Source organism: Rossellomorea sp. ABR4_012, from assembly GCF_056159545.1.
Genome location: NZ_JBSWVK010000008.1, coordinates 57,672 through 99,721, shown reverse-complemented (window position 1 = coordinate 99,721; position 42,050 = coordinate 57,672). Strand labels below are relative to the sequence as shown.

General features: G+C 42.7%; 48 protein-coding genes (1 of these 48 only partly in view). 16 read left to right on the top strand and 32 right to left on the bottom strand.

The window, feature by feature from the left end; genetic code table 11:
- Nucleotides 1-145: 145 nt before the first annotated feature.
- Nucleotides 146-1,018 carry a nucleotidyltransferase-like protein gene (locus ACXAFV_RS22045; RefSeq protein WP_475129660.1) on the bottom strand — a complete coding sequence of 291 codons (873 nt, stop codon included), beginning with the start codon at nt 1,016-1,018 and terminating at the stop codon, nt 146-148.
- A gap of 152 nt (nt 1,019-1,170) precedes the next feature.
- On the opposite strand from ACXAFV_RS22045, the gene ACXAFV_RS22040 reads away from it, so the two are divergent.
- Entirely contained in the window at nt 1,171-1,518 is a 348-nt protein-coding gene (locus ACXAFV_RS22040; RefSeq protein ID WP_475129658.1) for a YgzB family protein, read from the top strand.
- Between the two features lie 112 nt (nt 1,519-1,630).
- Here the strand turns inward: ACXAFV_RS22040 and perR are convergent, their stop codons facing one another.
- The 5 genes from perR to ACXAFV_RS22015 form a co-directional block, all read right to left on the bottom strand.
- Nucleotides 1,631-2,071 carry a peroxide-responsive transcriptional repressor PerR gene (perR, locus tag ACXAFV_RS22035; RefSeq protein ID WP_446245825.1) on the bottom strand — a complete coding sequence of 147 codons (441 nt, stop codon included), beginning with the start codon at nt 2,069-2,071 and terminating at the stop codon, nt 1,631-1,633.
- Between the two features lie 76 nt (nt 2,072-2,147).
- Complete coding sequence (locus tag ACXAFV_RS22030) at nt 2,148-2,699, bottom strand: cob(I)yrinic acid a,c-diamide adenosyltransferase (protein ID WP_475129656.1); 552 nt, start codon at nt 2,697-2,699, stop codon at nt 2,148-2,150.
- A 1-nt stretch (nt 2,700) separates the two neighbouring features.
- Nucleotides 2,701-3,651: a D-2-hydroxyacid dehydrogenase gene (locus tag ACXAFV_RS22025; RefSeq protein ID WP_475129655.1), complete on the bottom strand. Its 951-nt coding sequence runs from the start codon at nt 3,649-3,651 to the stop codon at nt 2,701-2,703.
- Nucleotides 3,652-3,852: 201 nt separating this feature from the next.
- The gene (bcp, locus tag ACXAFV_RS22020; RefSeq protein ID WP_475129653.1) at nt 3,853-4,323 is read right to left on the bottom strand and encodes a thioredoxin-dependent thiol peroxidase; all 471 of its coding nucleotides are present in this window, start codon (nt 4,321-4,323) and stop codon (nt 3,853-3,855) included.
- A gap of 75 nt (nt 4,324-4,398) precedes the next feature.
- Entirely contained in the window at nt 4,399-4,800 is a 402-nt protein-coding gene (locus ACXAFV_RS22015) for an ion channel (protein ID WP_475129652.1), read from the bottom strand.
- Nucleotides 4,801-4,974: 174 nt separating this feature from the next.
- On the opposite strand from ACXAFV_RS22015, the gene ACXAFV_RS22010 reads away from it, so the two are divergent.
- Together ACXAFV_RS22010 and ACXAFV_RS22005 are read left to right on the top strand one after the other, a co-directional pair.
- Entirely contained in the window at nt 4,975-6,261 is a 1,287-nt protein-coding gene (locus ACXAFV_RS22010; protein WP_475129651.1) for a glutamate-1-semialdehyde 2,1-aminomutase, read from the top strand.
- 227 nt (nt 6,262-6,488) lie between these two features.
- On the top strand, nt 6,489-7,571 hold the full coding sequence (locus tag ACXAFV_RS22005; protein WP_475129649.1) for an FUSC family protein: 1,083 nt from the start codon (nt 6,489-6,491) through the stop codon (nt 7,569-7,571).
- 44 nt (nt 7,572-7,615) lie between these two features.
- On the opposite strand, the gene nikC is transcribed toward ACXAFV_RS22005, so the two are convergent.
- The 10 genes from nikC to fabL form a co-directional block, all read right to left on the bottom strand.
- Nucleotides 7,616-8,512 (bottom strand): nickel transporter permease, encoded by an 897-nt coding sequence (nikC, locus tag ACXAFV_RS22000; protein ID WP_475129647.1) that lies wholly within the window; start codon nt 8,510-8,512, stop codon nt 7,616-7,618.
- Between the two features lie 28 nt (nt 8,513-8,540).
- Nucleotides 8,541-9,545, bottom strand: a complete 1,005-nt coding sequence (locus ACXAFV_RS21995) for an ABC transporter permease (protein WP_475129646.1) — start codon at nt 9,543-9,545, stop codon at nt 8,541-8,543.
- A gap of 314 nt (nt 9,546-9,859) precedes the next feature.
- The gene (locus ACXAFV_RS21990; protein ID WP_475129663.1) at nt 9,860-11,452 is read right to left on the bottom strand and encodes an ABC transporter substrate-binding protein; all 1,593 of its coding nucleotides are present in this window, start codon (nt 11,450-11,452) and stop codon (nt 9,860-9,862) included.
- 74 nt (nt 11,453-11,526) lie between these two features.
- Entirely contained in the window at nt 11,527-12,492 is a 966-nt protein-coding gene (locus tag ACXAFV_RS21985) for an ABC transporter ATP-binding protein (RefSeq protein WP_475129643.1), read from the bottom strand.
- Nucleotides 12,467-13,483 (bottom strand): ABC transporter ATP-binding protein, encoded by a 1,017-nt coding sequence (locus ACXAFV_RS21980; RefSeq protein ID WP_475129641.1) that lies wholly within the window; start codon nt 13,481-13,483, stop codon nt 12,467-12,469. The genes ACXAFV_RS21985 and ACXAFV_RS21980 overlap by 26 nt, the downstream gene beginning before the upstream one ends.
- Before the next feature lie 340 nt (nt 13,484-13,823).
- Nucleotides 13,824-15,572: an ABC transporter ATP-binding protein gene (locus ACXAFV_RS21975; RefSeq protein ID WP_475129639.1), complete on the bottom strand. Its 1,749-nt coding sequence runs from the start codon at nt 15,570-15,572 to the stop codon at nt 13,824-13,826.
- A 203-nt stretch (nt 15,573-15,775) separates the two neighbouring features.
- Nucleotides 15,776-16,306 carry a nucleoside tri-diphosphate phosphatase gene (gene ntdP / locus ACXAFV_RS21970; RefSeq protein ID WP_446245811.1) on the bottom strand — a complete coding sequence of 177 codons (531 nt, stop codon included), beginning with the start codon at nt 16,304-16,306 and terminating at the stop codon, nt 15,776-15,778.
- A gap of 452 nt (nt 16,307-16,758) precedes the next feature.
- Nucleotides 16,759-17,019 (bottom strand): YgaB family protein, encoded by a 261-nt coding sequence (locus ACXAFV_RS21965; RefSeq protein ID WP_475129637.1) that lies wholly within the window; start codon nt 17,017-17,019, stop codon nt 16,759-16,761.
- 229 nt (nt 17,020-17,248) lie between these two features.
- Nucleotides 17,249-17,437 (bottom strand): gamma-type small acid-soluble spore protein, encoded by a 189-nt coding sequence (locus ACXAFV_RS21960; RefSeq protein WP_475129636.1) that lies wholly within the window; start codon nt 17,435-17,437, stop codon nt 17,249-17,251.
- Nucleotides 17,438-17,524: 87 nt separating this feature from the next.
- On the bottom strand, nt 17,525-18,268 hold the full coding sequence (fabL, locus tag ACXAFV_RS21955) for an enoyl-[acyl-carrier-protein] reductase FabL (RefSeq protein ID WP_071620250.1): 744 nt from the start codon (nt 18,266-18,268) through the stop codon (nt 17,525-17,527).
- A 117-nt stretch (nt 18,269-18,385) separates the two neighbouring features.
- Here fabL and ACXAFV_RS21950 point away from each other — a divergent pair, with 117 nt between their 5' ends.
- Complete coding sequence (locus ACXAFV_RS21950) at nt 18,386-18,610, top strand: hypothetical protein (RefSeq protein ID WP_475129634.1); 225 nt, start codon at nt 18,386-18,388, stop codon at nt 18,608-18,610.
- A 68-nt stretch (nt 18,611-18,678) separates the two neighbouring features.
- On the opposite strand, the gene mutY is transcribed toward ACXAFV_RS21950, so the two are convergent.
- Both mutY and ACXAFV_RS21940 read right to left on the bottom strand, forming a co-directional pair.
- Nucleotides 18,679-19,782 (bottom strand): A/G-specific adenine glycosylase, encoded by a 1,104-nt coding sequence (gene mutY / locus ACXAFV_RS21945; protein ID WP_475129631.1) that lies wholly within the window; start codon nt 19,780-19,782, stop codon nt 18,679-18,681.
- A 53-nt stretch (nt 19,783-19,835) separates the two neighbouring features.
- A complete protein-coding gene (locus tag ACXAFV_RS21940) occupies nt 19,836-20,144 on the bottom strand; it encodes a hypothetical protein (RefSeq protein ID WP_475129629.1) in 309 nt (102 codons plus the stop codon).
- 75 nt (nt 20,145-20,219) lie between these two features.
- Between ACXAFV_RS21940 and ACXAFV_RS21935 the strand changes: the two genes are divergently transcribed.
- Entirely contained in the window at nt 20,220-21,206 is a 987-nt protein-coding gene (locus tag ACXAFV_RS21935; RefSeq protein WP_475129627.1) for a metal-dependent hydrolase, read from the top strand.
- A gap of 50 nt (nt 21,207-21,256) precedes the next feature.
- Here ACXAFV_RS21935 and ACXAFV_RS21930 read toward each other — a convergent pair whose 3' ends face one another.
- Nucleotides 21,257-21,541, bottom strand: coding sequence for a YfhJ family protein (locus ACXAFV_RS21930; protein ID WP_475129625.1), 285 nt, complete (start codon nt 21,539-21,541; stop codon nt 21,257-21,259).
- A gap of 132 nt (nt 21,542-21,673) precedes the next feature.
- On the opposite strand from ACXAFV_RS21930, the gene ACXAFV_RS21925 reads away from it, so the two are divergent.
- Both ACXAFV_RS21925 and ACXAFV_RS21920 read left to right on the top strand, forming a co-directional pair.
- Nucleotides 21,674-21,838: a small, acid-soluble spore protein K gene (locus ACXAFV_RS21925; protein ID WP_032086301.1), complete on the top strand. Its 165-nt coding sequence runs from the start codon at nt 21,674-21,676 to the stop codon at nt 21,836-21,838.
- Nucleotides 21,839-21,865: 27 nt separating this feature from the next.
- The gene (locus tag ACXAFV_RS21920; protein WP_475129622.1) at nt 21,866-22,024 is read left to right on the top strand and encodes a YpzG family protein; all 159 of its coding nucleotides are present in this window, start codon (nt 21,866-21,868) and stop codon (nt 22,022-22,024) included.
- Nucleotides 22,025-22,078: 54 nt separating this feature from the next.
- On the opposite strand, the gene ACXAFV_RS21915 is transcribed toward ACXAFV_RS21920, so the two are convergent.
- Nucleotides 22,079-22,408 carry a YfhH family protein gene (locus tag ACXAFV_RS21915; protein WP_475129621.1) on the bottom strand — a complete coding sequence of 110 codons (330 nt, stop codon included), beginning with the start codon at nt 22,406-22,408 and terminating at the stop codon, nt 22,079-22,081.
- A 136-nt stretch (nt 22,409-22,544) separates the two neighbouring features.
- Between ACXAFV_RS21915 and ACXAFV_RS21910 the strand changes: the two genes are divergently transcribed.
- Nucleotides 22,545-23,216 (top strand): SDR family NAD(P)-dependent oxidoreductase, encoded by a 672-nt coding sequence (locus ACXAFV_RS21910; protein WP_475129620.1) that lies wholly within the window; start codon nt 22,545-22,547, stop codon nt 23,214-23,216.
- Between the two features lie 458 nt (nt 23,217-23,674).
- Here the strand turns inward: ACXAFV_RS21910 and ACXAFV_RS21905 are convergent, their stop codons facing one another.
- The gene (locus ACXAFV_RS21905) at nt 23,675-24,088 is read right to left on the bottom strand and encodes a hypothetical protein (protein ID WP_475129619.1); all 414 of its coding nucleotides are present in this window, start codon (nt 24,086-24,088) and stop codon (nt 23,675-23,677) included.
- Nucleotides 24,089-24,126: 38 nt separating this feature from the next.
- The gene (gene recX, locus ACXAFV_RS21900) at nt 24,127-24,930 is read right to left on the bottom strand and encodes a recombination regulator RecX (protein ID WP_475129618.1); all 804 of its coding nucleotides are present in this window, start codon (nt 24,928-24,930) and stop codon (nt 24,127-24,129) included.
- Nucleotides 24,931-25,020: 90 nt separating this feature from the next.
- Here recX and ACXAFV_RS21895 point away from each other — a divergent pair, with 90 nt between their 5' ends.
- From ACXAFV_RS21895 to ACXAFV_RS21885, 3 genes are all read left to right on the top strand, one after another.
- A complete protein-coding gene (locus tag ACXAFV_RS21895) occupies nt 25,021-25,932 on the top strand; it encodes a TIGR01777 family oxidoreductase (RefSeq protein ID WP_475129616.1) in 912 nt (303 codons plus the stop codon).
- A 2-nt stretch (nt 25,933-25,934) separates the two neighbouring features.
- A complete protein-coding gene (locus tag ACXAFV_RS21890) occupies nt 25,935-26,123 on the top strand; it encodes a YfhE family protein (RefSeq protein ID WP_475129614.1) in 189 nt (62 codons plus the stop codon).
- Nucleotides 26,124-26,239: 116 nt separating this feature from the next.
- On the top strand, nt 26,240-26,428 hold the full coding sequence (locus tag ACXAFV_RS21885; protein WP_475129612.1) for a YfhD family protein: 189 nt from the start codon (nt 26,240-26,242) through the stop codon (nt 26,426-26,428).
- 109 nt (nt 26,429-26,537) lie between these two features.
- Here ACXAFV_RS21885 and ACXAFV_RS21880 read toward each other — a convergent pair whose 3' ends face one another.
- The 3 genes from ACXAFV_RS21880 to ACXAFV_RS21870 form a co-directional block, all read right to left on the bottom strand.
- Nucleotides 26,538-27,038, bottom strand: coding sequence for a DoxX family protein (locus tag ACXAFV_RS21880; RefSeq protein ID WP_475129610.1), 501 nt, complete (start codon nt 27,036-27,038; stop codon nt 26,538-26,540).
- 286 nt (nt 27,039-27,324) lie between these two features.
- Nucleotides 27,325-28,170 (bottom strand): nucleotidyltransferase domain-containing protein, encoded by an 846-nt coding sequence (locus ACXAFV_RS21875; protein ID WP_475129608.1) that lies wholly within the window; start codon nt 28,168-28,170, stop codon nt 27,325-27,327.
- Nucleotides 28,124-28,498 carry a hypothetical protein gene (locus ACXAFV_RS21870; protein ID WP_475129606.1) on the bottom strand — a complete coding sequence of 125 codons (375 nt, stop codon included), beginning with the start codon at nt 28,496-28,498 and terminating at the stop codon, nt 28,124-28,126. The genes ACXAFV_RS21875 and ACXAFV_RS21870 overlap by 47 nt, the downstream gene beginning before the upstream one ends.
- Before the next feature lie 165 nt (nt 28,499-28,663).
- Here ACXAFV_RS21870 and ACXAFV_RS21865 point away from each other — a divergent pair, with 165 nt between their 5' ends.
- Nucleotides 28,664-30,280 carry an ABC1 kinase family protein gene (locus ACXAFV_RS21865; RefSeq protein ID WP_475129605.1) on the top strand — a complete coding sequence of 539 codons (1,617 nt, stop codon included), beginning with the start codon at nt 28,664-28,666 and terminating at the stop codon, nt 30,278-30,280.
- A 42-nt stretch (nt 30,281-30,322) separates the two neighbouring features.
- Here the strand turns inward: ACXAFV_RS21865 and ACXAFV_RS21860 are convergent, their stop codons facing one another.
- Together ACXAFV_RS21860 and ACXAFV_RS21855 are read right to left on the bottom strand one after the other, a co-directional pair.
- A complete protein-coding gene (locus tag ACXAFV_RS21860; protein ID WP_475129603.1) occupies nt 30,323-31,417 on the bottom strand; it encodes a diguanylate cyclase in 1,095 nt (364 codons plus the stop codon).
- Between the two features lie 130 nt (nt 31,418-31,547).
- On the bottom strand, nt 31,548-31,877 hold the full coding sequence (locus ACXAFV_RS21855; RefSeq protein ID WP_475129601.1) for an MGMT family protein: 330 nt from the start codon (nt 31,875-31,877) through the stop codon (nt 31,548-31,550).
- Between the two features lie 157 nt (nt 31,878-32,034).
- On the opposite strand from ACXAFV_RS21855, the gene ACXAFV_RS21850 reads away from it, so the two are divergent.
- Entirely contained in the window at nt 32,035-32,784 is a 750-nt protein-coding gene (locus tag ACXAFV_RS21850) for a Cof-type HAD-IIB family hydrolase (RefSeq protein WP_475129600.1), read from the top strand.
- A gap of 89 nt (nt 32,785-32,873) precedes the next feature.
- Here ACXAFV_RS21850 and ACXAFV_RS21845 read toward each other — a convergent pair whose 3' ends face one another.
- Both ACXAFV_RS21845 and ACXAFV_RS21840 read right to left on the bottom strand, forming a co-directional pair.
- Nucleotides 32,874-35,012: an ATP-dependent Clp protease ATP-binding subunit gene (locus ACXAFV_RS21845; protein ID WP_475129598.1), complete on the bottom strand. Its 2,139-nt coding sequence runs from the start codon at nt 35,010-35,012 to the stop codon at nt 32,874-32,876.
- A 249-nt stretch (nt 35,013-35,261) separates the two neighbouring features.
- A complete protein-coding gene (locus tag ACXAFV_RS21840; RefSeq protein ID WP_475129596.1) occupies nt 35,262-37,316 on the bottom strand; it encodes a catalase in 2,055 nt (684 codons plus the stop codon).
- A 366-nt stretch (nt 37,317-37,682) separates the two neighbouring features.
- Here ACXAFV_RS21840 and ACXAFV_RS21835 point away from each other — a divergent pair, with 366 nt between their 5' ends.
- The 3 genes from ACXAFV_RS21835 (at nt 37,683) to ACXAFV_RS21825 (ending at nt 39,699) form a co-directional block, all read left to right on the top strand.
- On the top strand, nt 37,683-38,087 hold the full coding sequence (locus ACXAFV_RS21835) for an HIT family protein (protein ID WP_475129593.1): 405 nt from the start codon (nt 37,683-37,685) through the stop codon (nt 38,085-38,087).
- 168 nt (nt 38,088-38,255) lie between these two features.
- The gene (locus ACXAFV_RS21830; protein WP_475129591.1) at nt 38,256-38,891 is read left to right on the top strand and encodes a DUF4004 family protein; all 636 of its coding nucleotides are present in this window, start codon (nt 38,256-38,258) and stop codon (nt 38,889-38,891) included.
- Nucleotides 38,892-38,907: 16 nt separating this feature from the next.
- Entirely contained in the window at nt 38,908-39,699 is a 792-nt protein-coding gene (locus tag ACXAFV_RS21825) for a polymer-forming cytoskeletal protein (RefSeq protein ID WP_475129587.1), read from the top strand.
- Nucleotides 39,700-39,846: 147 nt separating this feature from the next.
- On the opposite strand, the gene ACXAFV_RS21820 is transcribed toward ACXAFV_RS21825, so the two are convergent.
- The 3 genes in view from ACXAFV_RS21820 to ACXAFV_RS21810 are tightly spaced (at most 16 nt apart) and all read right to left on the bottom strand, a layout consistent with a single transcriptional unit that may run on beyond the window.
- Nucleotides 39,847-41,016, bottom strand: coding sequence for an MGDG synthase family glycosyltransferase (locus ACXAFV_RS21820; RefSeq protein WP_475129585.1), 1,170 nt, complete (start codon nt 41,014-41,016; stop codon nt 39,847-39,849).
- Nucleotides 41,013-41,615 (bottom strand): DedA family protein, encoded by a 603-nt coding sequence (locus tag ACXAFV_RS21815; protein WP_475129583.1) that lies wholly within the window; start codon nt 41,613-41,615, stop codon nt 41,013-41,015. The genes ACXAFV_RS21820 and ACXAFV_RS21815 overlap by 4 nt, the downstream gene beginning before the upstream one ends.
- Before the next feature lie 16 nt (nt 41,616-41,631).
- Nucleotides 41,632-42,050, bottom strand: partial view of a polysaccharide deacetylase family protein gene (locus tag ACXAFV_RS21810; RefSeq protein WP_475129582.1) — the 3' portion only. 274 nt of this gene lie beyond the right edge of the window; 419 of the gene's 693 nt are visible here — the last part of the coding sequence; the start codon falls outside the window, past its right edge; its stop codon occupies nt 41,632-41,634.

Sequence of the window (42,050 nt, the reverse complement as noted above, 5' to 3'; positions counted from 1 at the left end):
TCATCTTATCAAGTTATCAACTCGATGTCAACAACTTTTTTAAATTTTTCATGTCGCCACTGACCGGACTCAATTGTCGTTCAGCAGCGACATGTACTAATATATCAAGGTTCCTAGTTGAAGTCAATAAAAAAATGGTATTTTGCTATAGTTTTTTTGGAGCCCTGTAATATCGGTGAAAAACACCTTTCCCTTTTGTTTCTACGTCTACTATTTCCACGAAGCCTTTATCAGTTAGATATTCGATCAGCATGCCTAGATCTACGGAATAATGTTTAGCTTCTTCATGGTTAAGCAGCTCCTGAAAGCTCCACTGTTCTTTTTGTTCCAAAATATTAATCAGGTGCTCTGATGCCACCTTGGTTCTGGAATGGATCAAGAACTCGCTGGCCAAGAATAATAGTTCAAGCCTTTTATCGATTTCTTCTTCGCTTGTGACAAGCTCTTCATATAATTTGTATATTTCAGGTTCAATCTGCTTCACCTGATTCCAGACCGTCACTTCGGGATGAAATCCATTTTCGATTACAGCAAGCCTTGCCAAATGGTGCAGAGAATGAACAATATGATTATAGGCGTCTAGATAGTGTTTGGATTCAAAGAACACTTTTCCATCCATATAGCGACGGATCAACTTTCCAAATTCCATTCCCATCTTGATCTTTCTGCCGTAAAACGGGAAGTCCCTAAGCTCAGTTTTGAGGTTCTGTACATATTCATTGCGATCAAATAAGATCTTTCCATTGAACAGCCAATCGATCACTTTTCGATTGGACCCGAGCAGGATCCACTCTTTTAACTTTTGTTCAGTGACGATATGTAAGGCAGCCTTATGCTCTTTATAGGTATAATGTTTAACAAAAACCGGTTCTTCAGATTCTTTTACAATAAGAAATAAAACGATATCAAATGTGTCTGTTACAGGACTGGATTTCTTGCTTTGTTCTATTAATAAGACACCTAGTGTATTTGGGTGGCTGGTACGTTCCTGGTAAATCGGGCGTAAAATGTCTTCCATTAAAAACTCCTCCACATCAATCATTGGTTGGTAACTATTTCGACATTGAAGCGGGATTTCCTTCTCTTAATATAGTCATTTTTCGACAAATGGTTTTCCTATCCACTAAAGTCCTTTAAATATGGTATAGTATTTTTCTAGGAGGGACAATCATGGCGAAGAATTATTCCAGTAAGATCAATAAAATCCGTACATTTGCTTTAAGTTTGATTTTCATCGGATTTATCATCATGTATGTAGGTATATATTTCAAAGAGCATCCATGGGTCATGACTATTTTTATGCTGCTCGGTTTTCTTGCTATCATCGGCAGTACGGTCGTCTACTTTTGGATCGGGATGTTATCGACAAAAGCAGTCCAGGTCACATGCCCGAATTGCGGGAAGGTCACAAAGGTCCTGGGCCGTGTAGACATGTGTATGTATTGTAATGAACCACTGACTCTGGACCCTGACTTAGAGGGCGAAGAATTTAATGAAGAGTATAATAAGAAGAAATAGAGAATGTCAAAAAAAGACCTGCCGGGATGGAGGTCTTTTTTTACTCCTTAGTTTCAACCGGACCTCCTGCAGAGAAAAAGAAAAGAATGGTTCCGCATGAGAACCATTCTTCTTAATGAGTTTCTTTTGATGAACAATCCGTACAGGTACCGTAGATTTCCATGCGGTGATTGTTGACTTTGAACCCCGTTACGTGAGAGGCAAGCTGTTCGACTTCATCCAACCCCGGATAATGGAAGTCTACGATTTTGCCGCACCCATCGCAGATGACATGGTAGTGATCTGTCGTTACAAAGTCAAAGCGACTAGAAGCATCACCGTAAGTCAATTCTTTTACAAGACCGACTTCACGGAAGACTCGTAGGTTGTTGTATACCGTAGCCACACTCATATTGGGGAATTTCCCCTCAAGTGCTTTATATATGTCATCAGCTGTGGGATGAGCCATTGAATCAATGAGATACTCTAAAATCGCATGACGTTGAGGCGTGATACGGACTCCAGTTTCTTTCAATGTGGAAATCGCTTCTTTTAATTGTCCTTCTTCTGACATCGTCATGCACCTCTTTTCATAAGAATTATTATTTTATAATCTTTATAAATAGTGTACTAATCAAGAGTGCCTTTTGTCAATCTTGATGTAAATTTCTCTCTTGCTCCCCAAGTTGTTGATTGATGTATCTTGCTGCAACGAATAGGAAGTCAGACAATCGATTCAGATATGACAGGACTAGAGGATTCACTTCTTCTCCTATTCCGACCGCTTCCCGTTCTGCCCTTCTCACAATCGTACGGGCAGTATGGAACGCGGCGCCGGCAGGATGACCGCCAGGCAGGATGAAATTGCTCAAGGGAGTCAAGGTTCCATCCATAAAGTCGATTTGCTCCTCGAGCTCTTTGATATTGGAATCTTCAAGCTTCCACTTCACTTCTTTTCCAGGCGGTGTAGCTAGTTCAGCCCCCACATGAAACAGGACGGTCTGGATTTTGTGAAAGAAGCCTTCAAATTTTTCCTTACCGTCAAAGTATTCCGCTTTTAAATAGCTTAACCCGAGACCGATCATTGAATTCGCTTCATCACATGTACCATAGGCTTCCACCCGCTGATCTTTCTTGGAAACACGTGAACCGTATACAAGTGAAGTTGTTCCTTTATCCCCTGACTTCGTATAAATCTTCATATTAATATCCCCTCTCTGAATCGATCACATTTATTAACTCTTCACTCTTTTTACTATATGCTTTTAGATTCTTTTTAAAAATATCAAATGCTCTCGGCATATACATTTTTGTGATACTCGATAAATGCGGCGTTACCGATATCCCTTCTTCCTGCCAGAATGAATGATCTGCAGGCAAAGGTTCCTGTTCGAACACATCAAGAAAAACATGACCAATCTTCTTTGTTCTTGCTGCATCGAGAAGGACTGACTCTTCTACAAGGTCACCTCGGCCGATGTTAATGAAAACTGCTGATTTCTTCATCTTCTCAAAATGCTCCGTTTGAAGAATGTTTTTGGTATGCTCCGTGCTCGGTAGTACAGCAACAATATAGTCTGCATTTGGCAGGAACTCTTCAAAATTGTTGAGCGTGAACATTTGATCGAAGTGTTCCACCTTTTTACAGGTTGAATTCACCCCTGCCGTCTTCATATTAAAAGCTTTTCCTAATCGTGCGATTTCACTCCCGATTGCCCCTGCCCCCAAAACAAGCAGAGAAGCACCGTTCAGTTCGGAGGTAGGAAGTCTTCTGCTCCATACTCCTTCTTCCTCTTGTTTCAGAACGGCCCTGAGCTGTTTGGCATGCTGAAGCATCAATCCTAAAGTGAATTCCGCCATTGGAATCTTATGTATCCCCCTTGCGTTGGTGACCACTATCCCTTTTCTCCTGATTGCTTCAAATGGCATTTTCTCCATTCCAGCAGATGTCACCATGATCCACTTCAGTCTTTGAGAAAGTTCTATATGCCGCTCGGTCAGGTCTTCTCCCATCGTGACGATAATCTCTGCTTGCGGCAGTGCTTCTTCAGCTTCAGCGATCTTTTTATAAAACAAAAATTCAACATCTGGAAAGTGTTCCCGTAAATCGGTTACGAACTCTTCCTTAGGCTGATATGTTACAACCACCTTCATCACTTTACCTCCCATCCCTGTTGAAAATAGTTTATCATAATTTGCTTTCTCCCATAAAAAAAGAGGACCGATGAACATCGGTCCTTTACACGGATGAGACTGACTTATTTGAGGAGGTTGCCCTACTCTTACTATATGTCCCTTACGATGATGTGAATGGACAAAAGCCTCACCCTTTGTAAAATAGGCTTAAAAATAGGCTTACGAAAGATTATCTTCAATATACTTCAGAGCTTCCTCCACATGTCCCTTCACTCGGACCTTTCTCCACTCTTTTGCCAGGTTTCCATCTTTATCGATAATAAAAGTGGAACGTTCGATTCCCATATACTCTTTACCGAAGTTTTTCTTTAGTTTCCAAACTCCATATTCTTCAGCAACTTTATGATCCTCATCAACCAATAATAGAAATGGCAAGCCGTGCTTGTCCACGAACTTTTCGTGTTTCTCCACTGGGTCCGGACTCACTCCGAGGATCACAGCATCAAGTTTTTCAAAATTTTCATGCTGATCTCTGAAATCACATGCTTCTGTGGTGCACCCTGGAGTCATATCTTTCGGGTAAAAATAAAGCACCACATGTTTGCCTTTGTAATCAGATAGCTTAACTTTTTCTCCATTACTTGCCGTCAATTCAAATTCTGGCGCTTTTTGACCTGTTTCAACCGTCATTTCCTAATCCCTCCATTTTGCTCGTTTCTATCGTTAGCGTACCCAATAGGAAGGAAAAACTCAAATCATAAGGGATTACTTTTCATAATTCATAAACGATTTGACGACAAACGCAGCCGGAATCGTATAACCGAGCCAAGATTCAATAAGAGCGATCCCCCTCCCGATTCCGATAGGAGTCACATCCCCATATCCTACTGAGAACAGGGTAATGCCGCTGAAATACATCGTTGTAAAAATATGATCAAAAAAATCACCGGAAACAGGCTGACCATTTTCCACCAGTATTTGTATACCTTCCAGCTCCAGTAAGGCAAATAAGAGTCCAAAGCCTAGCATAATGGTTACATAGCACATACCCAAAAAGAAAAAATGATGAAAGGAAACATAGTGTACCTTCCATTTAGATGGATAGAACAAGGCTCTTAAACTCATAACCATGCATATCAGAATCATGAAAGCTATCACATAAATCATATTTATTCCCACTTTCAGTGCTTGTCTCTGTATATGTACGCTTTCGTATTAAAAATCATTCCGCCTTCTTACTCCATTCTTCTACAGCTTGGATTCAATTTGCTAAAAAGCTCTCAGGCATACTACAATAGTAAAGGAAAGCAGACATATAGGAAGGATCAAGGAGGTAACACAATGAATTTCACTCAATCAGAATCTTTACATAAAGAAGCATTGGAACATATCGTCGGCGGGGTAAACAGCCCATCCCGCTCTTATAAGGCTGTTGGAGGCGGCTCTCCGGTTGCGATGGAGAGAGGAAAAGGTGCTTATTTCTGGGACGTCGACGGAAATAAATACATCGACTATTTGGCAGCATACGGTCCGATCATCACAGGGCACGCTCACCCACATATTACAGAAGCAATCAAAAATGCTGCTGAAAACGGAGTACTCTACGGAACCCCTACACGTCATGAGGTGAAGTTTGCAAAGATGATCAAAGAAGCGATGCCGTATATGGATAAGGTGCGTTTCGTCAACTCAGGTACAGAAGCCGTGATGACGACGATCCGGGTAGCTCGGGCATATACAGGAAGAGATAAAATCATCAAATTTGCCGGCTGTTATCACGGGCACTCTGATTTAGTTCTTGTGGCAGCTGGCTCAGGACCTTCCACCCTGGGAACACCCGATTCTGCAGGTGTCCCGAAGAGTATCGCACAGGAAGTGATCACAGTCCCTTTTAATGATATCGAACCATTTAAGGAAGCAATGGAAAAATGGGGAGAACAAATTGCCGGTGTACTTGTAGAGCCGATCGTCGGGAATTTTGGAATCGTCGAACCCAAGGAAGGCTTTCTCGAGCAGGTGAATGAGATCGCCCACAGTGCAGGCAGCCTTATCATTTATGATGAAGTGATTACAGCATTCCGCTTTATGTATGGCGGGGCACAGGATATGTTAAAGGTTAAGCCTGACCTGACCGCTCTTGGTAAAATCATCGGCGGAGGCCTTCCGATCGGTGCGTACGGCGGTAAGTTGGAAATCATGGAACAGGTAGCACCGCTTGGACCTGCATATCAGGCTGGTACAATGGCAGGAAATCCTGCTTCCATCCTTTCAGGGATCGCCTGTCTCGAAGTACTTAAACAAGATGGAGTGTACGAAAAACTTGATGAACTTGGCCGAAAACTTGAAGAAGGCATCCTGGCTGCAGCCGAAAAACATAACACACCGATTTCAGTCAATCGTTTGAAAGGTGCGCTCACTCTTTATTTCACAAAAGAAAAAGTCGAAAACTACGAGCAAGCTGAAGCAACAGACGGAGAAATGTTCGCCAAGTTCTTCAAGCTCATGCTGAACCAGGGCATCAACCTCGCCCCATCCAAATATGAAGCATGGTTCCTTACAACTGAGCATACTGAAGAAGATATCAAAGTAACACTCGAGGCAGTCGATAAAGCTTTCGCACAACTTTAATACTTTAACTCAATGCCCCTGCTCATACAAATTGAGCAGGGGCATTTTTTTATCATCAAAAATGAAAACCCTACCAATCCTAATAGAATAAACCCCCGTTTAACCCCTGTCGAAAAAGGTAAGAAAATAGTATAAAACTATTTGCAATTGCCTATTGATATTGCTTGAAATTGCCTGTATAGTACAGTATTGTTTATCAAAAGTCACTCAAGAAAGGACCTGTTTTCATGAAACTTGGTGCCCGCATTCTTAAAACGGGAATCGCGATTGTCATTGCATTACTTGTTTCACAACTGTTAGGCTTGCCATCTCCTGTTTTCGCAGGGATTGCTGCGATTTTTGCTGTGCAGCCGACCATTTACCGCTCTTATTTATCGATTATCGAACAAATCCAGGCAAACCTGATTGGAGCCGGGACAGCTGTATTATTCGTTCTTTTATTCGGGAGCAACCCACTTGTAGTGGGATTGGCAGCCATTGTCGCCATTGCCATCATACTTAAACTAAAACTGGAAAAAACGATCGGTCTTGCATTGGTGACCATGATCGCCATCATGGAAGTCACTGATCAGGCATTTATCCAGTTTGCACTTATACGTTTTTCAACGATTATGATTGGGGTATTCTCCTCATTTCTAGTCAACCTGGTCTTTCTCCCGCCAAAATATGAAACAAAGCTGTATCACCGGATCTCGGATTCAAGCGAAGAGATCCTGAAATGGATCAGATTGAGCATGAGGCATGCCACTGAATTCCATTTACTGAAAAAAGATCTTGAACGCATGAAAGAAAAATTGATCAAGGTTGATCAGCTTTATCTGCTGTATAAAGAAGAAAGGGATTATTTTAAAAAGAATTCCATCTCAAAAAGTAGAAAACTGGTCATATACAGACAGATGATTTCATCGGCAAACAGGAGCTTTGATATACTGAAGCGGATAAACCGTTATGAAAATGAAATTCTTCAATTACCGGATGAATTAAAAAATATTCTCAAGGGGCAGCTTGACTGTCTCCTGACCTACCATGAACAATTATTATTAAAGTTCATCGGTAAAATGCATCCGCAGACTGACTCAGAGGCTTATCAGGATGTATGCCTTCACCGAAAAGAACTTTTGAAAATGATGCTTGCTGAAATACAAAACAACAGTGAGAACGAAAATGTTCAAAACTTCCATATGCTTCATATCTTCTCAGCCATCTTCCTTTATGACGAACATCTCGAGCATTTGGAGAAGCTGATTACAAGTTTTCAATCCTATCATACGGATGACAATGAAGTGGAAATCGGCGAAGAAGAGGAATAATAAAAAAAGATCGTCAAATCCATTTGGATTTGACGATCTTTTTTTTAGTTTTTCATCTTCGGATCGAGAGCATCACGCAGCCCGTCACCCATAAGGTTGAAACCTAGTACCGTCAGCATGATTGCGAGCCCAGGAAAGACCATTGTCCATGGAGCCTGCAGCATGAAGGTACGTGCGTCTGCTAGCATTTTCCCCCATTCAGGAGTCGGTGCCTGGGCACCCAATCCGAGGAAACCCAATGCTGCAGCTTCGATGATAGCTGTTGCAATGGCAAGTGTACCTTGTACGATGATAGGTGCCATACTGTTAGGAAGAACATGACTGAAAAGAATTCGGCTGTCCTTCATGCCGATGGCTTTTGCTGCCATAACGTACTCTTCCTGCTTAACACTCAACACCCTCGAACGAATGAGACGTCCGAAATTCGGAATGTTGATGATCGCAATGGCAATCAAAGCATTTCTCAGTGATGGCCCAAGAGCCGCCACTACTGCAATCGCAAGGAGGATACTTGGGAATGCAAGCATAATATCAAAGATACGTGAAATGATTGTATCCACCCATCTTCCATAATAACCGGCAACGATTCCTAAAAGACTCCCTGCAACTGCCGAGCCGATTACTGCAAAGAATCCAACCCATAAGGAGATTCGCGCACCATGTATGATTCTGGACAAGATATCACGGCCGAAATCATCCGTTCCCAGCCAGTGCTCTGAAGAAGGTGCCTGCAGCCTTTTTGACAAATCCTGTTCATTGATTCCCTGCGGGGCAATGACCGGAGCCAAAATGGCTAGAAGAACGAAAAATAATACAATACAAAAACCGACAAGTGCGATTTTGTTTTTAACAAAGCTTTTCCATGCTTCCTTCCAGGGAGATACCGTTTCCTCTTGTAATCCTGGATTTAATTCCTTTTGCGGTTCTGCGATTTCTGCCATCAGAGTTCACCTCTTTCTTCTATTGATGTTAGTTATATTTAATACGCGGATCGACGGCAGCATACAGTAAATCTACGATTAAGTTAATCGTTACGAAGATTGTAGCCACTACCAGAATCCCTGATTGGATTACCGGATAATCACGATAACCGATCGCTTCATAAATATAACGGCCTATTCCCGGCCATCCAAAAATCGTTTCAGTAAGAATGGCTCCCCCCAATAACAGTCCCATCTGCAAGCCTATGACTGTCAATACTGGAATAATGGCATTCTTCAGTGAATGCTTGTACACCACCCAGAACATCTTCAATCCTTTTGCCCGGGCTGTACGAATGTAGTCCGAACGCATGACTTCAAGCATACTGGATCGCGTCATACGTGCAATGATCGCCATGGGAATCGTAGCAAGTGCTATCCCTGGTAAAATCAAATGCTTTAATACTTCCCCGAGCTGATCGAAGCGTCCTTGAATGATCGTATCAATAATATAAAGGTTTGTGATGGAATCAATCGGATTTCTAATATTCTCCCTGCCGGTTGTAGGCAGCCAGTCAAGCTGAATTCCGAAAATCCACTGTTCCATTAACCCTAACCAGAAGATTGGAAGTGAAACCCCAACCAAAGCCAGGATCATAGCCGTGTAGTCAAACCATGAGTTCTGGAACCATGCACTGATGATCCCTGCATTTACGCCTATGACGACAGCTATGATGATTGCAACCACTGCCAGTTCAAAAGTCGCTGCCAGATATGGCCATATTTCCTGAGAAACTTCTACTTTTGTACGCAATGACTCACCTAAATCACCTGTCAATAAGCCGCCAAGGTAGCTGAAATATTGTACATACCATGGGTTGTCCAGACCCAACTGTGCCCGAAGTGCCTCAATCGCTTCTTTCGTCGCCTGCTGACCTAAGATCACCTGAGCCGGGTCTCCCGGGATTGCCCGGATGATAAAAAATACGATCAGGGTCATACCCAGTAATACAGGTATTAACTGAAGTAATCTTCGAATGGTGTATTGAAACATCTTGTTCACCCCTCTTAATGGAGATTCTTAATCTAAGAAGCTAGTTCTTGAACATTTACTCACAAGAGTGGATACACGTTTGATAGTGTATCCACACTGGTTATTATTTTGAGGAGGCTGAGCGATCCGCCTCCGCTTTTCTACTGTCCAGCTCCGGCGGCTAGAGGCTCGAGACATAAGGCATGCCATCCAAAAAGGCAAAGAGCGCCTTTATGGCTGCCCTGTCTTATGCTTGTCGCCTCTAAGCGAGCCGCCTCCGCTTTTCTATGTACCAAAGGGGAGAAATCAATGACATCTCCCCTTTGTGTTACTTATTATTGTTCGATATCTACTTCACCTAGGAAGTCAGAACCTGTTGGATGAGGCTTGAAGTTCTTAAGTGCTGCACTTCCAGCCAATAATGGTGTGGAGTGAGCCAATGGAACCCATGGAGCATCCGCATGGATGATTTCTTGAGCTTCTTTGTATAGCTCTTCACGCTTTGCTTCATCAGTTTCAGATTGAGCAGCGATTAGTTTCTCATGAAGCTCATCATTGCTGTAGTACGTATAGTTGTTACTTCCGATGTTGTCTTTATCAAGAAGTACATATAAGAAGTTGTCGGCGTCACCGTTGTCACCAGTCCATCCTAGTAGGAACGCGTCAGCTTCACCTTTACGAGCTTTTTCCAGGTAAGTCGCCCACTCGTAAGATACGATTTTCGCCTTAATGCCAACTTCGGCAAGGTCCGCTTGAATGGCTTCAGCCACTTTTTGACCGTCCGGCATATATGGACGAGGAACAGGCATTGCCCATAGTTCCATTTCGAAACCATCTTTGTGGCCAGCTTCAGCAAGTAGTTCTTTTGCTTTTTCTGGATTATACTCATAGCCTTCGATTTCGTCGTTATAACCGCCGATTACCGGAGGCATTGGATTTTTCGCTACTTCCGCTCTTCCTTCGAAGAATGCGTCAACAATCTCCTGCTTGTTGATTGCGTAGTTGATCGCTTGACGTACTTTAGGATCGTCAAAAGGTTTACGAGTAGAAGTTAAACCAAGGTACCCGACGTTCATGGATGGACGTTCGAATAACTGCAGTTGGTCATTGCTTTCTACTTGTGCAGCATCACTAGGGTTTACACCATCAGCAAGATCGATTTCCCCTGAAACCAATGCATTTAGACGTGCAGAGTTTTCTGGGATGGATTTAAATACGACTTGATCAAGCTTCGGATAATCTTTTTGCCAGTAGTTCTCATTTTTCACAAGGACAATCTTGTCGTTACGCTTCCACTCTTTGAACTTGAATGGTCCCGTTCCGGCATCTGTTGGAGCTTCACCAAGCTTGTCGCCAAGCTCGTCAAGTGCTTTAGGACTTACAATCGCAAATGGACTCATCGCGATATTCTTTAAGAATGGCGCTTGAGGGCGCTTTAACATAAATTCTACTGTCTTTTCATCAACAGCTTTCACTTCTTTGATGACGTGGCCTTCATCACCTTTAAATCCGCCAAACATTGATTTGTAGTAGTAGAATGCTTCTTCATTCCCATTCATCCAGCGCTCGAAGTTTTTGACAACAGCATCAGCATTAAAGTCTGTACCATCTTGGAATTTAACTCCTTCACGAAGAGTGAATGTATACGTTAAACCATCATCTGAAACCTTCCATTCTTCTGCAAGTCCAGGATTTATTTCCGTATCCTGCTCACCGAATTCTACTAATGTTTCAAAAATGTTCTTTGTTACCTTAAATGATTCACCGTCAGTAACGGTCGCAGGGTCAAGAGCAACTGAGTCTCCCCCACGTCCGAAGATCAATACTTTAGGATCTCCGCTATCTTTACTGTCACTGCCTTCGCCTGAAGAACCTTCAGAGCCTCCGCATCCGTATAATACGGATGAAAGGACTAAGATTAGCAGCATTAAAATTGACCAGCCTTTCTTCCTCAATGAAATCCCCTCCTGAATAATGTTTATATACTTATGAGGCTTGCCGCCTAATAAAGATGGCAAGCTACATAATGCCCTGGTTGGTGTTCCTTGAATTCCGGTACCTTCTGTTTACAAACTTCCGTTGCGTGAGGGCAGCGGGTATGGAATGTACATCCGCTTGGCGGATTTGAAGGACTCGGGATATCTCCCTGCAACAGCTGAGTTTCTCTCTTAAAGTCCGGATCAGGGATCGGGACCGCCGAGAGAAGAGCCTGAGTATAAGGGTGCAATGGCTTTTCATATAGAGTCTCACTATCACTGAGCTCTGCCATTTTCCCTAAATACATAACGCCCACTCTGTCGCTTATATGTCTAACTACACCCAGATCATGAGCTATGAAAATATAGGTGAGTTCGAACTCTTTTTGCAAATCCTGCATCAGATTTAAAACCTGTGACTGGATGGATACGTCTAATGCAGAGACTGGTTCATCTGCGATGATCAGTTTCGGTTTTGTCATGAGTGCACGTGCAATTCCGATCCGTTGTCTTTGCCCGCCGCTGAATTGGTGCGGATAGCGTTTCGCGTGATAACTGCTCAATCCTACTATGTTCAGCAGCTCATGCACTCTCTTTTTACGTTCTTTAGCCGAGCCCATTCCGTGGACTTTTAATGGCTCTTCCAAAATTTTTTCTACTGTATGCCTCGGATTCAATGAAGCGTATGGATCCTGAAAGACCATTTGGATCTCCCTGCGGATCTTTCTCATTTCTGAGTTTGATAGACTCGTAAGCTCGCGGTCTTCGAAAGTCACTCGCCCTTCGGATGGGTCGATCAGCCTCATCAGCATCCTGCCGGTAGTGGATTTACCGCAGCCGCTTTCTCCTACAATCCCCAGGGTCTCTCCTTTGTTGACTGTAAAAGAGACTCCATCCACCGCCTTCACTGAGCTGACAGGTCGTCCAAGAATTCCTCCTGTAATAGGAAAATGTTTCTTAAGATTTTCAACCTTTAGCAATGGTTCCGTCATAAACTCCCTCCTCTGCTTCATCGAACAGGAAGCACCTTGTGCAATGTCCTGGTGTTGTTTCATATAATGCCGGCGTTTCAACCAGACAGCGGTCAAACGCAAAATCGCATCGGGCTGCAAACCTGCAGCCTCTTTTGATTGACCCCGGCTTAGGAACATTCCCTTGTATCGAGTGAAGCCGCTGCTGTTTCACACGCATATCGGGTACGGACTGGATGAGTCCTTTTGTATAAGGATGCTGTGGATTTTTGAAGATTTCCTCCACTGTGCCTTCCTCAACCACTTTTCCCGAATACATCACAACGATTCTCTCGCATGTTTCTGCGACCACTCCTAAGTCGTGAGTGATGAGCAGAACAGCTGTATTCAATTCCTTGTTTAACTTTTTCATCAGTTTTAAAATTTGGGCTTGGATGGTTACATCAAGTGCCGTGGTAGGTTCATCGGCAATAAGCACCTGCGGGTCGCACACCATTGCCATCGCGATCATGACCCTTTGTCTCATTCCACCAGATAACTGATGCGGATATTCCTTGATCAGTTCATCTGCCCGAGGGAGTCCCACCATTCTCATAATTTCTACTGCTTTGTCCCTCGCTTCTTTCTTTGTCGCTTTTGTATGTATGCGAATCGCTTCGGTCAATTGATCTCCTATCGTAAAAACAGGGTTTAACGATGTCATCGGTTCCTGGAAGATCATAGCTATGTCATTGCCCCGGATATCTCTCATTCGCTTTTCTGAAACTTTTGTCAGGTCTTCATCCTTATAAAGGATCTTACCTCCTGTTATTTTCCCCGGAGGGCTGGGCACGAGACCCATGATCGAAAGCGAGGTTACACTTTTACCGCATCCGCTTTCCCCGACAACTCCCAGAATTTCGCCTTCATTCACATGAAAACTAACGCCATCGACTGCAGGAACTTCTCCGTCATCAGTAAAAAAGGAGGTCCTTAAATCTTCTACAGTTAGTAAAGGACGTGCTTGACTCATTCAAATCCTCCCCTTGAAACAATTCTCTCTTTTCTTAATTGTGGTACTTTTCTAAATTTTTATATGTTTCCTATTATACAAGATGTTACAAATGTTGCAATCTATTTTCAGAATTTTCTTCTTAAATCATTTATTCGTCTATGTTGCCTAATCCATTTCAATATATGTCCAAAAACCCGTTTCATTCCTCCTATATCTTTTAATAGAGTAAAGAATCCAGCTTGTAATTTATAGGAGATTATCAGTGTTTCAAGTATCATAATCACGACTATTTTACCTGCATAAGAAAAGGCCCGTGCCTCACTGCTTTAAAATAACAGTGAGGCACGGGCCTAATTATCTATTGATCTAATTGCTGAACCTGGAAAAGCTTGTGATAATGTCCCTGCCTTTCCATCAATTCCTGATGAGTGCCCATCTCTGCGATTTCTCCATGCTCCATATGAATGATCCTGTCTGCATGGGTGATAGTAGATAAACGGTGGGCGACAATAAAGGTGGTGCGATCTTTAGCCAACACTTCCAATGCTTCCTGGATCAGATGTTCACTCTCCAGGTCAAGGGCAGAGGTAGCTTCATCCAGAATAAGGATAGGCGGGTTCTTCAGAAATACCCTGGCGATTGCCACTCTTTGCTTCTGTCCTCCGGAGAGCTTCACTCCTCTTTCTCCCACTCGTGTGTCATACCCCTCCGGCAGCTTCATGATGAAATCGTGGGCATTTGCTGCTTTGGCAGCTTTTATGACATCTTCATCACTTGCTTCCGGGTTTCCGAATTTAATATTCATTTTCACAGATTCACTGAATAGAATATTGTCCTGAAGGACCATCCCGATTTTATCCCGGAGAGATCTGACCTCGAATCTTCTGATGTCTGTACCGTCTAATTGAATTTCTCCCTTGGTCACATCGTAGAAGCGTGGAATCAAGCTTACAAGCGAGGATTTGCCTCCTCCGCTCATTCCGACGAGTGCAACAGTCTCCCCTGACCGAATATCCAAATTGAGATTCCTCAGTACCTCTTCTTCCTTTGGATCATATTGAAAGGATACATTCTTAAACTGGATATCCCCTTTTACATTGCGGCATGGAACTGCACCAGGCTCATCATCGACATCATACTTTTCGTCCATGAACTCAAAGACCCGGTCCATCGATGCGATCGATTGTGTCAAGGTAGTCGATGAGTTTACGAGCCTTCTCAGTGGATTATATAAACGGTCAATATAAGCTATGAATGCCGCCATAGTACCGATAGTCAGATCTTCTTGGATTACCTGAAGACCTGCGTATCCGATGATGATCAATGGAGATATATCGGTAATTGTATTCACTACAGCAAAGGCTTTCGCGTTCCAGCTTGTTTGATTTAATGCTTTGGTTAAGAAGTTACTGTTCTGTCCTTCAAATTGCTTCTGCTCATAGTCCTCCACCGCAAAACTCTTGATGACAGACATTCCCTGCACCCTCTCATGCAGATGACTCTGAACTTCTGCGAGCGCCTGAGAACGCTCCCTTGTCAAACCGCGCAGCCTTCCGAAGAAATATCGTACCGAGAAGGCATAGAAAGGAAAAGCGATCAGGGACACCAGCGTCAGTGTCACATCCATCGTGAACATAATGGCAAGTGCTATGATGATAGTGGCTGCATCCAGCCATAGATTCATAAGTCCCGTGATGACGAAGTTCTTCGTCTGCTCGACATCATTGATCACCCTTGAGATCACTTCACCTGCGCGGGTATTGGAATAATATTTAAAACTCAGCTTTTGAATGTGGGAAAAAAGAGTATCCCTTAAATCAAAAAGAATCTTATTTCCTGTCCATTGGGCAAAATATTGCCTGTAATACTCAACCGGCGGCCTGATGATAAGAAACAGCACAAGCATGACGCCCATAATCGTAAGTAAATTACTTGTTTTTTCTGGTGTTGTTAAGCTTCCATTCCCCACGATATCGTCGATGACGTATTTAATCAGAATCGGAATCAGCAGGGGAATCGCAAACTTAATGATTCCTATGAAGAGGGTACCTATAATCTGCCAGCGATAAGGCTTAACAAATTGCAGGTAACGTTTGATACTATCCAAGTTATTACTCCTTTCCAAGTAAGAGCCTGTAGATTTATACATTTTTCACGCCCCTTAAAAGCAGAGCGAAAACAGCCTCCATTAAAAAGGGATGACCCAACAGGAACACGGTGTTCCTTTTCTCCATATGCCTGTTGCAGGGAGAGAAAAGGAGGCTCCTTACTGGGTCAGCCCTTCGTAAACTATACAATTGTCCAGGTTGGTTACCCCCTATGTGTCAAGTAGCGTTCATACCAGATATCAATAAAGTCAGGTGCAAAAGGACCTTTCCTTTGTCGAATCCATCGTACAAGCTTGTCTACATTTCTCTTCAGGATGTGATCGATCACATCAGGGTAACCGTACAATTTCCGATGAGCCTCATATTCATCCTCATCAAGCAAGGTATACGTCATATCAGGAAACACTTTAATATCCAAGTCATAATCAATGTACTTGATTGCTTCATGATCGTATACGAATGGTGAACTCAAATTACAATAATAATAAATCCCGTCCTCACGGATCATACAAATAATGTTAAACCATAGTTCAGAATGAAAATAACAGATGGCGGGTTCGCGTGTCATCCATGTTCTTCCGTCTGATTCCGTTACAAGTGTCCGGTCGTTTCCACCGATGATAACATTACTTGTCCCTTTTAAAACAGTCGTCTCATTCCATATCCTGTGGATATTTCCATCATGCTTATAACTATGTATTTGTACAGATCGCCCTTCAGTGGGAACAGCCATTGTATCCCCTTCTTTCCTAACAAATTCCATGTATATATAAGTGTTTATTCTATTATTATAACGTTTCCCTCGTAAATTTAAAACAAAAGGGCTGTCTTTAAAGAAATTCGTCTTTAAAGATGGCCCTTTTTTCTATTTATTATTTTTGTTGAGGTGTTTTAATTGGGTGAGAGTTCAAGCAGCAATTAAGCAAATCCTATTAAACAACGCAGTTTATTTTCTTGCAAGACTTCGCTTTCCGCGGACGGTTGGTGAGCCTCCCTAGTCAAGATAGTTAACTGTCTAGCTGCTGGGCTCAGAGGCACATGTCATAAGCCAAACCGCCTCTGAGCAAAGCCCTTCCGCTTTTCTCATAGGAGTCTTCGTCTTGCACTCCAATCAATTGCTGGATAGTCGCCAACCACTATTCAGTTTCCATAACCTTCTTAAAATTTTTCAGATTAAAATTATGACTATGACGGAACTTCATTATATTCTTCCTGATAAGAACGAATCACATCATCTGTTTGTTCCTGAAAGATACGCTGGATTTCTTTTAGCTCTCTTTTCTTTTGGATGATTTCACTTTTTAATGATTGGACCTTGGTCATTTCCTGCAATTCTATAAGTTCCTTTTCAAGCTTCTGGCAGCGCTCAATCTCTGCCTGAAGAAACAACAGCTTATCCATTGTCGCCAACTGTTCGGATACCAATTGATTAAACCTTTGCTGCATCAAACCTACCATCCCTTCTAAACAAGCTCTCTTAGAACATTCTCCTTCCACTTCCCAAACCCTTTGACAACATCTGTCACAATCCCACCACTTTTGTCGACCAACTCCTCTGTATCTCTTTAAAGCATCGAGGGACGGGCCTTTAGCAGGCTAAAGGCCCGTCCCTCGATACTTTAACGCAGAAAAGCACCCGCTTTGAAAGCGGGTGCTTTGGTCTGTTCTTCAGCGATTATTGTTGTTGACCAGGGTTTTGAGATTTTTTAGCTTGAGATTGTTGGTTTTGTTTACGCACTTCTTGAGCATTTGTTTCAGAAGCGAACTCAGTACCGTATTGTTGCTGAGCTCCTGCTTGTGCGTTTTGTTGTTTAACGTGTTGAACGCTAGTACCAGCTTGAGTCTTGTTTGGTTGTTTTGCCATTGTAATCACCTCCACGCTAATTAAGATAACCTGGTGCGCAGGAGACTATCCAAAAAAATTATGGAAAAACAATCCATAAAACTGGCATTAAACGAGCAGTGAACGCCCGCCGTCCACGATGATCGTTTGACCTCTGATCATCGACGAATCGTCAGAAACAAGGAACAAAACTGACTTCACAAGATCTTCGATTTCCACCATGCGACCTGCCGGAGTATTTTTACGTGCATCTTCCAAAAGCTCTTCACGATTCGGGAAATGTTTAAGTGCATCCGTATCGATCGCTCCTCCGGAAACAGCATTTACGATGATATTCTTTGGAGCAAGCTCCACTGCCAAATAACGCGTCAGTGCTTCTACCGCTGCTTTTGAAACACCCACCGTTGTGTAGTTATCAAGGTAACGAATCGAACCGAGCGAGCTGATGCTGACAATCTTTCCTCCTTTGTCCATCAGTTTCGCGGCTTCCTGTGCACAGAACAGCAACGCTTTAGAGTTGATGTTCATCGTCCAGTCCCAATGTGACTCTTCAAGCTCCATTACAGGTCTGAGTACTCCAGAAGCTGCATTGCTCACAAGCACATCAAGACGTCCGAATTCTTCTTTGATCTGTTCGAACATCGCTTTGATTTTATCAACATCACCTACATTGGCACGGACTACAAATGCTTTCTGTCCTAATTTTTCAACTTCTTCAGCTGTTTCGAGCGCACCTTTTTTGCTGCGGGCATAGTTCACGACGATATCGTATCCCTGCTGTGCCAATTGAATGGCGATTTCTCTTCCAAGTCCCCTGCTGCTTCCTGTTACTAATGCTACTTTTTCACTCATTCTTGTTCATCCTTTCAAATTTATTTTCCATAACAAGCAATTCTTTTTCAAAGCATAATCAGCCTCCATTTACTGAAAACTAATGAGGATATTCGATATAACTGGAGGTCTGATCGTATGTATGTAGGTCGAGATATGACGGAGCTGTCCATGCTCCCTAAAAGTGAATGGAAAAAGAGCGAGTTAGCCTACTTTCATCATTCACTACAACAAATAGTACCCTATTTAAACGCAGAAGGACAATCCATTCATCGTGAAATCGTTGAAGAGATTGAAAACAGGGGCGGATTGAACCGCAGGGAAGCTGATTATACACATGGGACGAAAACGGTATACGATTGATATGAAGCCTTTCAAGGCCCGGGCTGATGACGTTTTAACATGTCTTCAGCCACGGGCCTCTATATTTTTCAGTTCTGTATGACATGTCCTGTTTCTTTCCAGATCTTCTGGTGGGAAACCGGAAATGCATATTTTTCTAATTCTTCTTCTGTTACGGCAATCAATTCAGTATCTTTTAATGCGGTGCTTTCCACACTTCCGGCATATACTTCTATATCCCAGACAATATGAGAGAATATATGCTGAATTTTTGTGATGACTCCAGCTTTTAAGGAAGCATCCACACCGTAGTCTGCTTCCAATCGTTCACCGAGCTGCTTCCGCCCGCTTCTCGTTGTTGTCACTTCAAAATTGGGGAACTCCCACAGATTCGCCAGCAAGCCGGTGCTCGGGCGTTTATGGATCACGACCCGGTTATCCTCTGTAAAAAGTACGGCTGCGGACATATTCAACTTGCGTGCCGCCTTCTTTTTTGATTTGATTGGAAGTTCAGCCTGCACTCCTTCATTAAAAGCCTGACAATGTTCACGTACCGGGCATAACAGACAGGACGGTGAGGTCGGCGTACATATCAATGCACCAAGTTCCATTAGAGCCTGATTGAAATAAGAAGGATTTTCTTTTGAAATAAGAGCCCTGACGGCTTCCTCAAACACTTTTCGTGACGAAGGCTTTGCTATATCAAGCCAGATGGAGAGTATCCTTGAAAACACCCTCATGACGTTTCCGTCTACAGCAGGCTCCGGTTTTCCATAGGCAATACTGAGGATGGCTCCAGCAGTATAGGGTCCGACACCTTTTAGGGAAGAAATTTCTTTAGGCGTATCAGGGACGATTCCCCCATACTTTTCGTGGACTTCCTTCACTGCCGATTGCAGATTTCTGACCCGCGAATAATACCCGAGACCTTCCCATGCTTTCAATACTTCCTCCTCGTCTGCAAGGGCGAGAATTTCTATTGCAGGAAATTTTTCAAGGAATCGGTTAAAATAAGGAATGACAGTATCTACTCTGGTCTGCTGAAGCATGATTTCTGATACCCAAACTTTGTAGGGATCACTATCCTTTCTCCACGGCAGGTCACGCTGCTCCCTTGAAAACCAGGAGATTAAATCTTTCTGAAATTCCTCACGGTCAATGGTCTCTAAATGTTTTAACGGTTCTTCTTTCAATTTGTACCTCCAAAGATGTTAGATGTTGCGATGATTAGGGAATAAATAATGTATTATGAACTTTTTTTGAGCCCGATGCATTTCATTTCTTTTAATCCGCCACAGATACAATCATCCAATAAACCAAATAGTAAATGACGACGCGACGTTCGCAAACGTTTAAGGGCATAGTAATGGGCCTCTGTCGGGACGACGAATGTTTCGATGTACCGATTGGAATCCGCCTCGGATTTTTCCCAGCGGATATTCATTGCGTCGTATTCGGGCAATGAATGTATGATGTTTTTCATGATCTGCCTGTACTGATGGTGGAGACTTTGCTTGATTTCATATTCAAGATAAATGTGTAATGAAGTTTTCATTTTGAAATAAGCTCCTTTTAACCATATCATGAAGTGCAACGAAAACAAACGAATTCAGTCAAGGGAGGACTTTTTTTGGATACAGGTACTCATATCGTTATGGGGTTTGCACTGGGAGGTCTAGCCACTCTTGATCCCGCAGTCGCTGAAAGCAGTGCTACTTCTACAAGTGTCCTCATAGGTGCAGTCATCGGTTCTCAGATCCCTGACATTGATACTGTGTTGAAACTGCGAAATAATGCAGTATATATACGTCACCACCGGGGAATCACTCACAGCATCCCGGCTGTCCTGCTGTGGCCGCTGCTCATAGTCGCATGCATCTATCCATTTTTTCCTGAAGCGAATCTGCTTCACTTATGGATTTGGACATTTACAGCTGTTTTCCTGCATGTATTTGTCGACATATTTAACGCATACGGCACCCAGGCATTGAGGCCGCTTTCGTCGAAATGGGTCGCTTTGGGTGTGATAAACACGTTTGATCTTCCAATTTTTATCATCCATGTCATCGGTTTGATTTTATGGGGATTTGGCTTCCCGCCGGGAGAGACGTTCCTTGTGATGTACATTATAATTTTCGCCTATTATGTTCTCCGGTTCCAGGTACAAAAAGCCGTTAAGAACGCTGTACAGAGAAGGATACCGGAAGCCGAAAAGATCATCGTATCCCCTACTATGCGCTTTTTCCAATGGAGGCTTGCAGTGGTGACGAAGGACAAATATTATGTCGCCAGGGCATATAGACGTTCTATTACGATATTTGACGAATTTAATCGAATTCCCGTACCGGACCTGCCAGTCATTGAAGCTGCCAAAGTAGATAAGAACCTATCGGCGTTTCTCTCCTTCTCTCCTGTTTACCGCTGGGAAGTGGACGAATACGACGACCATTTCGAGGTTCGCTTCATCGATCTCCGTTACCGAAATAACGGTCATTATCCATTCGTCGCACTCGTCCAGCTCGACAAGGACCTTAGTATTGTAAGCTCTTATACCGGGTGGGTATTCAGCGAAGAAAAACTGCGTAAAAAAGTCGATATCGACATATTAATCGATTAACGCACCGAGGGACGGGCCTTTAGCATACTAAAGGCCCGTCCCTCACTTCTTTAGTGCACTAAACCATCGTCTTCTTTGCTGTCTTCACTCTCGAGCAGGTGCTTGTATTTAGGATTTCGTGCGGCGAACTCATGGATGCGGGAACCATAGTTCGTGATCCATTGGCGCACCACTCGTTCCGTCATTTCTTTCCCCTGGTATTCATAGCCTGCTTTGGCATATGTGGTTTCAAAATCCTCCCACACAAGCTCGACCCAGGTTCTTGCCCTCTCATATGAAAGTTCACTATTCTTTTCCAATAATAATTCTGTAAGCTCATGGAATGTCGACTCCATTTTGTCTCCTCCTTTTCCATTTGTTTTTATGATAAAGTACAGCTTTCCATCCATACTATTAGTACGTGGTTAAGCTTAGTGGCAGCCTTTGCTTTTTCACGGTATGAAATAAAACCTTTTAGGAGGCAGATTATGCGTAATAAAACAACCGGGTTCCCTAATATGAACAATAATAAATTCGAAGGAGAACCAAGAGCGAAAGCTGAATATGCATCTAAAAGGGCAAATGGCACCATCAATACCCATCCTCAAGAACGTATGGCGTCTTCAGGAAAAAGAAAACAAGACTCGATTTAACGAAAGTTATTTTAGGGGGTAGTCACGATGGCAAACATGAAAAATAATTTCTACCAAAATAAGTACAGCAGTCCATTTACTAAAGCATTCTACAACCCAAAACATGCTCATTCCCAGGCAAATGGACAAACCACACAAACCCAGAATATGATCATTCTGGAAGCTGAAACCCGCAAGCGTTCTTAAAGCTGTCAAGGTCCGTCACTCACCGCTTTAAGCGGCAGGGGACGGACCTTGGTTTTATTTTTTGTCAGATTTGAGAAGGGAGATCGGCAGTGCTTCTTCCTTTCCATCGCCGCCAAGGCGGTAACCCCATGCGAATACCCCGTTTAGATAGTCTATTTTAAAGAATACACCTGGATCTCCTTCAATGGCGTAAATACCGCCAGGTTCATAATCATCAGGATTCATCAGGTACGCTTGAGCCATCAATGCTTTGCGTTCGAGCACAGCGAATTCATTAACGATTCCCAGCTGTTCAGCTTTTCTTGCTTTTTCCTTCAGGTTTGCAATTTCCTGTTGTAATTCATGCTGCGACATTTCACTGTATCTTCTTTCTTGCTGTTCCATGTTCTCATCACCTCTACTTAATGATAAGTATAGTTAAAATGATACAATAAGGAAAGTGGATATGCTATATTTCGTCCTGCTGCTGCGCAGGAAATTGTCAAAACCGACTACTTAAGATCAGAAAGGATGTTTCATCATGAAAAAAGCAATCATTACAGGCGGAGGCACAGGTTTAGGGAAAGAACTGGGCAAGCTGCTTTCAAAAGAGTATCATATCGTTTTGTTAGGGCGTACAAAAGAAAATCTGGAAGAAGCTGCAAATGAAATAAAACAAGCAGGCGGCGAAATCTCGTATGCAGTCCTTGATGTGCGAGCAAGAATCGATATCGAACAAGTCTGCTCCACCGAACTGCTTCAAAATGATATTGAATTATTGATACATAATGCTGGAGTGGGCTACTTTGGGCCTTTAACGGAAGCGAAGGATGAAGAACTTGAGGCAATGTTTGAAACCAATGTCCTCGGTCCTGTCCGCTTAACAAAAGCCCTTCTGCCGCAATTGGAAAAGGGTAATACCACTATGATCAACATCATCTCCACTGCAGGCCTAAGAGGGAAAAAGAATGAATCATTGTATGTGGCAAGCAAGTTCGCATTGAGAGGGTTCGGTGAGAGTCTGCAGAAGGAATATGAGGGTTCTGGTCTCAGGGTCGTCAACGCTTATATGGGCGGCATGAATACACCCTTCTGGGATGAAACCGATCATATCAGCGATCGCTCACGTTTGCGTTCCCCTAAAGAAGTGGCGGAAATCATTGTGGAACAATATAAATCTCATGATGAAATCGTCATAGAATCACAAAAATGACAAAAAGAGGCTGGGACAAAAGTGATTTAGTTTAAGTAAAACCCAAACTAATTTGAGTGATATGAGACAAATTAGTTCGGGTTTTTTATTTGATCAAATAGACATTTAGAATTAATGCTTTCCAGCGGTTGATTGGAGTGCAAGACAAAGACTCCTGCGGGAAGAGTAGCTTATGTGAGACGTGTCCAGCTACAGGGCTTAGAGGCACATGCCATAAGCCAAACCGACCAAAAAGGCAAAGAACGCCTTCCAGGCCGATTCGTCTTATGCCACCCGCCTCTGAACAAAGCCCTTCCGCTTTTCTTCCCGCAGGCGAAGAGCCGAGGAGGCTCACGGGCTACCCGCGGAAAGCGAAGTCTTGCACGGAAATCATTAGCGGTATTAATAGCCTACACATAAATTGTTCGTCTTAATGTGTGGTTTTTTAGTTTTGTTCCAGCCTCTTTTTAAATACGAAATTATGGAGCAAACGGAAAAAACATAAAAGCAACAATAAAAATTATAAATGGCACCGTAACAAGAGCCAATAAATCAATCAGGATCATCAGCGCGATCCAGATCCATCTGGCACTGCCAATCCGCTTCTTATACTGCATAATGCAGCGGATGTTCACAAGAATCAAAAACAGTATAAGGCCAATCAGGACGAAAGGGACCACCCATTCCCCCAGTGCTTCTGCATAGCCTTGGTTTCTCCATTCCACCGTTCCCAATGAATAAAAATCGGTCCGGAACTTGATCATGATCTCACCGATAAGGAATATCAGAGCCGAGGCTAGAATGACTCCCCCTGCTATCAGCTTAAATCTTCGTTCTGTCCCGATTAAAAGTGCCAGCATAAAACCTGTATACAATACTGCAGCAACTTCCACCCCTTGTGTCCCCCTTCTTTCTTAAAAATCCCCATCATTCAATCCTCTTCCTTCAATACTTCAAGAAGCCGCTCAATCTTATCTACCGGAAACCCTTTCCTATACAAGGTCTGTTTCATTTTCTGTTCATATTCAAAGCCCTCGAATTTAGACGACAGCCTTCTATGCGCTTTCTTCCCCTGATGATAAAGGGCATCCCACTGTTCATCCGTATCACGTTCCGTGTCAATCGTTTCCCATACAATTTTCATGACCGGACCTGCATATCCTTTACGCTGCAAATTTTGTTCGATTTTCTGCTTTGCGATCATAAAGGAGTCTTTCCGATACTTCTTCATAAGTTTCTCGGAAATCGCAGCCGCCTTGTCGACCTGCATGTCAAAAGTAAAAGCCTCGAGTGCCTCTTCTATATAAGGATCATCGACACCTTTTCTGTACAATTCCCCTCGTATCCAGCTTGGCCCTTTGTCAGAAGTATTGATCTGGGTTCCAGTAAAGGCCTTTGCAAATTCTAAATCGTCAATATACTTCATATCCTTTAGTTTATGAATGACTTCCCCGATGATGCCTTCTTCTAATTCATCGTCCTTTAGATGATCCCGGATTTCTTTTTCTGTCCTCATTCTGTATGACAAAAAGTGAATCGCCTTGTTTAAAGCTTTTTTTACATCGTCTTCATATTGCATCTCTGAAATTTCAAGCTCGTCCACTTCAAGTCCTTTTCTCAGCCCGAATTTGGCGAGCACAACTTCATCAACGCTGAATGCGTATTTGCCGTCTATAAATAAATTGTACCGTTCATCATTTTTCACTTGTTTCGTAATTTTCGTTATGACACCCATATTTTCCACCTCTTAACTAATGTAACACATCGGATTATGTTTTTTATTCTGCAAATAGGTAAAATAATAACTATAACTGGAGGGATGACCATGAAGATTGCCATTACTGGAGGAACAGGATTTGTCGGTCAGGCCGTGACTGAGGAGCTGCTGGCTCACCATCATGACGTCGTGATCCTGACAAGGAGCCCTGATAAATATGAAGATCGCTCTGAAGTAACTTACGTGAAATGGTTAACAGAAGACGCTAATCCACTAGATGAACTTGAAGGAACGGATGTTTTTATCAATCTTGCAGGTGAATCCATTAACAGCGGCAGATGGACAGACGAACGAAAGAAGCGGATTATAAACAGCCGCATATCATCGACACAGGAAATCATCAATATCATGAAAAATCTGTCACACTCACCGTCATGTTTAATCAATGCGAGTGCGATTGGATTTTATCCTTCTTCAACTGAAAATACGTATACGGAAGCTTCCACGGAAAAAGCACATGATTTCCTCGGTGAAACCGTTCAAATATGGGAAAAAGAAGCAGCAAAAGCTGAAACTGCCGGCTTTCGGGTAGTCTTTACACGATTTGGCATCATTCTCGGAAAAGAAGAAGGAGCTCTTCCACGAATTGCCCTCCCCTATAAACTGTTTGTAGGCGGAACCGTTTTACCCGGAAATCAGTGGATGTCCTGGGTTCATATTCACGATGTTGCAAGGGCTATAAGGTTCTCGGCAGAAAATGAAGCGATCTCTGGACCTGTGAACGTCACAGCCCCTACACCTCTCAGGATGAAAGAATTCGGGATCATCCTGAGCAGTGTATTAGGAAGGCCCCATTGGATGCCGGTACCTCCATTTGCTTTAAAAATCGCCATGGGGGAGATGAGCCAGCTCGTGTTAGAAGGTCAGAAAGTGCTGCCGAGCGTCCTTTCAGAAAATGGATTTCAATTTGAATATACTGAACTTGAAAGCGCATTGGTGAATATTTATCATTCAAAATAGGTATGTCCCCTTCTTTTAAAGGGAAAAATAATAGTAAATCTTTGAAAAGAAGGGAAGTACACAGTATGGATAATAAGCGCAAAAAAGACAAAGACAGATCAAAGCTTTCTAGTATGCAAGAGGTTACCTATTCAAGAGAATTTAAAAGAGCCGACCGTGCTGCCGGATTCAGCCCTAAACGGCATACGTAAGCAAATATTACCTAACTAAAAGTTCCCCTTTTGATAAACAATAAAGGTACAAGCTCACATCACAGTGAGTCTTGAACCTTTGTTTTTTAACCTAATGATAAAAGGGGATGTTCGTATTGGGCAGATCACGAGGACATAAAAAACACGATAAAAACCTGAACAGCTTGCCACAGACACCGGCTGCATTAAAGTCAGACGGTGTAGACGAAGAGTTCTCCAGGGAACTTGCCGACCAGGCTGATATGGAAGCACAGGCTCGCGCAAATGCTGCGAACCAGCGTGCACGTGTAAAGAGAAACCAATAGCAGTCCCCTCATGGTTAAAGAATGGACCTGAGGAATTCAAAAGGAGCCACCCGGGTTTTAAGACCGGGTGGCTTTACATTTTCATAATCATCTGCAGGTAGGTATTCTTTCAAACGACGATTGCTTTTTTATGATGATCTTTTTTCTGGAGAAGGTTCTGCTTCAAATAAGGCATCACCCAATGATCTGCACCCCAGTGGTAAGCCCCTTTACCTGTGAAGAGGAGAAGGATTGCCACTGTAAGAAGGATTGGATTAGTGCTTACTGTACCCGCCATCAGGAAGTTCAAGTTCATGAATGCCCCGGCAAGTAAAGCTGGTATTGTCATCAATCCTGTAATCAAACCGAGTCCCACCAGCACTTCTCCCCAAGGAATCAGGAAGTTGAACAACTCCACATTCGGTACGGCGAACTCTTTCAGAAATGCTGCGTACCAGCCCTGGACAGCCGGATGTTCCCCTGTTGCTTTGGCAATTGCCCCTTGTAAAAAGCCGCTTGCATCAAAACCATCGTTCACCTTATGCCAGCCTGCCTCAAACCATTTAATGCCCAGCCAAATTCTAAATACTGTCCAAATCACGCTAACTTTTTCATTTTGCCACCATTTCATGATGGTTCATCTCCTTGTTATATATTGTGAAATATTTCACATATGCAAGTAAAAAAATAATGTGTTTATCAGCTGATTGCTAAAGTTTAGTTTGTGAAATGTTTCACATTTACCTTACACTTATAATATACTCCTCACCCCCTGTTTATGCAATAGACAATGGCATAGTTCATAAAGCTGTCAAAAGTATGAAGGGATCTTGGACAAAGAGTCTGGGACAAAACTGAAACACCCAGACTCTTCTGAATATATTTTTCCAGTTGAAACCTCACTTATATGTGGCCAGCTACAACACCAGCCCCACAATCTCATTCACCCACTCCGTCCGTTCATCTTCACCGATCTTTTCACACAGCCGGCTATGAATCCGATTGAATTCGGGTACAATCTGCTTCATCACATCAAAAATCATTTCAGGATCACGCCCAGCGTCCCAGCCTGCCAAAAGTTCCTGCTCCCTCTGATTGAACTGAGAACGCTCCCCTTCATATTTTGACCACTCACCCGGGGCATTGGGCTGCCTGTCATTCACCATATCCCAGCCCGCAGCAACGCTCCATCTCATCATATTCAATGAATGGAGAGCATAGTATAGTTCTCCCCTTTTCGACCTTCTATACACTTCATGCAGATGAGCAAAGAACTTACTCCTCCATACCTCGAATTCACCGATGCTTACTTCATAATGGAAATGTTGTGATTGTTCTTTGACTTCTTCGACTATATCGTATGGATCATATGCGATATGTGCCTCTTCCCTCATGTAATGAGAAGGTTTGAGGTCTTCTTTCTTGTAGTAAAAAGCATCCACCTTCACAAAACTTTTGTAGTGGGCTACTGTATGTTTCGCCCAAGGGAAGTCTTCGAAATATAAGACGTCTCCCCAGCACTTCGCCCGTTCTTTCTTTTGCTTTCGATACGTTTCATAGACTTCATCTTTTACGACGATTCTCAGGTCCAAATCGGAATAGCGGTCGTGATTCCCTTTTGCCATAGATCCGCCATAGAAAACAGCCAGCACATTTTCGTCCTGAATCAAATCTTTTTTAATGGCATTCTTTATTTTCTCCCGTTCAGTGATCAAGTTAGCATCTCTTTCTTGGTGTTTCGTTTCGAATTCCAAGTCTGTCACCCTTTCTATTAAAAGTGTTCCTCTCTTTTACCACAGTAAAATCCTCCTCCCTGATCTCACACTTTTCAGATAGTAGAAGGGATTGAAACTCTTCGAATAAACGTTGGATTTCATCATATTGATTGATCAACTCTATGCTTCTATTGTATTCTTCTTCATTTCTATATCGTGTAATTTCCATCCATTTTGAAGGGTCGTCCTTACTTTTAAGGTGGAGAGAGCTAGAGTCTATATGACGGCTGTAAATGTCTGCCGCTTTTTTCTGGATTCTTAAATACTCTTGTTCTTTGTCCGGCTTGATATGATATTCATATACTTTAATAAACATCGCATTCACCCCTTCATCTCTTATCGCCTACAGATATTGAATAAATATTACCACATATTCCCTTTCCTACTACAGGATTTTCAGATAATCTAGAATAAATATAGTAAACTTGAAATGAAGATGGGTATTTAATCGATAGAAACTGCCTGACGGGGGTTGAACTTTATGAAATCGAATAAAAAGCTTTGGCGGATGTGGAAGATCGTTTCTTTAGCTGTCTCAATCGTCATCAGGATGTATTGGTATGAGCTGAGAAGGAAGACGGAAGCAGATAAGGAGCGGCTGTGGGAAAAAATCGGCCAGGAATTCAAGCAAACGTTATTTGAATTGAATGGTGTCCTGATCAAGGTTGGGCAGCTGATGAGTATTCGTGAAGACTTGCTTCCGAAAAGTTTTGTTGAACAGATTAAAGATCTGGTCGACCATGTTCCCCCATCTCCTTGGGAAGAGATAGAGATGGTGCTGGAATCTGAGTGGAAGTCGGCGGTCATGTCTAACCTGAAATCCTGTGACCGTGAAGCGGTTGCCTCTGCATCAATTGGCGAAGTGTATAAGGCACAACTGATGGATGGAACAGCCGTGGCAGTTAAGGTTCAGCGTCCGGAAATACCTGATCTGGTGAAAACCGATTTCATATCGCTTGCAATCATCCTCTGGTTTGTGAGGCATTTTGCCCCGATTCCAAAAGGATTTATCAATTTTAAGATGTTGTATCAGGAATTGAAACAGGTCATCGAGCAGGAGCTTGATTTTTATAAAGAAATGAAGACGGCGGTCGCGTTCAAAGAAAGATTCAAAGACCATTCAGGTGTAAAAATACCAGGAGTTTATCCGGAATTATGTACAGATAAAGTGTTGGTCATGGAATGGGTGGAGGGTGCCCGTCTTAACGATATTCCTGAGATTGCCCGTTTTGGATTGGAAGGCGAGAAACTCGGCCAGCGATTATTCCGCTTGTTCCTGCCGCAATGGCTGGAAGCCGGGACCTTCCATGCAGACCCGCATGCAGGAAACATCCTGATTCAGCCTGATGGAACTTTCGTCTTATTGGACTTCGGGATGGTCGGTGAAATTTCCAAACGTGATTCTGTGTATTTTCAACAATTACTGGAAGGCATCCTGTTAAAAGATTATCAGAAAGCAGCGGGAGCTCTCGCACAATTGGGCTTCTTGTTACCGGAAGCGAGCCTTAAAGGTATCGAGAGGCTGCTGGAGGAACTAGTGGCCATTGATATGGAGCAATTCAAACAAATGGATCTGATTGCTGTGAAAAAAGAAATGACTGAAATGATGAATTCTTTGCCAATCCAGGTTCCGACCCGCTTTATTTTTCTAGGTCGGTCATTTGCCACGATCGAGGGGCTTGTCTATACGTTATGCCCTGAAAAAGAAACACTCGACGTCATGAAACCTGCATTCCTGGATTGGGTAAAGAGCACCAATCTAAGTAAATGGGAGCTCCTGCTTAAATGGATAACGGCTCAGCCTTTATTTCAAGGTGTTCAGAAAGTCCGCCAGCTTATGGACATTCCCGAGCGTTTGATTCAGCAGAAAGATGACCATCAGAATCAATTGTTCCAATTCAGGCTTTATGAAAATCAAAAGAAACATGCATTTACACTTTTCATCATCGGAACAATCGGATTTTTCTTTGGATATCATCATCATAACGAAGTCCTTTGGCAAGGGAGCACTGCCTTATCACTGGTAGGGATATCAGGTTATTTCATTACCGGATTGAAACAGAAAAAGTGGTTAATTAAAGTGAAAAATCGATCATGATATAAAAAAGCGTTACTTCTAGTTAAAGAAGTAACGCTTTCTTTATCTATAGGAACACTCCCAGCTCGTACAGACGATGTTCCGGCCGCTTTGTTTAGCTTTGTACAGAGCTTCATCTGCATCCTGGAAGAGTGACTCATGCTCCTCTGCACGGGGATTGAAAGCGGAAACACCAACGGATACAGACAGCTGAAGCTTCTTCTGATCCGGCAGGAGAAATCGATATTCATATACGGCTTCTCTGACCCTTCCTGCAATCTCTTTAGCTTGTTCCACAGTACATTTAGGAAGCAGCAAGGAAAATTCCTCCCCCCCGTTCCGAGACAAGATGTCGCCTGCCCTGGTCAATCGGCTTAATAGTTCAGCAAGCTGTTTTAACACTTCGTCACCTGCTGTATGCCCATAGGTATCATTTATTTGTTTAAAATGATCGACATCAATCAGACAGATTGCGCACGTTTCCTTCTCCTCGATCGCTTCTTTGATCATGCGGTTATAATGACTGTCAAACGACCGGACATTATAAAGACCCGTCAAAGCATCCCTTAGTGCATTTTCTTTATACTGATAATAACGCTCGCTTGTCTTCCTGATATAATCGACAAAATATAAGGTCAAGTAGCCTCCGATCAATGTACTGAGAATATGGAATAATGCAATATCCCATACCTCTGCATACTTGTCCACAACGATGTAAAGAGCGATCGAGAAAATCAATTGACTATACAGCAGGAGAAACGTCCATCTTTTCCACGGACTTCCTTTCATGTAAGTTACAATCAATCCCGACCCGACTGCAATGGAAAGCATCATGAAAAGGGCCACATAAGAAGAGAAATTCACCGCTATGAAGAAACGTCCTGCGCTGATGACTGAAGCAGAAATGATCGTCGGTAAGAAGCCTCCATAGAACGCTACAAGAATGACCGGGATATGTCTCAAATCAAGAATCGTCATATCGTTGACACCTATGCTGTAGTGCATAAGGATAATTCCTAGAATTCCGGCTAAAATCCCGTCCAGTACTTTTATATGGATCGGTGATGTTAAGGTCAGCCTCTTCTTCCTGAAGAGTTGATGCCAAACAAACGTGAAAGACATTAACAGCGAAATGTTTATTACTAAATCACTTATCATAACTGTATCTTTCCTCACATTTAATATAATAGGTAAATTATACCGTAATTCCGTAGGAGATTTCACGTTTTTATTAATTTTATGTTCAGTAACACAACGTCAAACTTTAACGTAACCAGGTTTAATTCATTCACTCATGTTCTTCTGGCGGAACATCAGGATGAAATTGATAGTAATGCAAGTCAACCTTACCTTTATTGTTCAAAAATACTCCTTCTGATTCAAGGGATGTTTTTTGGCGGTTGAATTGTTCTTCGTCTTGAAAGCCGATTTCTCCTTTACTGTTGATCACCCGGTGCCAGGGAAGCCGATACTTTTCGCTCATCGAATGAAGAATCCTCACGACCTGCCTTGCTCCTCTTGGACTTCCTGCGTATTTTGCAATTTGACCGTACGACATGACTTTACCATGCGGGATATTTTTTATGATGTTCACGGCTCTTTCTGTAAAACTTTTCACTCGACTTTACTCCTTTATCATCAGATATGTTTAGCCTCACTGATTATATGAAATAGTAATAGGGGATGAAACGATGATGGTACAAGCCTCTTTCCTACAATAATCCATTTATTTATATTACACTAATGATTAGCTAAAGAGAGGACGTGATGGTGAAATGACGATAAAACTGATTGCTCTTGATATGGATGGAACGCTTGTCAATCATGAAGGCGAGGTTTCTCCGGAAAATGAAAAAGCCATTCAACGGGCAAAGGAAAAGGGAATTCATGTTGTGTTGAGTACAGGGCGCTCTCTTCGCAGATGCAGGGATATTTCCGATCAACTTGGCCGCTCTTCCTATTTGATCACTGTAAACGGCGGGGAAATTTATGATCATGAATACAATCTGGTGGACAGTACGCCACTTGATAGGGAGCTTGTAAAACTGCTTTGGACACTGAAGGAAGAACACGATATCTACTACTGGTCTTCGACTACCCAGGGATTATTCAATACCCACAACCCATTTGATCAGGATATAGATGCATATGACTGGTTAAAGTTTGGGTTTGATATCAAAGAAGATGAAGTCCGTAAAGTGGTGATGGATGAATTGATGAAAAATAAGGCACTTGAAATCACCAATTCCAGTCCTACGAATATCGAAATCAATCCGGCAGGCGTGAACAAAGCGGCGGCCCTTGTAAAGGTATGCGAATGGCTCGACCTCTCCATGGAAGAAGTAATGGCTGTCGGCGACAGCATGAACGATATCGCCATGATCAGGGAAGCAGGCTTTGGTGTGGCGATGGGGAATGCCCAGGAAAAAGTGAAGATAGCCGCCGATTGGGTGACAGGTCTGCACACTGACCATGGCGTTGCCCAGGCGATTGATAGGGTACTTTCTTCTGACGAATACCTATAGTCAAAAAGAGCATGAGCCACTAGTGGCTCATGCCCTTTTTTTTCACAGAAACTAGGAGTACCATCAAGAAGATGCTCCTTGAAAAATCCTTATTTAACGACAATTTCATTGTTTTCCAGCGTTACTAATACTTGGTTGATATCTTCTTCTTCAAGAAGTAAATCCGCAATCTTGTCTTCTACCTGCTCCTGGATCACCCGGCGCAATGGACGAGCTCCAAATTCAGGATGATAGCCTATTTCAACCAGCTTATCTTTTGCTTCTATATCAACGGTAACTGTAATCTTTTGATCGTCAAGCCCGGCTTGCAGATCAGCGAGCATTAGATCAAGAATTTGTAGAAGTTCTTCTTTCTCAAGCGACTGGAATTCAATGATACTGTCAAATCGGTTTAGGAATTCCGGCTTGAAGTAAGCTCCCAACGACTTCAGGATAGTTGTTTCCTTCACTGCATCAGTACCACCCGTATCAAAGCCTACGATCGCTTCCTTCTTATCTGTCACACCTGCATTACTTGTCATGATAATCACAGTATCTTTAAAGCTTACAGTTCTGCCCTGACTGTCTGTTAATCGTCCATCTTCCAGTATTTGCAAGAACATATGCTGCACATCAGGATGTGCTTTCTCGATTTCATCCAGCAGAATGATGGAATAAGGATTTCTCCTTACCTTCTCCGTGAGCTGTCCCGACTCTTCGTGTCCGACATACCCTGGAGGTGAACCAATCAGTTTGGAGACGGAATGCTTCTCCATGTATTCACTCATGTCTAATCGGAGCATACTATCTTTCGAACCGAATAATTCTTCAGCCAGCGTTTTCGTCAACTCTGTTTTACCAACACCAGTCGGGCCGACAAATAAGAAAGTACCGATTGGACGGTGCTTCGCCTTTAATCCTGCACGGCTTCGGCGAATCGCTTTTGCTACTTTTTTTACAGCTTCTGCCTGACCGATCACTTTATTAGAAAGATTTGTCTCAAGTTCTTTCATACGTTTCTTGTCATCGCTTTGAAGCTTCCCGACCGGTATGCCCGTCTTCGCTTCGATGATTGACTGGATAAGCTCCGGCTCTACCACTGATTTCCCCTTCGCATCACCATTTTGAAGCAGCTTCTCGATTTCTTTTTCCTTGTCACGAAGCTTAGCCGCTTCCTCGTAGCGCTCTTCCTTCGTTGCATAATCTTTCTTTGCTTTTACCTCATTCAGCTTCTTATAAAGGGCTGATGTGTCTTTTCCTTCTGACTGAAGGTTCATTTTAGAACCGGCTTCATCCATTAAATCGATTGCTTTATCGGGTAAGAAACGATCCTGGATGTAACGGTGGGATAGCTTAACGCATGACTCAATGGTTTCATCTGTATACGTTACACCATGAAAATTTTCATACTTATCACGCAATCCTTTTAGGATCTCAATTGCCTGTTCAGGATTTGGTTCATTCACCATCACTGGCTGGAACCGGCGTTCAAGAGCCGCATCTTTTTCGATTTGGCGGTACTCTTTCAGTGTAGTCGCACCGATCACCTGCAATTCACCACGGGCTAAAGCCGGTTTTAGGATATTGCCTGCATCCATTGAACCTTCTGCTGATCCGGCACCAACCAGCTGATGAATCTCATCAATGAATAACATGACATTCTTGCGGCTTTGAAGCTCGCTGATGATTGCCTTCAATCGCTCTTCAAAGGATCCGCGAACTCCTGTACCGGCTGTCAATGAAGCTACGTCCATCACATATACTTCTTTATTTAAAAGTTTTGAAGGAACCTCTTCGGCCGCAATTTTTAGTGCAAGCCCTTCCGCAATCGCTGTTTTCCCTACACCCGGCTCACCGATGAGAACGGGATTATTTTTATTGCGGCGGTTCAGGATTTCAATGACACGCTCGACCTCTTTATCTCTACCGATGACTGGATCGATAAGTCCTGCTTTGGCAGCATTGGTCACATTGCGTCCGAATTGATCAAGGATCCCGTTTCCGCCGTTCCCGCCTGTTTGAGCCTCAGGGCCAAGAGATTGCCCGCCAAATGTATGAGGCTGATGACCTTCCATATTCATGCCTTTGAATATTTCATCAAGAGGAAATCCCCCATTTAAACCAGAAGGCATTTTCGACTGTTGTTGTTGAAAACAAGCAGAGCACATATGCATTCTTGTCTTATGATTGTTGACTCTTTTAAAGACTTCAACCGTTGCCTGGTTTTGCTGACATACTTGACATTTCATACAGTATTACCTCCTCATGAGTAGTAAATATATTGATAAAGTTTAGTTATAAGTTTTACGGCCAAGATTAATCGCAATTTGACTTTGACTTTCTTTGACCTTCTAACCATATTATAGTTTGACCTTTTTTGACTTTCAAGAATTTTGTTTGTGGAATTTTATGTTAAAAATAATGGTATTTGAATGTCTGCATAAGGCAAAAAGGAAACTGTCTCACTCGACAGTTTCCTTAAATATTTTTATTTACTCCTATACCAGTTCGCGATCCCAGTGGCGGTGTGCGGAAACGGCATTGATGAATTCAGAGGTGAATGTGTTCATATCTTCGCCGGTCACAACCCCCGAAGCATTTTTGACTCCGATTTCTTCTAGTAGTTGTGCCCCCTCATGGGTAGCCCCGATCGGCTTAAAGTGGGCAAAGGCTTCTTTTACAAAATAGGCTGTATCTTCCTTGAATTTCTTATCAACGACCTTGCCGCCTGCCACGTATAAGCTGTCAAACAGGACGGAATCGCATGTAAGGAAGGTATGGTCGACTTCAAGTTCCTTTCCATCTACTCCTTTTAACACGCCGAGCTTATTGCTTATGATTTCAGGCTGAAGGCCTTCTTCCTTTAAATTGTCGATGACATTGGATACATCCGCACCGTCAAACTGATTGCTTACTATAACCCCCACTTTACGGGTATGGGGTTTTTTAATTGTGTTTTCCTGACTTAGAGCAGGAGAAGACTTGGTTACCTTGGATCCCGGTCCTTCCGGAATCTCGGCACCGATTGCTTCAGCAAATCCTTTTGCCAAATCAAGACTGACATGTGCGAACATATCAACCACCTGCTGGCGGATTGAATGGTTCATGACTTTCCCAAGTTCAAAGCTGAAAGCATTGATCATGTGTTCTTTCTCAGGCTCACTCATGCTATTCCAGAAAAGGGTGGCTTGAGAGAAGTGATCCTTAAAGCTTTCACTTCTGGCACGGACTTTGCGTCCTTCCATCTTCTCCTGATAATGAGTATACCCGCCTTCCTCTTCGCTTGCAGGTGCTGGTGTGTTATTGGCAAGTGAATTTTTATGGTAGCTCACCTGTCCTTTATTGATGGTATGGCGTCCGTATCCGTCACGCTGGTTGTTATGGAATGGACAAACAGGACGGTTGATCGGCAGCTCGTGGAAGTTCGGACCGCCAAGTCGAATCAGCTGTGTATCTGTATAAGAGAATAAGCGTCCCTGTAATAATGGATCATTTGAAAAATCAATGCCCGGCACGACAGAGCCAGGATGGAAAGCTGCCTGTTCGGTTTCTGCAAATACATTATCCACATTTCGGTTCAGCGTCATTTTACCGATGAGTTTCACCGGGACTTCTTCCTCCGGCCAAAGTTTTGTTGGATCCAGCACATCAAAGTCGAATTTGAATTCGTCTTCTTCTTTGATCAGTTGAACACCCAGTTCATATTCCGGGTAATCCCCATTCTCGATTGACTCATATAAATCACGGCGGTGGAAATCAGGGTCCTTACCGTTTATTTTTTGCGCTTCATCCCAGACGAGAGAGTGCGTTCCGAGAACCGGCTTCCAGTGGAACTTGACGAAATGGGCTTGTCCTTCCTCATTTACGAATCTGAATGTATGAACCCCGAATCCTTCCATCATGCGCAAGCTGCGTGGTATCGCGCGGTCTGACATGGCCCACATGACCATATGGGCGGACTCCTGGTTATTGGCTACGAAATCCCAGAATGTATCATGGGCGGTCGCTGCCTGAGGCATCTCATTATGGGGTTCCGGCTTGATCGCATGAACAAGGTCAGGGAATTTGATGGCATCCTGGATGAAGAATACCGGAATGTTATTCCCTACCAAATCGTAATTCCCTTCTTCTGTGTAAAATTTAGTTGCGAACCCGCGTGCGTCACGGACCGTCTCGGCGGATCCCCTGTTCCCTGCCACTGTAGAAAAGCGGACGAATACAGGTGTTTTCTTGGAAGGATCCTGTAAAAATCCTGCTTTCGTATATTCTTTCATAGACTCATAGACTTCGAACTCCCCGTGGGCAGCGAATCCCCGTGCATGGACAATACGCTCCGGAATACGCTCATGGTCGAAATGAGTCATCTTTTCACGGAAGTGGAAATCTTCTATCAAAGTAGGGCCGCGTTCACCGGCTTTTAGGGAAAACTCATCTTCAGACACCTTCAATCCCTGATTCGTCGTCAGATGTTTCCCACTGTCATCCACTCGATACTCTTCAAGCTGTTCATTCTTGCTGTTGCCGTTTACGCTGCGCTTCTTCTCGTTACTCATTCTCTCATCCCTTTCATTTGCTATGTAAAATTCTCTGTTGATTTTTTACCCGAATCCTTTGGATATAAACATAATTTGGATGCTCGATGTGTGTTAGTCTGAGTTTTTTGGAGCTGCCCGAAGTGTCGTATTTTGTAGAATTGTCGGTAAATCAAGGTTTTTTGTCCGCAAATCTAAATATTTGTCCGTAAATTAAATTTTTCGTCTGTATTTCTTAAATATTGTCCGCAAATCGTACTTTTCGTCCGAAACTCGCTCCTCCTATTGATTCCACCTTATAACAAAGCCCAAATATCCGTTCTCCTCAAAAAAACCATGTTATACTCTAAAAAAACAACAAAATCCCAATAAATAGGAGTGTAATCCATGAACGAAGAAACCAAATGCCCTTTCTGCCATCCGCATGAAGATCCCGAACAAAATATCATTTTCGAAAATGAAACTTGTTATTTTTTGCAGCACAATCTTCATCAAGATGTGCTTGAAGGCTGCGGAGTCATCGTGCCCAAGAAACATCAGCAGGATGCTTTCTCGCTGACAAAAGAAGAATGGAACGACACATATGAACTGTTGCAAAAAGCAAAAAACTATCTCGATGAAACATATGAAGCAGACGGTTATACTCTCGGCTGGAATGTAGGAAAGGTATCCAATCAGTTCATCCTCCACAGCCACTTCCATATCATCCCGCGTTACAACGATGAGCCGCTTGCCGGAAAAGGAGTCCGCTACTGGTTAAAGCAGCCTGAAAACAATCGTCCTAACAAATAATTTCAAGGCCCGTCCCGCAGTGCTTTAAAGCACTGCGGGACGGGCCTTCTAGTAATAAACGCCTGAAATTTTTGGAAAAACCATTTACAAGCGTAACATTGTTCTGCTATAGTACATATAAAGTAACGTAACAATGTTTTGTTACAGTTAAATGGAGGTGATGTTTACATGGATGGCGAACTTATATCCAAAAAGGAAGTTTTGGAGTTGACAGGTATTTCTTATGGGCAGCTCTATCGCTGGAAGCGCAAAAATATCATCCCGGAAGATTGGTTTATCAAGAAGTCCAGTTTTACTGGCCAGGAAACCTTCTTTCCAAGAGAAAAAATGCTGGCAAGGATAGCAAAAGTGAAAGAAATGAAAGATACCCACTCCCTTGATGAATTATCCGATTTCTTTTCACCAAATCCGACGAAGATCGAAGTCACATTAGATTCATTACGGCTGCAAAAAATTCTCCAGTCTGACACCATTTCGATCTGCACACCTCTATTGAAAAACGTGAATGCAATTGAATTTCCAGACATCCTGAATATGTTCATTCTTGAAAAAGTACGAACCTGTATGGACACAGAAGAAGATTTAAAGACACTGTTTCTTTTTTTAGAAGAAAACTTTGAGGCTAACAACAGTCCTTCATATGAACTAAGAGGACTGCGGAAACAAAATACGGTCATTTGGATGCTGCTTCCCCTCCAATCCATCACTTTTATTGATCAGACAGCCGAGACGATTGTGAAGCTCGATTTACTCCAGATGGTTGAAGAATTAAAAATCATGTTAATAAGTGAAATTCATTTTTAATGAGGAGGAATACAGAATGAGTACAGTTGAGAAAAAAGAATTGCATGACTTAAAAATCAGCGGGTCTGGTACGTCGGGCGGCGGTCAGTTCAACTCTGTGAAAATCAGTGGGAGCGGAACGATACAAGGTGATATTGAATGTAAGAGCCTTAAAATCTCAGGTTCCGGAATAGTAAACGGAGACATCACGTCCGAAGAGTTTAAAAGCAGCGGGTCTTCAAAAATTACCGGGAGCATCAACGCTAAAGAAATGACCATCAGCGGAAGCACAAAAATTGAAGGTTCGGTCACTGCTGCTGAGATGTCAGTGAGCGGATCAAGCAAAATCAGTGAGAATCTTACATGCAGGGACTTTAGTTCGAGCGGAGCAACGAAGATCGACGGCAAGCTTCATGGGGGCAAAATTAAATCCCATGGATCACTCAAAGTAGAGAAAGATTGTGAAGTGGAAACCTTTATCTCAAGGGGATCGGTCAAAATCAAAGGCCTTCTCAGTGCGGATAAGGTGGATATTAAAATAAGCCATGAATCATACATTAAGGAAATTGGTGGAGAAGTCATTGAAGTGAAAAACGAGCATTCAGCTAAACTCTTCAAGCAGGTTGTGAACTTCTTCATGCAGCGTGATGACCACCTCCAATCCGATTTAATCGAAGGTGACGACATTTATCTTGAAAACACAAAGGCAAAGCTGGTAAGAGGAAAAAATGTAAAGATCGGCGAAAATTGTGAAATCGAAACAGTTGAATACTCGGGCGCATTTGATGTTAATGATAGCAGTAAAGTAGGCAAGACGGTGAAAAATTAACTCATTTCGCTCATTTTTTTCACACCAATAACGTTAATTGAAGCCGGGGATTCTCTTCTGGCTTTTTCTATGTAAAGATTATCCTTAAGATGATTTTATTGCAAAGGCCGGTCCCTCACTGTTTAACGTGAGGGACCGGCCTTGAACTTAATTCAGTATTGTTTTCGAAACGTTTGCTTGTTTCATAGATGGCTGGATTACCAGGTCTTCATGATTTATTTTCAACAGTGTGTTCAAGCTTTTATCGACACATGAAGAAATGGAAGAAAGGTATTGGTGTAACCGCACAAGATGATCATCCATTTCCCGTCTATCATTAAGAATGCTAGTTATGATTTCCATTGGATGATCGTTATTTAATAGATAGACCAATTTTTTTTCTTTTAAGAATTCCAGATTGACTTCTTCCTGACCTGGTAAATAATCATGTATGAAGATCGGTATCCTTTTATTTAGAACTTCCGTTATCGTGACTCCGCCTGGTTTTGTAATGATGGCATCAACTGAATCGTAAATCTCATTCAGTTCTTCACGGTCGTCTATATACATTAATGGTGTTATGTTCGGTTTATCGGAAAGCATGTCGAACAATTTTTTATTGTGTCCGCAAAGGACGGTGTACCTGAAATTTTGAGTACGGGAAGGATCCACCATGAATTCCTGCAAAACGCATAACCCATTATTCCCGCCGGCAACCAGCAGATGTTTATGATCTGTTTCTGCTCTTTGCTCCCTTGTCTTTCCATCTTTAAAGATATCCGAAACTGGCACTCCCGTGGAAAAGATTCGATCTGATGAAACGGAATGTTCCTTGATCAATTCCTGTTTCGTTTCACTGCTAGGAACCAAGTGGAAATCAATATTTTCTTTATCCCACACTCCATTGATAAAGAAATCAGTATACACATTCACCGTTTTTGGAGCGAAAGCCGGAGATTTTTTCTTCAGCTTACCCAGAATCCTTGACGGAAATGAATGGGTGCAAATGATATGGGATGGTTGTTCTTCTTCTATTAATTGTTTCAGCTTCATTTCAAAATAAATGGAGAACATTGAAAGACCCTTCAACATTCCCGTATAGTCATCGCTCATCATTAACTGCGAATAGAATCGTTTATAACTTTCAGGAAATGCCTTGATCCACTTCAAGTAAAAATGAGATACCGCATTTTCCAGCAATTGATTTGAGAAAGATAGGAAATCAACAATCTTTACTTCTGCATCCGGATGGTTGTCTTTGATCTTCTGCTGAATTACTTCTGCTACTTTGACATGCCCAGTCGGTACACTGAACATAGACAATAAGATGATTTTCAAACCTTTCCCCTCTCTTTCCTCTTCTTCCTTAAAAAGCGTGCCAATGAAGTCACTAAGAAAATGACCAAAAGCCCAACCCCTAAATAAGGAACATAGTTTGGATTAATCGGAAACGAACTTCCCAATCCCCATCCCAGCAGGATGTATGTTATGGTCCAAAGAAGTGAACCCGCACCTGAAATAACCAGATATTTCACTATATTAATTGAAAATATTCCAGATAGATAAGGAGCAACCTGACGGAGTCCCGGCATGAAGAAACCCATGATTAGCGTTTTCGATGAGTTTTTCGTGAACTGCCCCTCAAACGTCAGTGCCTTTTCTTCTGTAATCCCAACCCATTTTCCATATTTATTGATGACGGGATAACCCACATATTTTCCGGCATAGTATCCCCCGATCATCCCCGCAAAAGTTCCAAGGAATGAAAACAGGATGCCCCATGACATGGATAATTGGCCATAAGCTGATAAAACTCCAACTAAAAACAGCAGCGATTCTTCAGGTGATGGTATCCCCACGATCCCAAAGAATAAAAAAAGGAAGATAATGAAATAACTGTACTCTTGAATATAATGAATGATTTGTTCGCTGCCCATGCCAAGACTCCTTATACTAAGATGCATCATCAAGGGGAATAAACCGGATATTTCTGTTCAGTGCATCTTCAATGAATGCATCCAAACATTCTAGCATATACTTTGGAGCTTCGTCATCCGCACCAAGCGTTGCCCCGTGGTCATGAAGAACAAACACGGCTCCTTCAGAGTCTGCACTTATCAAGCGGTGAAGCAAGTGTTCCTTACACTCCTTCACTTTCCAATCTTTAAAAATATGAGACCATATGACAATGCGGTAACGCTTGGTGAAGAATAACGAGAACAGGTTAAGATGTCCCCAGGGAGGACGGTATAAATACGTCTCTTCACCAGTTATCCGTTTTAGTACTTCATTCGTCCTCTCCAATTGCTTTTTTAAACCCAATGGACTCAAGAACCAGCTTGATACATGCCGGTAATGGTGAAGGCCCAATG

Bases quoted from the DNA above. Each gene is read 5' to 3' on its own strand.
- ACXAFV_RS22045 (WP_475129660.1), bottom strand. From the start codon at position 1,018: ATGGAAGACATTTTACGCCCGATTTACCAGGAACGTACCAGCCACCCA.
- ACXAFV_RS22040 (WP_475129658.1), top strand. From the start codon at position 1,171: ATGGCGAAGAATTATTCCAGTAAGATCAATAAAATCCGTACATTTGCT.
- perR (WP_446245825.1), bottom strand. From the start codon at position 2,071: ATGTCAGAAGAAGGACAATTAAAAGAAGCGATTTCCACATTGAAAGAA.
- ACXAFV_RS22030 (WP_475129656.1), bottom strand. From the start codon at position 2,699: ATGAAGATTTATACGAAGTCAGGGGATAAAGGAACAACTTCACTTGTA.
- ACXAFV_RS22025 (WP_475129655.1), bottom strand. From the start codon at position 3,651: ATGAAGGTGGTTGTAACATATCAGCCTAAGGAAGAGTTCGTAACCGAT.
- bcp (WP_475129653.1), bottom strand. From the start codon at position 4,323: ATGACGGTTGAAACAGGTCAAAAAGCGCCAGAATTTGAATTGACGGCA.
- ACXAFV_RS22015 (WP_475129652.1), bottom strand. From the start codon at position 4,800: ATGATTTATGTGATAGCTTTCATGATTCTGATATGCATGGTTATGAGT.
- ACXAFV_RS22010 (WP_475129651.1), top strand. From the start codon at position 4,975: ATGAATTTCACTCAATCAGAATCTTTACATAAAGAAGCATTGGAACAT.
- ACXAFV_RS22005 (WP_475129649.1), top strand. From the start codon at position 6,489: ATGAAACTTGGTGCCCGCATTCTTAAAACGGGAATCGCGATTGTCATT.
- nikC (WP_475129647.1), bottom strand. From the start codon at position 8,512: ATGGCAGAAATCGCAGAACCGCAAAAGGAATTAAATCCAGGATTACAA.
- ACXAFV_RS21995 (WP_475129646.1), bottom strand. From the start codon at position 9,545: ATGTTTCAATACACCATTCGAAGATTACTTCAGTTAATACCTGTATTA.
- ACXAFV_RS21990 (WP_475129663.1), bottom strand. From the start codon at position 11,452: ATGCTGCTAATCTTAGTCCTTTCATCCGTATTATACGGATGCGGAGGC.
- ACXAFV_RS21985 (WP_475129643.1), bottom strand. From the start codon at position 12,492: ATGACGGAACCATTGCTAAAGGTTGAAAATCTTAAGAAACATTTTCCT.
- ACXAFV_RS21980 (WP_475129641.1), bottom strand. From the start codon at position 13,483: ATGAGTCAAGCACGTCCTTTACTAACTGTAGAAGATTTAAGGACCTCC.
- ntdP (WP_446245811.1), bottom strand. From the start codon at position 16,306: ATGGCTGTTCCCACTGAAGGGCGATCTGTACAAATACATAGTTATAAG.
- ACXAFV_RS21965 (WP_475129637.1), bottom strand. From the start codon at position 17,019: ATGCAGCAAAGGTTTAATCAATTGGTATCCGAACAGTTGGCGACAATG.
- ACXAFV_RS21960 (WP_475129636.1), bottom strand. From the start codon at position 17,437: ATGGCAAAACAACCAAACAAGACTCAAGCTGGTACTAGCGTTCAACAC.
- fabL (WP_071620250.1), bottom strand. From the start codon at position 18,268: ATGAGTGAAAAAGTAGCATTAGTAACAGGAAGCAGCAGGGGACTTGGA.
- ACXAFV_RS21950 (WP_475129634.1), top strand. From the start codon at position 18,386: ATGTATGTAGGTCGAGATATGACGGAGCTGTCCATGCTCCCTAAAAGT.
- ACXAFV_RS21940 (WP_475129629.1), bottom strand. From the start codon at position 20,144: ATGAAAACTTCATTACACATTTATCTTGAATATGAAATCAAGCAAAGT.
- ACXAFV_RS21930 (WP_475129625.1), bottom strand. From the start codon at position 21,541: ATGGAGTCGACATTCCATGAGCTTACAGAATTATTATTGGAAAAGAAT.
- ACXAFV_RS21925 (WP_032086301.1), top strand. From the start codon at position 21,674: ATGCGTAATAAAACAACCGGGTTCCCTAATATGAACAATAATAAATTC.
- ACXAFV_RS21920 (WP_475129622.1), top strand. From the start codon at position 21,866: ATGGCAAACATGAAAAATAATTTCTACCAAAATAAGTACAGCAGTCCA.
- ACXAFV_RS21915 (WP_475129621.1), bottom strand. From the start codon at position 22,408: ATGGAACAGCAAGAAAGAAGATACAGTGAAATGTCGCAGCATGAATTA.
- ACXAFV_RS21910 (WP_475129620.1), top strand. From the start codon at position 22,545: ATGAAAAAAGCAATCATTACAGGCGGAGGCACAGGTTTAGGGAAAGAA.
- recX (WP_475129618.1), bottom strand. From the start codon at position 24,930: ATGGGTGTCATAACGAAAATTACGAAACAAGTGAAAAATGATGAACGG.
- ACXAFV_RS21895 (WP_475129616.1), top strand. From the start codon at position 25,021: ATGAAGATTGCCATTACTGGAGGAACAGGATTTGTCGGTCAGGCCGTG.
- ACXAFV_RS21890 (WP_475129614.1), top strand. From the start codon at position 25,935: ATGTCCCCTTCTTTTAAAGGGAAAAATAATAGTAAATCTTTGAAAAGA.
- ACXAFV_RS21880 (WP_475129610.1), bottom strand. From the start codon at position 27,038: ATGAAATGGTGGCAAAATGAAAAAGTTAGCGTGATTTGGACAGTATTT.
- ACXAFV_RS21870 (WP_475129606.1), bottom strand. From the start codon at position 28,498: ATGTTTATTAAAGTATATGAATATCATATCAAGCCGGACAAAGAACAA.
- ACXAFV_RS21865 (WP_475129605.1), top strand. From the start codon at position 28,664: ATGAAATCGAATAAAAAGCTTTGGCGGATGTGGAAGATCGTTTCTTTA.
- ACXAFV_RS21860 (WP_475129603.1), bottom strand. From the start codon at position 31,417: ATGATAAGTGATTTAGTAATAAACATTTCGCTGTTAATGTCTTTCACG.
- ACXAFV_RS21850 (WP_475129600.1), top strand. From the start codon at position 32,035: ATGACGATAAAACTGATTGCTCTTGATATGGATGGAACGCTTGTCAAT.
- ACXAFV_RS21845 (WP_475129598.1), bottom strand. From the start codon at position 35,012: ATGAAATGTCAAGTATGTCAGCAAAACCAGGCAACGGTTGAAGTCTTT.
- ACXAFV_RS21840 (WP_475129596.1), bottom strand. From the start codon at position 37,316: ATGAGTAACGAGAAGAAGCGCAGCGTAAACGGCAACAGCAAGAATGAA.
- ACXAFV_RS21835 (WP_475129593.1), top strand. From the start codon at position 37,683: ATGAACGAAGAAACCAAATGCCCTTTCTGCCATCCGCATGAAGATCCC.
- ACXAFV_RS21830 (WP_475129591.1), top strand. From the start codon at position 38,256: ATGGATGGCGAACTTATATCCAAAAAGGAAGTTTTGGAGTTGACAGGT.
- ACXAFV_RS21825 (WP_475129587.1), top strand. From the start codon at position 38,908: ATGAGTACAGTTGAGAAAAAAGAATTGCATGACTTAAAAATCAGCGGG.
- ACXAFV_RS21815 (WP_475129583.1), bottom strand. From the start codon at position 41,615: ATGGGCAGCGAACAAATCATTCATTATATTCAAGAGTACAGTTATTTC.